General features: G+C 68.9%; 54 protein-coding genes and 1 pseudogene (1 of these 55 cut by a window edge). 26 read left to right on the top strand and 29 right to left on the bottom strand.

Translation table 11 applies throughout. The annotated features are described in order from the left end of the window. Window positions 1–367, top strand: partial view of an NAD-dependent epimerase/dehydratase family protein gene (locus tag ABDZ36_RS02085; protein WP_211311773.1) — the final stretch only. Its footprint begins 623 nt before the window's first position; the window shows 367 of its 990 coding nt (coding positions 624–990); its start codon lies beyond the left edge, outside the window; the stop codon is at window positions 365–367. A gap of 44 nt (window positions 368–411) precedes the next feature. Then, window positions 412–1,470, top strand: coding sequence for an NAD(P)-dependent glycerol-1-phosphate dehydrogenase (locus tag ABDZ36_RS02080; protein WP_211311772.1), 1,059 nt, complete (start codon window positions 412–414; stop codon window positions 1,468–1,470). 27 nt (window positions 1,471–1,497) lie between these two features. Here the strand turns inward: ABDZ36_RS02080 and ABDZ36_RS02075 are convergent, their stop codons facing one another. The 3 genes from ABDZ36_RS02075 to ABDZ36_RS02065 all read right to left on the bottom strand — a co-directional run bounded on the left by ABDZ36_RS02075 (window position 1,498) and on the right by ABDZ36_RS02065 (window position 3,454). Beyond that, window positions 1,498–2,223: a methyltransferase domain-containing protein gene (locus ABDZ36_RS02075; RefSeq protein ID WP_211311771.1), complete on the bottom strand. Its 726-nt coding sequence runs from the start codon at window positions 2,221–2,223 to the stop codon at window positions 1,498–1,500. Continuing rightward, window positions 2,220–2,618 carry a nascent polypeptide-associated complex protein gene (locus ABDZ36_RS02070; protein ID WP_211311770.1) on the bottom strand — a complete coding sequence of 133 codons (399 nt, stop codon included), beginning with the start codon at window positions 2,616–2,618 and terminating at the stop codon, window positions 2,220–2,222. Before ABDZ36_RS02070 ends, ABDZ36_RS02075 begins: the two co-directional genes overlap by 4 nt. 362 nt (window positions 2,619–2,980) lie before the next feature. After that, the gene (locus tag ABDZ36_RS02065; protein ID WP_211311769.1) at window positions 2,981–3,454 is read right to left on the bottom strand and encodes a PUA domain-containing protein; all 474 of its coding nucleotides are present in this window, start codon (window positions 3,452–3,454) and stop codon (window positions 2,981–2,983) included. Between the two features lie 86 nt (window positions 3,455–3,540). Here ABDZ36_RS02065 and ABDZ36_RS02060 point away from each other — a divergent pair, with 86 nt between their 5' ends. Then, a complete protein-coding gene (locus tag ABDZ36_RS02060) occupies window positions 3,541–3,723 on the top strand; it encodes a hypothetical protein (RefSeq protein WP_211311768.1) in 183 nt (60 codons plus the stop codon). On the opposite strand, the gene ABDZ36_RS02055 is transcribed toward ABDZ36_RS02060, so the two are convergent. Together ABDZ36_RS02055 and ABDZ36_RS02050 are read right to left on the bottom strand one after the other, a co-directional pair. After that, the gene (locus tag ABDZ36_RS02055; protein WP_211311767.1) at window positions 3,720–4,217 is read right to left on the bottom strand and encodes a LabA-like NYN domain-containing protein; all 498 of its coding nucleotides are present in this window, start codon (window positions 4,215–4,217) and stop codon (window positions 3,720–3,722) included. The two genes, ABDZ36_RS02060 and ABDZ36_RS02055, sit on opposite strands and share 4 nt — an antisense overlap. 175 nt (window positions 4,218–4,392) lie before the next feature. Next, on the bottom strand, window positions 4,393–5,034 hold the full coding sequence (locus ABDZ36_RS02050; RefSeq protein WP_211311888.1) for a metallophosphoesterase family protein: 642 nt from the start codon (window positions 5,032–5,034) through the stop codon (window positions 4,393–4,395). Between the two features lie 265 nt (window positions 5,035–5,299). Here ABDZ36_RS02050 and dapA point away from each other — a divergent pair, with 265 nt between their 5' ends. Genes dapA through ABDZ36_RS02020 form a run of 6 tightly spaced genes read left to right on the top strand, consistent with a single transcriptional unit; the run spans window position 5,300 to window position 10,922 of the window. Beyond that, entirely contained in the window at window positions 5,300–6,193 is an 894-nt protein-coding gene (dapA, locus tag ABDZ36_RS02045) for a 4-hydroxy-tetrahydrodipicolinate synthase (RefSeq protein ID WP_211311766.1), read from the top strand. Next, complete coding sequence (gene dapB / locus ABDZ36_RS02040; RefSeq protein ID WP_211311765.1) at window positions 6,190–6,954, top strand: 4-hydroxy-tetrahydrodipicolinate reductase; 765 nt, start codon at window positions 6,190–6,192, stop codon at window positions 6,952–6,954. The genes dapA and dapB overlap by 4 nt, the downstream gene beginning before the upstream one ends. A gap of 29 nt (window positions 6,955–6,983) precedes the next feature. Continuing rightward, the gene (locus ABDZ36_RS02035; RefSeq protein WP_425545297.1) at window positions 6,984–7,799 is read left to right on the top strand and encodes a 2,3,4,5-tetrahydropyridine-2,6-dicarboxylate N-succinyltransferase; all 816 of its coding nucleotides are present in this window, start codon (window positions 6,984–6,986) and stop codon (window positions 7,797–7,799) included. After that, complete coding sequence (lysA, locus tag ABDZ36_RS02030) at window positions 7,796–9,058, top strand: diaminopimelate decarboxylase (protein WP_211311764.1); 1,263 nt, start codon at window positions 7,796–7,798, stop codon at window positions 9,056–9,058. The genes ABDZ36_RS02035 and lysA overlap by 4 nt, the downstream gene beginning before the upstream one ends. Further along, window positions 9,055–9,852: a diaminopimelate epimerase gene (gene dapF / locus ABDZ36_RS02025; RefSeq protein ID WP_211311763.1), complete on the top strand. Its 798-nt coding sequence runs from the start codon at window positions 9,055–9,057 to the stop codon at window positions 9,850–9,852. The genes lysA and dapF overlap by 4 nt, the downstream gene beginning before the upstream one ends. Further along, window positions 9,849–10,922 (top strand): M20 family metallopeptidase, encoded by a 1,074-nt coding sequence (locus ABDZ36_RS02020; protein ID WP_211311762.1) that lies wholly within the window; start codon window positions 9,849–9,851, stop codon window positions 10,920–10,922. The genes dapF and ABDZ36_RS02020 overlap by 4 nt, the downstream gene beginning before the upstream one ends. Window positions 10,923–10,962: 40 nt before the next feature. Here ABDZ36_RS02020 and ABDZ36_RS02015 read toward each other — a convergent pair whose 3' ends face one another. Beyond that, window positions 10,963–11,208, bottom strand: coding sequence for a zinc ribbon domain-containing protein (locus ABDZ36_RS02015; RefSeq protein WP_211311761.1), 246 nt, complete (start codon window positions 11,206–11,208; stop codon window positions 10,963–10,965). A gap of 45 nt (window positions 11,209–11,253) precedes the next feature. Next, window positions 11,254–12,624, bottom strand: a complete 1,371-nt coding sequence (gene purB / locus ABDZ36_RS02010; RefSeq protein ID WP_211311760.1) for an adenylosuccinate lyase — start codon at window positions 12,622–12,624, stop codon at window positions 11,254–11,256. A 169-nt stretch (window positions 12,625–12,793) separates the two neighbouring features. Here purB and ABDZ36_RS02005 point away from each other — a divergent pair, with 169 nt between their 5' ends. The 3 genes from ABDZ36_RS02005 (at window position 12,794) to ABDZ36_RS01995 (ending at window position 17,621) form a co-directional block, all read left to right on the top strand. Next, window positions 12,794–14,380 (top strand): formyltransferase family protein, encoded by a 1,587-nt coding sequence (locus tag ABDZ36_RS02005; RefSeq protein WP_211311759.1) that lies wholly within the window; start codon window positions 12,794–12,796, stop codon window positions 14,378–14,380. A 150-nt stretch (window positions 14,381–14,530) separates the two neighbouring features. Beyond that, entirely contained in the window at window positions 14,531–16,990 is a 2,460-nt protein-coding gene (gene folP / locus ABDZ36_RS02000) for a dihydropteroate synthase (protein ID WP_211311758.1), read from the top strand. Further along, a complete protein-coding gene (locus ABDZ36_RS01995) occupies window positions 16,983–17,621 on the top strand; it encodes a class I SAM-dependent methyltransferase (protein WP_211311757.1) in 639 nt (212 codons plus the stop codon). The genes folP and ABDZ36_RS01995 overlap by 8 nt, the downstream gene beginning before the upstream one ends. On the opposite strand, the gene ABDZ36_RS01990 is transcribed toward ABDZ36_RS01995, so the two are convergent. Then, a complete protein-coding gene (locus ABDZ36_RS01990) occupies window positions 17,618–18,664 on the bottom strand; it encodes a glycosyltransferase family 4 protein (RefSeq protein ID WP_211311756.1) in 1,047 nt (348 codons plus the stop codon). The two genes, ABDZ36_RS01995 and ABDZ36_RS01990, sit on opposite strands and share 4 nt — an antisense overlap. Window positions 18,665–18,794: 130 nt before the next feature. Between ABDZ36_RS01990 and ABDZ36_RS01985 the strand changes: the two genes are divergently transcribed. Further along, the gene (locus ABDZ36_RS01985) at window positions 18,795–20,597 is read left to right on the top strand and encodes a S9 family peptidase (protein ID WP_211311755.1); all 1,803 of its coding nucleotides are present in this window, start codon (window positions 18,795–18,797) and stop codon (window positions 20,595–20,597) included. An 84-nt stretch (window positions 20,598–20,681) separates the two neighbouring features. Here ABDZ36_RS01985 and metG read toward each other — a convergent pair whose 3' ends face one another. Beyond that, complete coding sequence (gene metG / locus ABDZ36_RS01980; protein ID WP_211311754.1) at window positions 20,682–22,796, bottom strand: methionine--tRNA ligase; 2,115 nt, start codon at window positions 22,794–22,796, stop codon at window positions 20,682–20,684. 238 nt (window positions 22,797–23,034) lie between these two features. Here metG and ABDZ36_RS01975 point away from each other — a divergent pair, with 238 nt between their 5' ends. Continuing rightward, window positions 23,035–23,226, top strand: coding sequence for a DUF5786 family protein (locus ABDZ36_RS01975; protein WP_211311753.1), 192 nt, complete (start codon window positions 23,035–23,037; stop codon window positions 23,224–23,226). A gap of 1 nt (window position 23,227) precedes the next feature. Here ABDZ36_RS01975 and ABDZ36_RS01970 read toward each other — a convergent pair whose 3' ends face one another. The 5 genes from ABDZ36_RS01970 to ABDZ36_RS01950 form a co-directional block, all read right to left on the bottom strand. Beyond that, entirely contained in the window at window positions 23,228–23,812 is a 585-nt protein-coding gene (locus ABDZ36_RS01970) for a YqaA family protein (protein ID WP_211311752.1), read from the bottom strand. A gap of 5 nt (window positions 23,813–23,817) precedes the next feature. Further along, on the bottom strand, window positions 23,818–24,885 hold the full coding sequence (gene mfnA / locus ABDZ36_RS01965; protein WP_211311751.1) for a tyrosine decarboxylase MfnA: 1,068 nt from the start codon (window positions 24,883–24,885) through the stop codon (window positions 23,818–23,820). A 162-nt stretch (window positions 24,886–25,047) separates the two neighbouring features. Beyond that, complete coding sequence (gene ppsA / locus ABDZ36_RS01960; protein WP_211311750.1) at window positions 25,048–27,291, bottom strand: pyruvate, water dikinase; 2,244 nt, start codon at window positions 27,289–27,291, stop codon at window positions 25,048–25,050. Window positions 27,292–27,410: 119 nt separating this feature from the next. Continuing rightward, window positions 27,411–28,310: a PhzF family phenazine biosynthesis protein gene (locus ABDZ36_RS01955; RefSeq protein ID WP_211311749.1), complete on the bottom strand. Its 900-nt coding sequence runs from the start codon at window positions 28,308–28,310 to the stop codon at window positions 27,411–27,413. A gap of 51 nt (window positions 28,311–28,361) precedes the next feature. After that, complete coding sequence (locus ABDZ36_RS01950) at window positions 28,362–28,592, bottom strand: hypothetical protein (RefSeq protein WP_211311748.1); 231 nt, start codon at window positions 28,590–28,592, stop codon at window positions 28,362–28,364. 133 nt (window positions 28,593–28,725) lie between these two features. On the opposite strand from ABDZ36_RS01950, the gene ABDZ36_RS01945 reads away from it, so the two are divergent. Together ABDZ36_RS01945 and ABDZ36_RS01940 are read left to right on the top strand one after the other, a co-directional pair. Further along, window positions 28,726–29,427, top strand: coding sequence for a phosphoribosyltransferase (locus ABDZ36_RS01945; protein WP_211311747.1), 702 nt, complete (start codon window positions 28,726–28,728; stop codon window positions 29,425–29,427). Window positions 29,428–29,498: 71 nt separating this feature from the next. Next, complete coding sequence (locus ABDZ36_RS01940; protein WP_211311746.1) at window positions 29,499–30,203, top strand: DUF7504 family protein; 705 nt, start codon at window positions 29,499–29,501, stop codon at window positions 30,201–30,203. Here the strand turns inward: ABDZ36_RS01940 and ABDZ36_RS01935 are convergent. Genes ABDZ36_RS01935 through ABDZ36_RS01925 form a run of 3 tightly spaced genes read right to left on the bottom strand, consistent with a single transcriptional unit; the run spans window position 30,200 to window position 35,190 of the window. Then, entirely contained in the window at window positions 30,200–31,276 is a 1,077-nt protein-coding gene (locus ABDZ36_RS01935; RefSeq protein WP_211311745.1) for a segregation/condensation protein A, read from the bottom strand. The genes ABDZ36_RS01940 and ABDZ36_RS01935 overlap by 4 nt on opposite strands. Further along, window positions 31,269–34,844 carry a chromosome segregation protein SMC gene (smc, locus tag ABDZ36_RS01930; protein ID WP_211311744.1) on the bottom strand — a complete coding sequence of 1,192 codons (3,576 nt, stop codon included), beginning with the start codon at window positions 34,842–34,844 and terminating at the stop codon, window positions 31,269–31,271. The genes ABDZ36_RS01935 and smc overlap by 8 nt, the downstream gene beginning before the upstream one ends. Window positions 34,845–34,863: 19 nt before the next feature. Further along, on the bottom strand, window positions 34,864–35,190 hold the full coding sequence (locus ABDZ36_RS01925) for a DUF7518 family protein (protein WP_211311743.1): 327 nt from the start codon (window positions 35,188–35,190) through the stop codon (window positions 34,864–34,866). 148 nt (window positions 35,191–35,338) lie between these two features. Between ABDZ36_RS01925 and gatB the strand changes: the two genes are divergently transcribed. Beyond that, on the top strand, window positions 35,339–36,817 hold the full coding sequence (gene gatB, locus ABDZ36_RS01920) for an Asp-tRNA(Asn)/Glu-tRNA(Gln) amidotransferase subunit GatB (RefSeq protein WP_211311742.1): 1,479 nt from the start codon (window positions 35,339–35,341) through the stop codon (window positions 36,815–36,817). 1 nt (window position 36,818) lies between these two features. Here gatB and ABDZ36_RS01915 read toward each other — a convergent pair whose 3' ends face one another. Together ABDZ36_RS01915 and ABDZ36_RS01910 are read right to left on the bottom strand one after the other, a co-directional pair. After that, window positions 36,819–37,190, bottom strand: a complete 372-nt coding sequence (locus tag ABDZ36_RS01915; protein ID WP_211311741.1) for a DUF7994 family protein — start codon at window positions 37,188–37,190, stop codon at window positions 36,819–36,821. Between the two features lie 69 nt (window positions 37,191–37,259). Continuing rightward, window positions 37,260–37,625 carry a DUF7994 family protein gene (locus tag ABDZ36_RS01910; RefSeq protein WP_211311740.1) on the bottom strand — a complete coding sequence of 122 codons (366 nt, stop codon included), beginning with the start codon at window positions 37,623–37,625 and terminating at the stop codon, window positions 37,260–37,262. Between the two features lie 214 nt (window positions 37,626–37,839). Between ABDZ36_RS01910 and ABDZ36_RS01905 the strand changes: the two genes are divergently transcribed. After that, window positions 37,840–40,320, top strand: coding sequence for a DNA topoisomerase I (locus ABDZ36_RS01905; RefSeq protein WP_211311739.1), 2,481 nt, complete (start codon window positions 37,840–37,842; stop codon window positions 40,318–40,320). Between the two features lie 284 nt (window positions 40,321–40,604). On the opposite strand, the gene ABDZ36_RS01900 is transcribed toward ABDZ36_RS01905, so the two are convergent. Next, window positions 40,605–40,748 carry a PhlB family protein gene (locus ABDZ36_RS01900; protein ID WP_211311738.1) on the bottom strand — a complete coding sequence of 48 codons (144 nt, stop codon included), beginning with the start codon at window positions 40,746–40,748 and terminating at the stop codon, window positions 40,605–40,607. A 209-nt stretch (window positions 40,749–40,957) separates the two neighbouring features. Here ABDZ36_RS01900 and nreA point away from each other — a divergent pair, with 209 nt between their 5' ends. From nreA to ABDZ36_RS01885, 3 genes are all read left to right on the top strand, one after another. Beyond that, entirely contained in the window at window positions 40,958–42,226 is a 1,269-nt protein-coding gene (gene nreA, locus ABDZ36_RS01895) for a DNA repair protein NreA (RefSeq protein ID WP_211311737.1), read from the top strand. A gap of 34 nt (window positions 42,227–42,260) precedes the next feature. Then, window positions 42,261–42,560, top strand: a complete 300-nt coding sequence (locus tag ABDZ36_RS01890) for a hypothetical protein (RefSeq protein ID WP_211311736.1) — start codon at window positions 42,261–42,263, stop codon at window positions 42,558–42,560. 67 nt (window positions 42,561–42,627) lie between these two features. After that, complete coding sequence (locus tag ABDZ36_RS01885) at window positions 42,628–43,404, top strand: CPBP family intramembrane glutamic endopeptidase (RefSeq protein ID WP_211311735.1); 777 nt, start codon at window positions 42,628–42,630, stop codon at window positions 43,402–43,404. 8 nt (window positions 43,405–43,412) lie between these two features. Here the strand turns inward: ABDZ36_RS01885 and ABDZ36_RS01880 are convergent, their stop codons facing one another. After that, on the bottom strand, window positions 43,413–43,784 hold the full coding sequence (locus ABDZ36_RS01880; RefSeq protein WP_211311734.1) for a DUF5789 family protein: 372 nt from the start codon (window positions 43,782–43,784) through the stop codon (window positions 43,413–43,415). Window positions 43,785–43,886: 102 nt separating this feature from the next. Here ABDZ36_RS01880 and ABDZ36_RS01875 point away from each other — a divergent pair, with 102 nt between their 5' ends. Beyond that, the gene (locus ABDZ36_RS01875) at window positions 43,887–44,765 is read left to right on the top strand and encodes a cell division protein CdpA domain-containing protein (RefSeq protein WP_211311733.1); all 879 of its coding nucleotides are present in this window, start codon (window positions 43,887–43,889) and stop codon (window positions 44,763–44,765) included. Window positions 44,766–44,801: 36 nt separating this feature from the next. Here ABDZ36_RS01875 and ABDZ36_RS01870 read toward each other — a convergent pair whose 3' ends face one another. From ABDZ36_RS01870 to ABDZ36_RS01860, 3 genes are read right to left on the bottom strand one after another with little or no spacing between them, the layout of a single operon-like run. Beyond that, window positions 44,802–45,254: a Mut7-C RNAse domain-containing protein gene (locus tag ABDZ36_RS01870; RefSeq protein WP_211311732.1), complete on the bottom strand. Its 453-nt coding sequence runs from the start codon at window positions 45,252–45,254 to the stop codon at window positions 44,802–44,804. Then, window positions 45,254–47,011, bottom strand: coding sequence for a DNA polymerase/3'-5' exonuclease PolX (polX, locus tag ABDZ36_RS01865; protein ID WP_211311731.1), 1,758 nt, complete (start codon window positions 47,009–47,011; stop codon window positions 45,254–45,256). Before polX ends, ABDZ36_RS01870 begins: the two co-directional genes overlap by 1 nt. Beyond that, window positions 47,011–47,484 (bottom strand): DUF5788 family protein, encoded by a 474-nt coding sequence (locus tag ABDZ36_RS01860; protein WP_211311730.1) that lies wholly within the window; start codon window positions 47,482–47,484, stop codon window positions 47,011–47,013. The genes polX and ABDZ36_RS01860 overlap by 1 nt, the downstream gene beginning before the upstream one ends. 198 nt (window positions 47,485–47,682) lie before the next feature. Here ABDZ36_RS01860 and ABDZ36_RS01855 point away from each other — a divergent pair, with 198 nt between their 5' ends. From ABDZ36_RS01855 to ABDZ36_RS01840, 4 genes are read left to right on the top strand one after another with little or no spacing between them, the layout of a single operon-like run. Then, entirely contained in the window at window positions 47,683–48,573 is an 891-nt protein-coding gene (locus tag ABDZ36_RS01855; protein ID WP_211311729.1) for a rhomboid family intramembrane serine protease, read from the top strand. After that, a complete protein-coding gene (locus ABDZ36_RS01850) occupies window positions 48,574–49,371 on the top strand; it encodes an endonuclease V (RefSeq protein WP_211311728.1) in 798 nt (265 codons plus the stop codon). It begins immediately after the preceding gene. A gap of 57 nt (window positions 49,372–49,428) precedes the next feature. After that, the gene (locus tag ABDZ36_RS01845; RefSeq protein ID WP_211311727.1) at window positions 49,429–50,250 is read left to right on the top strand and encodes an SDR family oxidoreductase; all 822 of its coding nucleotides are present in this window, start codon (window positions 49,429–49,431) and stop codon (window positions 50,248–50,250) included. Beyond that, the gene (locus ABDZ36_RS01840; protein WP_211311726.1) at window positions 50,250–51,557 is read left to right on the top strand and encodes a glycerate kinase type-2 family protein; all 1,308 of its coding nucleotides are present in this window, start codon (window positions 50,250–50,252) and stop codon (window positions 51,555–51,557) included. Before ABDZ36_RS01845 ends, ABDZ36_RS01840 begins: the two co-directional genes overlap by 1 nt. A gap of 134 nt (window positions 51,558–51,691) precedes the next feature. On the opposite strand, the gene ABDZ36_RS01835 is transcribed toward ABDZ36_RS01840, so the two are convergent. From ABDZ36_RS01835 to ABDZ36_RS01815, 5 genes and pseudogenes are all read right to left on the bottom strand, one after another. After that, complete coding sequence (locus tag ABDZ36_RS01835) at window positions 51,692–52,753, bottom strand: ArsA family ATPase (protein WP_211311725.1); 1,062 nt, start codon at window positions 52,751–52,753, stop codon at window positions 51,692–51,694. Window positions 52,754–53,017: 264 nt separating this feature from the next. Continuing rightward, window positions 53,018–53,176 (bottom strand): hypothetical protein, encoded by a 159-nt coding sequence (locus ABDZ36_RS01830; RefSeq protein WP_211311724.1) that lies wholly within the window; start codon window positions 53,174–53,176, stop codon window positions 53,018–53,020. A 188-nt stretch (window positions 53,177–53,364) separates the two neighbouring features. Further along, a complete protein-coding gene (locus ABDZ36_RS01825) occupies window positions 53,365–54,462 on the bottom strand; it encodes a pyridoxal phosphate-dependent aminotransferase (protein ID WP_211311723.1) in 1,098 nt (365 codons plus the stop codon). A 24-nt stretch (window positions 54,463–54,486) separates the two neighbouring features. Then, the gene (locus ABDZ36_RS01820; RefSeq protein WP_211311722.1) at window positions 54,487–54,765 is read right to left on the bottom strand and encodes a DUF7571 family protein; all 279 of its coding nucleotides are present in this window, start codon (window positions 54,763–54,765) and stop codon (window positions 54,487–54,489) included. After that, window positions 54,762–54,862 (bottom strand): annotated as a pseudogene (locus ABDZ36_RS01815) (IS5/IS1182 family transposase); the annotation flags it as partial. The gene ABDZ36_RS01820 and the pseudogene ABDZ36_RS01815, both read right to left, overlap by 4 nt.

The raw sequence follows: 54,862 nt of genomic DNA, 5'->3' as shown, positions 1-54,862 counted from the left end.
CCGAATCGTCGCCGAGGAGGGGACGCCCGGCGAGGCGTACAACGTCGGGGATCGAAACGCGCTCACCTTGGAAGACACGGTGCGGGCGGCGGCGGACGCCCTCGACACGGATGTCGAGATCGTCACCGCGAGCGATCGGGAGCTCTCGACGGCCGGCCTCGAACTCGGGTCGTTCCCGCTCTATCGGTCCGCGCCGCATCTGCTCGACACGCACGCGCTCGCCGAGCTCGGCTGGGAGTCGACGCCAGTTGAGGCGGCGATGGCGCGCACGGCGGCCGACCACCGCGAGAGCGACCGGACGCGCGTCGAGAACGGCCCCGACCGGGCGGCCGAGGAGACGGTGCTCGACGTCCTCGATACGATCTGAGCGGAGAGGACAACCGCTTTGTCGCGGGCCTCCGACGGGCCGGTATGTTCACCAAAACGTCGTGGATCAAGCTCCCGCGGAACGTAGTGGTCGGCCACGACGTCCTCGGCGAGGTTCGGGACGTCGTCGCGGACACCCATCTCCGCGGTCGCCCGCTCGTCGTCACCAGCCCGACGCCGAAGGAGGTGGCGGCCGCGGACGTCGTCGCGCAGTACGAGGCCGCCGGCACGGACCCCGCGGTCGTCGAAGTCGACACCGCGAGTTTCGACGCGGTTGAGCGCGTCATCGACGCCGCGGAGGCCACGGACGCCGCGTACCTCATCGGGATCGGCGGCGGGAAGGCGATCGACATCGCGAAGATGGCGAGCGACCGCTGCGACCTCGGCTTCGTCTCCGTCCCGACGGCGGCGAGCCACGACGGCATCGTCTCCGGGCGCGGCTCCGTCCCGGAGGGCGACACGCGCCACAGCGTCGCGGCCGATCCGCCGATTGCCGTCGTCGCGGATACGGGCGTGCTCGCCGACGCGCCGTGGGAGCTCACGACGGCGGGCTGTGCCGACATCATCTCGAACTACACCGCGGTAAAGGACTGGCGGCTCGCGAACCGGCTGCGGAACGTCGAGTACAGTGAGTACGCCGCGTCGCTCGCGGAGATGACCGCCGAACTCCTGGTCGAGAGCGCGGACAGCATCCGTCCCGGCTTGGAGGAGGCCGCGTGGATGGTCGTGAAGGCGCTCGTCTCCTCCGGCGTCGCCATGAGCATCGCGGGCTCCTCGCGGCCGGCGTCGGGTGCCGAACACCTCGTGAGCCACCAGCTCGATCGGATTGCGCCCGGCAAGGCGCTGCACGGGCACCAGGTCGGCGTCGCCGCCATCGTCACCGAATACCTCCACAGCGGCGAACGGGGCGACTGGCACGCGGTCCGCGACGCCCTCGACGCCATCGACGCGCCGACGACCGCCGCGGCGCTCGGGATCGACGACGACGAGCTCGTGACGGCGCTAACGACCGCCCACGAGATCCGCGATCGGTACACGATTCTCGGTAGCGGGATCAGCGAGGCGGCGGCGCGCGAAGCCATCACGAAAACTGGCGTCGTATAGCGACCGCACTTGGTGGATTTCGACGGCCTATGGGTTCCGTGCGAACGTGAGATAGCCCGTGTGGCCGACGCCGCGCGTCGAGGGCCGGGAGCCCCGATCGTCGAAGTCCATCGCGCGCTGGATGGTCTCGATCGTATCGACGTCCGCGAGGCCGGCCTCGATGGCCGATTCGTGGCTCGCACGGGCGTTCTCGACGAACGGCGAGTAGACAGCGACGAAGCCGCCGGAAACGAGGTGGTCGTCCAGACGGGCGACGATGTCGGGGGCGTCGGCGGTGTCGAGCGTCACGAGGTCGAACGTCCCGAGGTCGTCGAGTGCCTCGGTAACGTCGCCTGCGCGGACCTCGACGGTGTCCGCGACACCCGCGAGTGTCATGTTCTCGCGGGCGACCTCGGCGAACTCCGCGCGGGCCTCGTAGGTGAGGACGTCCGCGCCGAGCCGACCGAGATAGGCGGCGAGCACGCCCGTCCCGGTGCCGGCGTCGAGGACGCGATCGTCCGCGGCCGCGCCCGTCTCGCCGATGACGACGCCGATGTCCTTCGGCATCATCGGCGCGCCCGTCCGTTCGAGGTGATCGAAGAGGTCGGGCCCGCGGAGCGAGCGGACGGTGAACGGTTCGCCGAGATGCGTCTCGATGACCTGGCCGGGATCGGGATCGTCCGGCACGTCCACGACGCCGAGGTCGGTGTGGAGTTCCGCGCCGGGATGGCTGAGGAACTCTCGGTCGTCCCGGACGAGGAGGAACGCCCTCACTCCAGGGTGGCGATGGCGGTCGCGAGGTCGCCGTCGGCACCCTTCAGGGCCGCGCGGGCCTCCTCCTCGCTCGCGCCCGTCCGCTGAACGACGATCTCGACGTCCGCGTCGGGAATCTCGGGTTCGCCGGCGTCCCCACCTTCGTCGGCCTCGGCGGCCTCGCCGGACTCGACGGCCGCGGTGGCCTCGCGCTCCTCGGGCTGGCCGAGAATCTGGTAGGTCTCCTGTCCGCGGGCGTCCATCTGCGTGACGTCCGCGTCCGAGAAGACGAGTTCGCGCCCGTCGGTCGTCGTGATGACGACCTCCTCGGCGTCGATTTCGGTGACGTCGATACCCATCTGTTCCATCATCTGCTGCATCTTCCGGGGGTTCATCCCGCCGCCTCCTCCAAACATGTCCGATTCTCCGGCCGCCCGCGGCAAAAGTACTGCGGGTCGCGGGTGCTGTCGGCGGTGCACGACGGTTCGTGAGGTCGGGGCACTGCGTTGCGCTTTGGCCGTGGTACTCCGTCCCCGCTCCGTCTCGAATCTCGTACATGGACCTTTTTCCACGGCTCCGCCGTGCAAAAATCTCCACCAAAAAAACCGCTACGCCGTCCCCGCTCCTTCGCGAATCTCGTACATGGACCTTTTCCACGTCTCTGCCGTGCAAAAATCTCCACCAAAAAAACCGCTACGCCGTCCCCGCTCCTTCGCGAACCTCGTACATGGACCTTTTTCCACGGCTCTGCCGTGCAAAAATCTCCACCAAAAAACCGCTACGCCGTCCCCGCTCCTTCTCGAATCTTTACAGCCATCCCGGTGTCGAAGTCCCGAACGGCCGCGGCGTCGAGTTCGAGGCGGCCGACGGCGATCGGGTAGCCGTCCGCGTGGACGACGACGACCTCATCGCCGGCGTGGGCCTCGGGATCGACGTCGGTGACGAACTTCGCGAAGACGTTCTTCCCCTCGCGGACGAACGGTTCGCTCTCGTCGCCGACGACGACGCGACACGCGGGCGTACCGAGCGCGTCGTGTAAGCGCTCACCGCCCGCGAGCCCGAGCGTGAAGCGGCCGTCGGTCCCAAGCGAGACGATGCGCTCGCCGTCGCGCGTCGAGACCTGTCGGGGGCGACCGGATTTCGAGCGATCGACGTCGTACGCCTCCCCGGCGGGGAACAGCGCCGCGCCAGCGCCCGCGCGGAACTGGTAGTCCGCGATCGTCCGCAGGGTCCGTCGTTCTGCGTCCTCCATGAATCAATCCTCCGCGCGACGGCGGGATGTACCCTTCGGACGGGAGAGGTGGGCTTATGTGCCGGGCAGGCCAAGATGCGACCAAGATGGAAACGAAGACGCTCGCGGGACTGCCGCTCCTCGTGATCGCGGCGGCACTGCTGCTGTGGACGACGCTGACGATGAAGACCGTGAGTCCGATGACGCTCGGTGCCGGCGCGGTCGCCGCTGTCGGTCTCGCGGTCGGGTCGCTTCTCGTCGGTACCGCCGGCGACGGGCGCTCCGTCTAGAGCAACACGTCCGCGGACCGCTCGCCCATATCGGTGAAGTCGTCCGCGGCCTCGACGAGTTCCTCGGCGGTCGAGGAGCGGAACCCGAACACTTCGACGCGGACCCCTTCGTGACGGAGGTGGTGACAGAGCCGCGAGAAATCCCCGTCGCCCGTGCAGAGAACGACGGTGTCGACCTTCTCGGCGAGGGTGACGGCGTCGAGGCTGATCCCGACGTCCCAATCGGCCTTCTTCGACCCGTCGCCGAACGTCTTGATGTCCTTGATCTTCGCCTCGAAGCCGATGTCGCGCAGCGCCTCGAAGAACGACTCCTCCTGCGGGGAGTCCGCGCGGATGACGTAGGCGATAGCGCGGACGAGCTCGCGCTCACCGACGGCGGCATCGAGGAGTCCCGAATAGTCGATATTCTGCGAGTAGAGGCTGTGAGAGGAGTGATAGAGGTTCTGCGCGTCCGCGAGGACGGCAACGCGCTGTGCGGGGTGTATCTCGGCCATCGGTTGGCGTTCGCTTCGCCGGTCGTGCGTAAAGAGGCTACGCACGACTGGGCGGGGACAGCGTTGCAGGCACGGCGACGTCGCGTGTGCGGGCACGGGATGCCGCGACGTGGCGATGCTCGCGGCTGTCATCGGCTCGGGATGGGCGTTCGCGGGGCTACAAGGCCCACGACCGTCAGGCCTCCGGCGTCGCGTGCCGCGTCAGCGCGAGCGTCTCGGGATCGAGCGTGTAGTAGGACTCCCAGACGGGCGCGACGGTGACGACGCGGGTGTCGCCGAACGCCGATTCGGTGTGCTCGTGGTGGTGGCCGACGAGACAGAGGTCGGGTGAAAGCGTCCTGAGGAGGTCGTCGACGTGTGTACAGCCGACATCGTACTCCTCGGAGACCGGCGTCCCGTGTGGGGCCTGATGGGTGAGGAGGACGTCGACGTCGTCGAGGGCCTTGGCGCGTTCGATGTCCGCGCGGACGAAGTGGCGGCGGCGGTTGCCGGCGAGCGCGGAGCGGGGATTGTCGTACCGCGTCGGTGCGTAGTTGCCCGACAGGCCGGCGACACGGACGCCCTCGACGTCGACGGCGTCGCTGGCGAGTAGGCGGGCGTTCTCGACGCGTGAGGATCGGACGCGGCCGTGTCTGAGGGCGTCGATGACGTCGAAATCCTCGTTGTTGCCGGCGACGAAGTAGGTGGTGAACGGGAGGTCGTAGTATTCGAGGTCGCCACACTGGAGCGCGACGGACTCGTTGGCGTCGCGATAGGCGGCGAAGAGCGACCGGCGGCGGTCGGCGTCGGTCGCGTGGGCGTCACCGAGGACCAGCATCGTCCCGATGGTGTCGGCCACGCCGGCATAAATCCCTCGCACGGGACGGCGACAGACATATGTCGACGGGGACCGCTACATGTGTGTATGACCGGGGCTTGCGCGTCCACGGCGTCGCCGACCGTCGCGAGCGTCGGCGCTTTCTCGCGCACCGCGAAACGCGGGCGGGTCGGCTCGCTGCGGGCGTAGCGTCCCGTCTCGGGCCATCGCGACCGCAAATCGCACACCGTTTTACCACTACCCGGAGTTACGACACACAACACAGATGTCCGCCACACCACCGACGACCGGCACGTTCGTCGCGATGACGACGCCGTTCGAGGACGACCCCGACCGCATCGACCACGACCAACTCGCCGCCGACGCACAGCGACTGGAGGCCGCGGGCGTCGACGGCCTCGTCCCCGCGGGGTCAACCGGCGAATCCGCGACGCTCACGCACGACGAACACGTCGAGGCCGTCGACACCGTCGTCGATGCCGTCGACATCCCCGTGATTGCGGGCGCGGGCTCGAACTCGACGCACGAAGCCGTTTCGCTCGCCGGGCGCGTCGCCGACGCCGGCGCGGACGCCCTGCTGCTCATCTCACCGTACTACAACAAGCCCGAGCCGGCGGGAATGGAGCGCCACTATCGACGCATCGCGGACGCCGTCGACCTCCCGCAGATCGTGTACAACGTCCCCTCGCGCACCGGACGCTCGATCGACGTCGACACGACGGTCGCGCTCGCCGAACACGAGAACATCGTCGGCTACAAGGCCGCGAGTGGCGATGTCGGCCTCATTTCGGAGATCATCGAGCGCACCCGCAACGAGGAGTTCGCGGTGCTCTCCGGCGACGACGGGATGACGCTCCCGCTGCTTTCGATCGGCGCGACGGGCGTCATCAGCGTCGCCGCGAACGTCGTCCCCGAGCGGATGGGCGCGCTCGTCGGTGACGCGCTCGACGGCGAGTATGCGCTCGCCCGCGAGCGTCACCACGAACTCGGCCCGCTCTTCCGCGCGCTGTTCGCCGAGACGAACCCGATCCCGGTGAAGGAGGCGGTGGACGTCTGGGGGTACGGGCCCGCCGAGCTGCGCGATCCACTCTCCCGGGCGACGCCCGAGACCCGCGAGGCGCTCGAAGCTCTGCACAGCGACCTGGAGGGCGATCGATGAGGGTCGCCGTCACGGGCGCGACCGGCCGGATGGGCAAGACGGTCCTCGCGGTCGCGCGCGAGCGCGACCTCGATATCGCGTTCGCAGTGAACCGCGGCGCTGACGGCGAGCACGTTGAGGGCGTCCCCGTCCAGCCGAGTACGGAGTTCGAGGCGCTGCTCGACGCGGAACGCCCAGACGCCGTCGTGGACTTCACCGGTCCCGAGGCGACGGTGGCGTACGCGGGCGCGTGTGCGACGTACGGCGTCCCGCTCGTCACCGGCACCACGGGGTTCTCAGAGGCCGACATCGCGGCGCTGGAGGAGGCGGGGACGGAGACCCCCGTACTCGTCGGCGCGAACTTCTCGCGCGGCGTACAGGCGCTCCTCGACGCCGCGGAGAGCGCCGTCGAGAACCTCCCCGAGTACGACGTCGAGCTGACGGAGACGCACCACAACGGGAAGCGCGACGCGCCGTCGGGCACTGCGAAGGTGCTCCTCGATCGCGTCGAGGGGACGCGCAAGGCCGAGAGCGACCGCGTCCACGGTCGCGAGGGCGAGGCCCCACGCGAGGGCGACGAGATCGGCGTCCACGCCCGACGCGCGGGCGACATCACGGGCGAGCACGAGGTGCTCCTCGCGGGGAACCACGAAGCACTCGAACTGACGCACCGCGCGGGATCGCGCGACGTCTTCGCCGAGGGCGCGCTGGACGCGGCCGCATGGATCGCCACGCAACCGGCGGACTATTACCGCTTCGAGACAATCGCCAGCCAACTGTGAGCCGAAGCTACGATTCGCTCGAAGCGGACGTGGAGGACCTCTGGGCACGCGTGCAGACCGAGGACGTCGGTCCCGCGGACCTCGAGGCGGCCGACGCCGACACGATCGACGCGTTCCTCGAAGCGCTGGAGGCGGGCGAGGTCCGCGCCGCCGAGAAGGACGCAGGCGAGTGGGAGGCCGTCGAGTGGGTGAAGCGCGGCGTCCTGCTGAACTTCTCGCTGCGCGAGACCGAACCCCGCGAGTACGGCGGCGTCACCTACCACGACGTCCTGCCGCTGCGCGACACCGCGGACCTCGGCGAGCGCGGCACCCGAAACACGCCGGACGGGACGACGATCCGCCGCGGGGCCTACATCGGCTCTGATGCGATCCTGATGTCGCCCGCGTTCGTCAACATCGGCGCGCACGTCGGCGACGGCACGCTCGTCGACTCCTCGGACACCGTCGGTTCGTGTGCCCAGATTGGCGACAACGTCAAGCTCGGCGCGAACACGCTCATCGGTGGCGTCCTGGAGCCCGTCGAGGACGCGCCCGTCGTCGTCGAGGACGGCGTCTCGCTGGGTGCCGGCTGTCGCGTCACCTCCGGCTTCGTCGTCGGCGAGGACTCCGTCGTCGGTGAGAACACCCTCCTGACGCCGCGCATCCCGGTCTACGACCTCGTCGAGGAGGAAGTCATCTACGGGCATCTCCCGCCGGAGCGCCGCGCGTTCACGCGCTTCGTCGAGTCCTCCATCGGCGAGCACGAGCTCTTCGACGGCAGCGCGTACAAGCCCGCCGTCGTCGCCACCGACCTGGAGGCGAGCACGCTCGAGGCCAGCCAGCGCGAGGAGGCGCTCCGGGAGTGAACGGGGACGGGGACACGGCGGGCCCGTCCGTCCGTCGGCTCTCGGAGTGGAACGCCGACGACCTGCGGGCGCTCGCCGCCGAGTACGGCACACCGCTGTACGTCGACGACCTCGAACGCGTCCGCGCGAATCACGCGCGCCTCGCCGGGGCGTTCCCGGATGCCGAGGTGCTGTTCGCCGTGAAGGCCAACGCGGGGCGACACGTTCTGCGCGCGCTGCGCGACGCCGGCGCGGGCGCGGAGTGTGCGAGCGCGGGCGAACTCGCGCGCGCCCTCGACGCCGGGTTCGCGGCGGGCGAGATCCACTACACAGCCGTCAATCCGCCCGCCGAGGATCTCGACTACGCGGTCGACGTCGCGGCGGCACACCCCGCCCTCACCGTGACGGCGGGCGCACGCGACACGGTCGAACGCCTCGCCGAGCGCGGCTTCGCGGGGCGCTTTTGCCTCCGCGTTCACCCAGGCGTCGGCGCGGGCCACAGCGAGTCCGTGTCGACCGGGAAGGACGCGAAGTTCGGCGTGCCGGCGGACGAGGCGAGTGAGGTGCTCAACACCGCAGCCGACCACGGCTTCGACGTCGTCGGGCTGCACGCGCACGCGGGCAGCGGTATCACGAACGACCAGCTCGACGATCACGAGCGGGTGGTGTCGACGCTCGCGGACGTGGCGCGCGAAACCACGCACAACTTAGAGTTCGTGGACGTCGGTGGCGGCTTCGGGGTCCCGTATCGCGAGAGCGAGGACCCGCTCGATCTCGCGGCCGTAGCCGAGCGGACGCGTGACGCCCTTACCGACGTGGACGCAACGCTGACGATCGAGCCCGGGCGCTACCTCGTCGCGGACGCGGGCGTCCTCCTCACCGAGGTCAACACCGTGAAGCGCGTATCCGGGAGCGTCATCGCGGGCGCGGACGCCGGCATGACGACGCTCGTCCGCCCGGCGATGTACGGCTCGTATCACCCGATCCGCTCGCTGGCCGACGACGACCGGGCGACCGAGGAGGTTTCGGTCGTCGGGCCCGTCTGTGAGAGCACGGACGTCCTCGGCGAGGCGCGCGCGCTGCCCGCCCCCGAGCGCGGCGATCTGCTCGCGGTCGGCAACGCGGGCGCGTACGGCGTCGAGATGGCGTCGAACTACAACTCGCGCCCGCGACCCGCGGTCGTCGCGCTCGACGACGGACCCGAACTCGTCCGGCGACGCGAGACGCTCGCGGACGTAACGCACGCCGAGGACACGGCACACACCTACCCAGATCCATGACGAACTACGACGTCTACCACGGCACCGGAAACGACTTCGCGGTCGTCGACGCCGATGACGCGCCCGAGAAGACGGCGTTTGGCACCAACCTCTGTCGGTCGCTCGACGTCGATGGGACGCTGTTCCTCGGGATCGCGGACGGCGGCGAGCGTGCGACGATGACGCTCGTCCAGCCGGACGGCTCGCGCGCGGCGATGTGCGGCAACGGCGCGCGCTGTGCGGCGAAGTGGGTGAGCGAGCGCACCGGGCGGGACGCCGTCACCCTCGAGACGGGTGCGGGTCCGCGGCGCTGCACGATCGAGGGCGACACCGTGACGGTCGAGATGGGGACGCCGGCGTTCGCCCCGGACGACGTTCCGCTCTCCCGCGAGGCCGCATTCGTCGACGAGGCGCTCGAAGGGTACGCGATCACGGCCATAAACACCGGCGTCCCCCACGTCGTGACGTTCGTCGACGACGTGGACGCCGTCGATCTGGCAGAGATGGCCCCGCCGATCCGCCACCACGAGGTGTTCCCGGAGGGCGCGAACGTGAACCTCGCGACGGCGCGTGAGGACGGCGGCTTCGATCAGCGCACCTACGAGCGCGGCGTCGAAGGCGAGACGCGGGCCTGTGGGACGGGCGCGGTCGCTATCGCCGTCGTCGCCGCGTCCCTCGGCGAGATTCCCGAGACGGGCGAGGTGACCGTCTCGCCGCCGGGCGGCGACCTCACGATCGGGCTACGCGAGGACGAGACGACGACGCTGTGCGGCCCGACCGAGCGCGTGTTGACCGGCGAGGTGTCGGACGCGTGAGTTTCGATCCCATTTCGTTCCTCGAACGCGCCGTCGAAACGCCCTCGCACGAGGACGTCGACGCGATGCGCGAATTGCTCGTGGACGCTATCGAGGACGCAGGCGTCGAGGCCCGCGTGGACGACGCGGGCAACACGCTCGCGTCGAAGGCGGGGACGCGCGAGGGGCCCCACGTCGTGTTGAACACGCATATCGACACGGTGACGCCACACGTCCCGCCGAAGCGGGATGGCGACGTCCTGCGCGGGCGCGGGTCGTGCGACGCGAAGGGGCCCTTGGCGACGCTGCTCGCGGCGTTCGTCGCGTCGGAGCCCACACGCGGCCGGCTGACGCTCGCGGTAACGCCGGACGAAGAAACCGAGTCGACGGGCGCGGACGCCCTCGATCTCGACGCCGATTGCTACATCGTCGGCGAACCTACCGAACTCGACGCCTGCACGGCCGCACGCGGGCGCTTCCAGGGAACAGTGACGCTCTCGGGTGTTGCGGCGCACGCCGCGGAGCCCGAGTCCGGCGTCTCCGCGATCCAGGGCGCGGCGACGGCGCTCGACGCACTGGCGTCGTTCGACGAGGAGCGCGGCCCGGACACACACCCGTCGCTTGGCGCGCCGACGCTGACGGCGACGACGATCGAGGGCGGCGGGGCGACGAACCAGATCCCCGCCGACTGTGCGTTCGTCATCGACCGGCGTTCGGTGCCGCCGGAGTCGGCCGACGGGTTCTTCGCCGGCCTGCGCGAGCACCTGCGGGCGGCGATCCCCGACGACATCGGTCTCGCCGTCAAGCCCCAGGAGCGAACGACGCCGTTCCTGGAGGCCTTCGACACGCCGCACGACAGCGACGTGGTGCGCGCGCTCTGCGGGGCGGGTGCGGGCGACCCGCGGCCGTTCGGGGCGGCGACGGAAGCGTCGTACTTCGCGCGCGACGCGCCGACGGTCGTCTTCGGCCCCGGCTATCTCGCGGACGAAACGGGCGCGGTCGCGCACGCCGAACGCGAGTACGTCGACCTCGACGAGGTCGAGACGGGCACGCGGATCGTCACCGACGCACTCGTCGAGCTGCTCGGCTGAGGGCGGGTCGCTCGGTTGAGAGAGGCCGGCGTCGGATCACCTACCCGAAGAAGACGTCCACGACGTCGCTCCCTCGATTCCCGACATCGCGGTAGAGTTCCGTGTAGCCACAGCCCTCACAGGTCACGGTCTCGAAGCGATTCGTCTGGACGTCGAACATCTTGGAGAGGCCGGAGCCGGTCGTGGAGATGGAGCCGGTCGCGGCATCGTCGTGGCCGCATTTCGGACAGCCGTAGTCGTCGGTGTCAGTGCCGGTCTCGCTCGGGGAGGAATCAGGATCGGACATCGCGGGCAGGAGTGCGTCCGCCGTCCTCAAAAGTCTTCGCGCGCCTCAGACGTCGCGTGCGAGGTCGGCGGCGACGCCCGTGTAGCCGGTCGGCGTGAGGGCGCGTAGTTCCTCGCGGACGTCGGGTGAAACGTCGAGGTCGTCGAAGAGGGCGCGGAAGTCGGCGAGGGTGACGCGCTCGCCGCGCGTGAGGTCCTTCACGCGCTCGTAGGCCTCGGTATCGCCCTCGCGGCGGAGGATCGTCTGGACGGCCTCGCCGATGATCTCGGGCGTCTCCTCCAAGTCCTCGCGCATCACCTGCTCGTTGGGGACGACCTTCGCGAGGCCGTCCTGGAGTTTGACATAGCCGAGGAGGCAGTAGGCGAAGGCCGCGCCGACGTTGCGCTTGACGGTGGAGTCGGAGAGGTCGCGCTGGAGGCGCGACGTCGGGAGGTAGTCGGCGAGGAAGGCGAGGTCGCTGTTGGCCTTCGAGAGGTTCCCCTCGGAGTTCTCGAAGTCGATGGGGTTGACCTTGTGGGGCATCGTCGAGCTCCCGGTCTCGCTCTTGGCGGCCTCCTGGCCGAGGTAGCGCTGGGAGACGTAGGTCCAGACGTCCTTGTCGAGATCGAGGAGGACGGTGTTGGTCTCGCGGAGCGCGCCGAAGAGCGCGGCGACATCGTCGGAGGGGTTGACCTGCGTCGTGGGCTCAACGTGATCAAGGCCGAGCGAGGCGACGAAGTCGCGGGAGAACGCGCGCCAATCGACGTCGGGGTAGGCGACGTGGTGGGCGGCATAGTCGCCGGACGCGCCGGCGAGTTTGCCCGCGAGGCCGTCGGCGGCGGCCTCGACGTCCGCGAGCTTTCGGCCGAGGCGGGCGGCGTAGACTGCCATCTCCTTGCCGAACGTCGTCGGTGTGGCCGGCTGGCCGTGGGTGCGTGCGAGCATCGGCGTGTCGGCGTGCTCGTGGGCGAACTCGACGAGGTCGTCACGGATCGCACGGAGTTCGGGAACCAGAACGTCAGTGACGGCCGGTTTGAACAGGAGGCGATACGCGAGATTGTTGACGTCCTCGCTGGTGAGTGCGAAGTGGATCCACTGATGGACGCGCTCGGGGGCGTGCTCGCGGACGAAATACTCGACGGCCTTCACGTCGTGGTTGGTGGCGGCGTAGGTCTCGGTCCCCTTCGTCTCGATACGCTTGACGAGTCGTGCCGAGTCGTCGTCGAAGGCCTCGTAGGCGTCGCGGAGCGTCGCGCGTTCGGCGTCGGAGAGTTCGAGCGGCGTCGCCTCACAGTCGGCGAGCGCGCAGAGATACTCGACTTCGACGCGGACGCGGGCACGGATGAGGGCGGCCTCGCTCGCGTAGTCGGCGAGCGGGGCAGTCCGGGAGGCGTAGCGTCCGTCGAGCGGCGAGACGGCGTCGAGGGGGTCGGGCATGGGCGTCACTCCCGCTTGGCGGCCTAAAAGCGTGCCGGTCCCGACCGCCATATATGTGTATATGTGAGTGCGAATAGGGCGATATATTGGCTATATATATGCTCGTTCATGCATACATAGGGCTGCGGAACCGAAACCACTTTCATCGTGGCGGTCGCGACTGCCTCGTATGAAACTCGCCGGCATGGCCAGCAACCGTGGACGGAACCTGCGACACATCGCCGACCGCGCGCCCGGCGGTGCCGAGTTCGCCGTGATCCTCACGAATGACGCCGACGCGCCCGTACTCGACGCCGTTGCGGAGCGCGACATCCCGACCGAGGTCGTCGAACGGGACGCCGACGAGTCGCGCGAGGCCCACGAGGAGCGCGTCCTCGACGCACTCTCGGCCTACGAGTTCGAGCTCGTCACTCTCGATGGCTACATGCGCGTCCTCACGGAGACGTTCCGTGACGCGACGCCGACGACGCTGAATGTCCATCCGAGCCTCCTGCCGTCGTTCCCCGGCGCGGACGCCCACGAGCAGGTCCTCGACGCCGACGTGAGCGTGTCGGGCGCGACGGTCCACGTCGTCACCGACGAGGTCGACGCCGGCCCGATCGTCACACAAGAACCCGTCGCGGTCTACGAGGACGACGACGCCGCGTCGCTGAAAGACCGCGTGCTCTACGACGCCGAGTTCAAAGCGTATCCACGCGCCGTCAAGTGGTTCGCTGAGGGCGAGGTCGATGTCGCCGACGGCGAAGTCACCGTCTCGGCAGACGTTGCCGAGGACCTCCCGCTGCGCCGGATCGAGGGCGCGGACCGCGCCGCCGACCTCCGATACGGGGAGAATCCCCACCAGGACGCCGCTGTCTACGGCGACGCGTCCTGCGAGGAGCCGAACGTCGTCGACGCCGACCAACTCAACGAGGGCGCGAAGGCCCTCTCGTACAACAACTACAACGACGCCGACGGTGCGCTCAGCCTCATTAAGGAGTTCGAGAAGCCCGCCGCCGCGGCGATCAAGCACACGAACCCCGCGGGGTGTGCGACCGCGGACACCCTTGCGGAGGCCTACGAGGACGCACACGCCACGGACCCGATGAGCGCGTTCGGCGGCATCATCTCGCTCAACCGGCCGTGTGACGAGGCGACCGCCGAGCTGATCGTCGAGTCGTTCAAGGAGGTCGTCGTCGCGCCCGGCTACACCGACGCCGCGCTCGACGTCCTCACGGCACAGGAGAACCTTCGCGTGCTCGACGTCGGCGGCGACGAACTTGGCCCCGACGTCGTGAGCGAGACGTACACCGACCAGTCGCTCGTCGGCGGCCGTCTCGTCCAGGAGCGCGATACGTGGGCCCCGAACCCCGACGACCTCGAAGTCGTCACCGAGGCCGAGCCGACCGAGGCGCAGATCGAGACGATGTGCTTCTCGTGGCGCGTCCTCAAGCACGTGATGTCGAACGGGATCGTCCTCGCGAAGGACACGGAGACCGTCGGCGTCGGCATGGGGCAGGTTTCGCGCGTTGATGCGGTCCGCCTCGCCGCGATGAAGGCCGAGGAGCACGCCGAGGACAAGGGCCCCGAGGGCTCCGTCATGGCCTCGGACGCCTTCTTCCCATTCCCGGACGCCATCGAGGAGGCAGCAGAGGCCGGCGTCTCCGCCATCATCCAGCCCGGCGGGTCCAAAAACGACGATGCGGTCATCGAGGCCGCGAACGAGCACGGGATCGCAATGGCGCTCACGGGCAGTCGGACGTTCCGCCACAGCTAACGCGGTTAGCGACGGCGCGAATTGATCCCCTTCCTCGGCCGTCGGCTCTGCTTCGTGTCTCCCCGTGTTCTCGTCTCGTCGCGCCGTCGCCTCCGTCGCGACCCCCTATGCATTCGACACGCATTTGGCGACCGGTGCGGACGTATCGGTATGCGCTACGACGAGGCCGCGAACTTCCTCCTCGACCTTCGGCGGTTCAGCCCGCGGGCTGGAACGGAGGGGATCGCGGACCTGCTCTCGACCCTCGACGACCCACACCGGGGCCCGACGTACGTACAGGTCGCGGGGTCGAACGGGAAGGGAAGCACCGCCCGGATGGCCGAGACCGCGCTCCGCGAGACCGACCTCGACGTCGGTCTCTACACGTCGCCACATTTCGACGATCTCCGCGAACGCATCCGCGTGAATGGGCGAAAGATCCCGGAGTCGGCGGTCGCCGACTACACGGCTGCGATCGAATCGTACGTTATCGAGCACGCAGCGATCGGGGACTCGCCGACGTTCTTCGAGGCGGTCACGGGGATGGCGCTCTGGCACTTCGGGCGGATGGACGTCGACGTGGCGGTCCTCGAAGTCGGTATCGGCGGCCGGTACGACGCGACGAGCGTCGTCGATCCGAGCGCGGCCTGCGTGACGAGCATCTCGCTCGAACACACGGACATCCTCGGCGACACCGTCGCGGAGATCGCCCGCGAGAAAGCTGCCGTCGCGCCCGACGACGCACCGCTCGTGACGGCGACGACGGGTGAGGCCCGTGAAACGGTTCGCGAGGTGGCCGGCGATATCGTGACGGTCGGCGAGTCAGCCGATGACGACGTTTACGTCTCCTATGGGGGGCCGATTTCGACGGGTGAGGCGAGCGTGACGATCACGGACGACGAGGAGACGCTCGACGCACGCATCCCGCTGTTCGGGTCGCATCAAGCGACGAACGCGGGGATCGCGGCGACGCTCGTGCGCCAACTCGTCGATATCGACGACGCGACGCTCGCACGCGGGTTGCGCAAAGCCCACTGGCCGGGGCGCTTCGAGATGATAGGCGACGACCCGCTCGTCGTCCTCGACAGCGCGCACAACCCCGGGGCGTGCGCGGCAGTCGCGGACACCCTCACCGACTTCGACTACGACGACCTCCACCTCGTCATCGGCGCGATGAACGACAAGGACCACACCGGGATGGCCGACGCGCTCCCGACGGCCGATCGCGTCTGGGCGTGTCGCCCGGACACCGGCCGAGCAGAGGACGAGGCCGCGCTCGCGAGCGCGTTCCGCGATGCTGGTGCGGGCGAGGTGACGACGCGGCGCGCCGTCGAGAGCGCACTCGATCGTGCGCTCGATGCCGCGGACGCGGACGACTGCGTGCTCGTCGCGGGGTCGCTGTACACCGTTGCTGAGGCCCGGCGACGCTGGACGCGGGTGTCGGTCCCGAAGCGCGCCGACAACCTTGAGGCGTCGCGTGCGCATCTCGAACGCGCGCACGTCACTCCGGCTGGCGCGTGGCGGATGCGCGCGAAGGGCGTCCACCGCGTCGTCCGAGCCCACGTCCAGAAGCGCCAGGCGCAGTACCTCAAGGAGGAGCTGTTGAGTTTGGGGGGTGAGTGTGCGGTCTCGGGGCTCAACGAGCAAGCCCGCGGCACCGTCGACGTCGTCATGATGGGGACGCTCGCTCAGCTCAAACGCCTCTGTGGGAAGCTCGACGGCCAGCCGTACGGGCTGTCAGTTTACGCCGACGAACTCCGTGAGACGCTGGACATCGAGACCGACGACGACGCGCCCGACTACCCGTGGACGGGTGATGGAACCGCGGTGATGGGCATTCTGAACGTCACGCCCGACTCGTTCCACGACGGCGGCGAGTACGAGGCCGTCGAGGATGCCGTCGCGCGCGCCGAGCAGATGGTCGCCGACGGTGCCGACATCGTCGACGTCGGTGGCGAGTCGACGCGGCCGGGCGCGGATCCGGTCCCCATCGAGGAGGAGGTCGAGCGGATCGTCCCCGTCATCGAGCGGATCACGGACCTCGACTGTCTGATCAGCGTGGACACGATGAAGGCCGAGGTCGGCCGCGCGGCACTGGAGGCGGGCGCGGACATCCTCAACGACGTGACGGGACTGGAAGATCCGGAGATGCGCTTCGTCGCCGCGGAGTACGACGCGCCGCTAATCGTGATGCATTCGCTGAACGCCCCGGTCGAACCCGGCGAGGAGCCCGAGTACGACGACGTGGTCGAGGACGTCATCGACGAGCTGCGCGAGCGCGTCCTGCTCGCCGAGAAGGCGGGCCTCCCGCGCGAGAAGCTCGTCGTCGACCCCGGTCTCGGCTTCGCCAAGACGGCCGGCGAGGAGTTCGAGATCCTCAAGCGCACGGATGAGTTCCACGCGCTCGGCTGCCCGGTGCTCATCGGCCACTCACATAAGTCAATGTTCGGGGCGGTCGATCGGTGGCCGGATCACGGCGGGTACGCCACGGTCGCGGGCACGGCGATCGCCGCCGAGCGCGGCGCGGACATCGTTCGCGTGCACGACGTCCCCGAGAACGTCGCGGCGGTACGAACCGTCGAGGCGACGCGTCGGGGCGCGGAGACGGACGTGGAGGCCGACGATGAGTGAGCGCGACGACGGCCGCGCGTCCTACCTCCGCGCGGTCCACGAGGCGTACGACGAACTCGCGCGGGTCCACCGCGAGGCCCGCACGGCCGTCGGCGAACCCGGTATCGATCAGGTGGACGCGGTCGCCCGCGACCTCCCGGACGGCGCACGCGTCCTCGACGCGGGGTGTGGCTCCGGCGTGCCGGTCCTCTCGCGCTTCGACCTCGCCTTCGACGTCGTCGGCCTCGACCTCTCGCGCGAGCAACTCGGTCGCGCTCACGAACGCTCACCGACGGCGGGGCTCGTGCAGGGCGACATGACGTCGCTCCCGTTCGCGGACGGCGTCTTCGACGGGCTCGTCGCGCTCCACTCGATCATCCATGTGCCGCGCGAGGCCCACCCGAGCGTCTACCGGGAGTTCCAGCGCGTGCTCGCCGACGGTGCGCCCGCGCTCGTCACCACGGGCACGGACGCCTACGAGGGCGGCACGCCGAACTGGCTCGGCAGCGGCGTCGAGATGCACTGGAGTTTCCCCGCGGCCGAGGAGACGCTGGCGAGCCTCCGCGAGGCCGGCTTCGAGATCGACGAAGAGACGCGGGTGCCGGACGAACACGGCGGCGGCGAGTTCCTCTTCGCCCGCGTGCGGGCCTAGAGCGAACGATAGCGATCAACGTGGCGCGCGAGGAACCGCCCGACATCGTAGTCGGCGTAGGCCTCGTTCACCGACATCTGCGCCATCGCCGTCGCCTCGCGCAGACACTCGACGAGCGCCTCGTCGCTCGTCGCCAACAGGCCCCGGTCCGCGTGCTCGACGAGTTCGTGCGCCGCCGAGTTCGCGTGGTACTCGACGACGCCGACGCAGCCGCAGGTGAGCGCGCGCAGGAGGTCGGTGGGGAACGATGTCCGATAGGCGGTCTGCGCGTAGACGTGCGCGCCAGCGAAGAGCGCGAGCCGACGGTCGAGATCCTGCGCGCCGACGAAGTCGACCCGCTCCGCGATCCGCAGGTCGCGGGCCTGTCGCTCGTAGCGCTCGCGTTCGGGTCCGTCGCCGATCACGGTCGCCGACCACTCCCGGTCGCGGAACTCCGCGAGCGCGAGCAGCAGCGATTCGAGGTTTGCGTCGGCGTCCAGCCGTCGGGAGTAGACGACGTCGCCCGCCTCGGGGTCGGGCTCGACGGTGCGGACGCGCGCCATCTCCACGGGGTTCGGGATCCGCGCGAGCGCGTCGTCCGGGACGCCGAGTTCGCGGACCGCCGTCGCGACGAGTTCGGAGGGGACGATGACCCCGTCCGCCGCCCGGACCGCCCAGCGGTGGGCGCGCGTGTCGCGTGGTGGCTCGTAGTAGTCGAGGACGACCGGCGCGCCGAACGCGGTGGCGACGCGTGCGCCCAGCGTGCGTTCGGGGTTCGCGCCCGCGACGTGTACGACATCGGGGTCGAAGGCCCGGAGTCCGGGGACGAGTCGAAGCGTGCCCCAGCGCTCGCCCGGCGTCGCCGCGATCGCGCGATACGTGACGCCGTCGTAGTCGAACGTCGGGAAGTCGCCGTCCCACCAGCGGGCGCAGAACACCTCAACATCGTGGCCGTTGGCGTCGAACAGGCCGACGAGCGTGTCGAGGCGCGCGGCGGCATCGTCAGTGCGTCGCTCCACGCCGTCGTGACGAACGGTCCGGTCCGAGACGATCGCGACGCGCATGTCAGCGGGTGTGTGCGAGGCGAGCAAAAGCCTTCCTCCATCGTTTTGCGCCGTGTCCCCCCGGAATCACGAGCGGGTATAGCAGGCGGTGGAGAGGTAGAACTATCCTCGCGCCGGCGCACCTCCCGCTATGGCCTACGACATCGAGCGGTACCTGAACGTTCGGAGCGCCGGCGGGCCGTCGTTCGGCCCGGACGGCCAGCTGGCGTTCACGATGGACACGACGGGCGTCGCGCAGGTCTGGCGGCTCGACCAGCCCCGGGCGTGGCCGGACCAGCTCTCCTTTCACGAGGAGTCGGTGAGCGTCGCGTCGTACTCGCCGACGCGCGACGAGCTCGTCTACGGGATGGATCGGGGCGGGAACGAGCGGACCCAGCTCTACCGGCTCGCGGGCGACGGGAGCGAAGAGGTCGCCCTCACCGACGACCCCGAGACGATCCACGGGTGGGGCGGGTGGAGCCACGATGGCGAACGGTTCGCGTTCACCGCGAACCGCCGCGACGAGGGGAGCTTCGACGCGTACGTCCAGTCGCGGGACGCCGCGGGTCCGGACGCTGCCGAGCTCGTCGTCGACGGTCAGGAGCGGGACCTGCTCTCCGTCGCCGGCTGGAGCCCGTCGGACGACCGGCTCCTGCTCCACGAGACGCACTCGAATCGCTCGCACGACCTCCACGTCCACGACCTCGACACTGGCGAGACCGAAGCGTTGACGGCTGAGCGCGGCGGCGAGGTGCGTTACAGCTCCGTCGCGTGGGGGCCGGACGGTAAGACGCTATACGTGGCGACGGATCACGAGCGCGATACGCTCGCGCTGCGCGAACTCGACCCCGAAACGGGCGACCTCGGCCCGGTCGAGATCGGCGGCGACTGGGACGTCTCGGGCGTCAGCGTCGACGCCGCGACGCGGACGATGGCCGTCGTGCGCAACATCGAAGGGTACAGCGACCTCTCGCTCTTCCGGCTGGAGCACGACGGCGAGCGGGTCGCCCTCGCCGATCCCGACCTCCCCGACGGCGTCCTGATGGGCCTCTCCGTTGGACCGGACGGCGAGCGTCTCGCGGCGGCCGTCTCCACACCGACACAGAACACGAACGTCCACGTCGTCGACCTCGAAGGCGGCGCGAGTGAGCGCTGGACGGACGCGGCGACCGCGGGCATCCCGAAAGCGACGTTCCACGAGCCCGAGCTCGTGCACTACGAGAGCTTCGACGGACTGGACGTCCCGGCGTTCTGCACGTTCCCCGACGGCGACGGCCCCCATCCCGTCATCGTGGACATCCACGGCGGTCCCGAATCACAGCGACGGCCCTACTTCCTCGCCTTACGGCAGTACTTCGTCGACAACGGCTACGCGGTCTTCGAGCCGAACGTCCGTGGATCGTCGGGGTACGGACGCCGGTACATGAACCGCGACGACGTCGAACAGCGGATGGACGCGGTCGCTGACCTCGACGCCGGTGTGGAGTGGCTCACCGCGCGCGACGACGTCGACGACGACCGGATCGTCGCCTACGGGGGCTCGTACGGCGGCTTCATGGTCCTCGCGGCGCTCACCGAGTACCCCGAGCGCTGGGCCGCGGGCGTCGACGTCGTCGGGATCGCGAACTTCGTGACGTTCCTCGAAAACACCGGCGAGTGGCGACGCGATCACCGCGAGGCGGAGTACGGCTCGCTGGCCGAGGACCGGGAGTTCTTGGAGTCGATCTCGCCGATCAACAATATCGGGGACATCGCGGCCCCCCTGCTCGTCATGCACGGCGCGAACGACCCGCGCGTCCCGGTGGACGAAGCGGCGCAGATCGCCGACGAGGCGAGCGAGCACGTCCCCGTCGAGAAGCTGATCTTCGAGGACGAGGGTCACGGCTTCTCGAAGCTGGAGAACCGCATCACGGCGTACCGAACGGTCGTCGACTTCCTCGACGAGCACGTCTGACGACGAATCCACCCGAGACGCCCATGGGTGCGAGTCTCGGTGACGAGAGCGGGCCCAAAACGATTCGTCGGCGCGACGGACGCCCTACTTGATCTTCGTGCCGGGCGCGGCGTCGCCGTGTGTGGTGAGGAGGTCCGCGTCCTCGCCGGCGGCGAGCACCATCCCGTTCGACTCGACGCCGAACAGTTCGGCCTTTTCGAGGTTGGCGACGACGACGACACGCGTCCCTTCGAGGTCCGCGATGTCGTGGAGCTGCTTGAGGCCGGCGACGATCTGCCGGGTCTCGACGCCGATGTCGACGGTGAGGCGGAGGAGGTCGTCGGCACCCTCGATGCCCTCGGCCGTCTCGATCCGGCCGACGCGAAGATCGAGGGCTTGGAAGTCGTCGAAGCTGATTCGCTCGTCGGCGAGCGGTTCGAACTCGTCAGTAGTGTCCTCGGTCATCGTGGTGTTGTCTTCGTCGGTGGTGGTGTCTGCATCGCTTTCAGTTTCGTCGCGCTCGTCCTCGTCGTCCGCGGTCGCCTCGGCGACGCGCTCGGCGAGTTTCTCGTTGAGTTCGGCGACGCGCTCGTCGTCGATCTTCTCGAAGAGCGGGCCGTCGGGCTCGGGGAAGTGCTCGGGCGGGGCCTGGAGGCAGTCGCCGATCGTGGCGTCGGCGGCGCTGCCGTCGGCGGCGAGTTGGGCCCACGCGTCCTCGGCCTTCTCGGGCGCGATCGGCTGGAGGAGGATCGTGACGGCCTTCACGAGCTGCACGCAGTCGCGGATGACGGGCGCGGCCGCCTCATCGTCGAGCTTCCACGGCTCGGCGTTCTGGATGTACTCGTTGCCGTAGCGCGCGAGGGCGACGGCGGTCTCGCCGGCCGCACGAACGTCGTAGTCGTTGAGGGCGTCCTCGTAGTCGTCCATCGCCTCGGCGATCCGGGTCTCCGTCTCGTCGGTCAGCTCGGCGTCCGGCGTGCCCTCGAAGTTGCGCGCGGCGAAGAGGAGCGCGCGGTTGACGAAGTTCCCGACGACGTCCGCGAGCTCGGTGTTGACGCGCTCCTGGAAGCGCTCCCAGGAGAAGTTGACGTCGCGCTCGAAGCCGGCGGCAGTGGCGAGGTAGTACCGGAGGAGGTCGGGGTGGAACCCCTCCTGGAGGTATTCGTCGGCCCAGATGGCTCGATTTCGGCTCGTGGAGAAGGCCTCGCCGTTGAGGTTGACGAAGCCGGTCGCGCAGACGGCGCGCGGCTCGTTGTAGTCGGCGGCCTTGAGCATCGACGGCCAGAAGACGGTGTGGTGCTGGATGATGTCGCGCCCGATGACGTGGACGATCTCGCTCTCGCCGTCCTGCCAGACGTCTTCCCAGTCGTACGTGTCGGACCCGACGCGCTCCGAGTACTGCTTGCTGGAGGCGACGTACTCGATTGGTGCGTCCACCCAGACGTAGAGGACGAGGTCGTCCTCGCCGCTCACCTCGTCGGGGTAGTCGATGCCCCAGTCCATGTCGCGGGTGATACAGAGGTCCTGCAAGTCGCCCTCGATCCACTCGCGGGGCTGGTTCTGCGCGTTGCTCGTCCCCTCCATCCGGTTGATGAACCCCGTGAGGTACTCCTGGAACTCGGAGAGGCGGAGGAACTTGTGTTCGCGCTCGCGGTACTCGGCGGGGTTGCCGGTGAGCGTGCTGACGGGATCGACGATGTCGCCGGGTTCGAGGTGGCGTTGACACCCCTCGTCGCACTCGTCGCCGCGGGCGTGTTCGCCGCAGTAGGGACACTCCCCCTCGACGTAGCGATCGGGGAGCCACTGGTCGGCGTCGGGGTCGTAGGCGACCTGGATCTCCTTCTCGTAGACGTGGTCGTTCTCCTCCCACGCGCGGACGAACGCCTGCGTGAGTTCGACGTTCGTCTCCTCGTGGGTGTGACCATAGTTGTCGAAGTCGACGTTGAACCGCGGGAACGTCTCCTCGTACTGTTCGTGGTGGCGTAGCGCGAACGACTCGGGGCTGACGCCCTCCTGCTGGGCGTTGACGGCGATGGGCGTCCCGTGCATGTCCGACCCGGAGACGAACGCCGTCTGCTGGCCGAGCGTTCGGAGCGCGCGGCTGAACGCGTCGCCGCTGACGTACGTCCGCAGGTGACCGACGTGCAGGTCCCCGTTCGCGTAGGGGAGCCCACAGGTCACGAGCGCCGGGTGTTCCGTCGGGAACTCCTCGTGAGTCATGTCCGTACCACCGAACCGTGTCGGCCTAAATCCCGCGGATTCTCGGTGCGCCGTCATCCGTCGGCGTGGCTCGGCGGCGTCGCCCACCCGCGTGGCTCGACGGCGTCGCCGTCCATCGCCGAACGCGGGACTTAGGGGGATAGACGACCTTCGATCGGAGGCGTCGATCCCATCGCCGCCCGTCGGTTCGACCGCCGGAACGATGTGCCTTTACCTGTTGCATACCAATACGTTACACATGGGATTTGGTAGCTACGACGAGTCCGAGCAGGAGAACCAAAACACCGAGGCCGACTATGACGAGGAGGACGCCGTCAGCGTCCACGAGAACGACCACGACGGCAGCGTCAGCTTCGACACCGGTGCCTCCAGTGGCGAACTCGTCGATCGCCTCCAGGACATGAAGGGCGACGACGAGGACGACGCGTAGCTCAGAGGACCGCGAGCGTCCCCTCGACGAGGAGGACGGTGACGACGAGCCGGCCGACGCTCCCGGCGAACGTCGCGACCGAGAACTTCACGTAGTCGCTTTCGAGGACGCTGAAGGCGTAGATGGAGAGCGTGTCGGGGAAGAAGGGAACACAGAGCGCGAGCGCGAGGCCGATGTACCCGTACGACTGAACGAGGTCGACGACGCGGTGCTTCGACCACGCGACGGGTTCGTAGCCGGCGCGCCGGAGGAGATTTATCACGGGCCCGGAGTGTGTCGCGCCGTGGCCGATATAGAGCGCGACGACGCTGCCCGCGGCCTTGCCGATCCCGCTCGCGAGCATCACGAGCACGAGTTGAACGGGATAACTGAAGCCCATGTCGAGGCTCGCAGCGGGGATGAGGACGACCTCGCTCGGGAGCGGGAGGACGACCGCGATCAGGAAGGAGTAGACGGCGACGATGAGGAGCGCGAGCGGCCCGGTCGCCGTCTCGACGAGGTGCTGGAGTCCGAAGATGTCCACCGGGAACGCGAGCGGGGCGGCGAACAGCGTGCCGACGGTCAGCCGTGCGACGAGCGCCGTCATCGTGGTTATTCCCTTGTCCCGACTCGGGCGGTGTCGAGCGTGTCGAGGAACGCCTCGAGCATCGCGCGAGTGACGTGTGGCATGCAGACGACGCGGGCTTCGCCGCTCCCGGTGCGCGAGAGCCGCCAGCCGTCCGCGCGGACGGCGTCGAACGTCGCTTCGGGGAGGTCGAAGGCGACGAGCGGGAGCTCGGGTGTAACGACGTCGTACCCCCGATCCCGGAGGTTCTCGGCGAGATAGGTGGCGTTCGCCGTCGCGCGCTCGTGGTTCTCCCGGTACTCGTCGGGCCACTGCGCGTCGAGCGCCGCGGCCGCGCCGGCGACGCCCGCGCCGCTTCGCGTCCCCGCGAGCGTCGCCTGCGACGTCGTCTCCAGATACGGCGTTTCGACGGCGAGCGCGTCGAGCGTCGCGTCGTCACGAGCGAGGAATCCGCCCGCGGGGATCGGCGCGCGCCCGACCTTGTGCGGGTCGATGGTGAGCGTGTCGACGGGCGCGTGGCCGAAGTGCCACGCGTGGTCGGTGAACGGGAGGTGGAAGCCCCCCCACGCGGCGTCGACGTGGAAGCGTGTGCCGGCCTCGCGTGCAATCGCCGCGAGCTCCGGGATCGGATCGACGCGGCCGAACTCCGTCGTGCCGGCGACGCCGACGACGAGCGCGGTGTCGTCGTCGACCGCGGCGGCCACGGCGTCCGGGTCCGCGCGATAGTCGTCGTCGGTCGGAACGAGCCGAAGGTTGACGTCGAGGACGTCTGCGGCCTTCTGGAACGAGAAATGCACGCTCGTCGGTGCGACGACGACCGGGTCGTCGCTCGCCGTGAGATCGCGGGCCGCGCGAACCGCCTGCATATTCGCCTCCGTGCCACCACCCGCGACGTATCCCGCGGGATCGGCGAGGCCGGTGACGGTGCCGAGGGCGTCGAGTACGTGCTCCTCCAGCGCGGCGACGTCGGGATACGTCGCCGGGTCGCCGGGGTTGTCGGCGAGGAACCGCTGTGCCGCTCGGGCGGCCGCGGGATGCGGGCGCGTACACATCGAGGAGAGCACGCGATCGAACGCCTGCGGCGTCGCGTCCATACCGACGCGAGGATGCGCCGGCCGTTTAAGCCGTCGGTTCGGGGCCACACCGACCACGGGTGCGATGCGGCTTCTGTTCGTCGACGCGTCTCGGTGTCGACGCCGAGTACGCCGACGAGGAAGTGTCGTCGGCGTCTCCACCTACGTATCGCACTGAGCCGACTATCGAACGGAGTCGAGGATCAACCGCTGCTCGACGCGCTTGGCCTCGTGCTGGACGTCGCGGACGGCGTCCACGTTCGCGCTGATCGAGGAGACGCCGCGCTCGACGAGGAAGTCCACCATCTCGGGCTTCGAGCCCGCCTGCCCGCAGATCGAGGTGTCGACGTCGCGTTCGCGACACGTCTCGATTACGTTCTCGATGAGCGCGAGCACGCCCGGGTGGAGTTCGTCGTAGCGGTCGGCGACGTGCTCGTTGTTCCGATCGACCGCGAGCGTATATTGAGTCAGGTCGTTCGTCCCGAAGGAGACGAAGTCCGCGCCGACGTCACAGAAGTCCGCGACACAGAGCGCCGCAGCGGGCGTTTCGACCATCACGCCCCACCGTCGCTTCTCGATGTCGACGCCGGCGGCTGCGAGCGCGTCGCGCGCCGCCCGCGCGTCATCGCCGTCGTTCACGAGCGGGAACATCACCTCGACGTTATCGTACCCCATCTCGTAGAGGCGCGCGAACGCCGCGAGTTCGAGTTCGAACAGCTCGGACTCCTCGAGCGAGCGGCGAATGCCCCGATAGCCGAGCATCGGGTTGTGCTCGTGCGGTTCGCTCTCGCCGCCCTCCAGCTGGCGGAACTCGTCGGTCGGGGCGTCGAGCGTCCGCACACGCACCGGCCGGGGGTAGAACTCGTCCGCGACGGTGCGGATGCTGTCGACGAGTTCGTCCGTGTACGCCCGCTCGCCGTGTGTCTCGACGTAGCGTTCGGGCGTGACGTTCGTCGAGAGGATCATGTGCTCCGTGCGCAGCAGGCCGACGCCGTCCGCGCCCGTGGCGGCCGCACGCTCGGCGGCCTCCGGGATGGAGACGTTCACCTTCACCTCGGTGGCGGTCATCGGCTTCACGGGCGTGGTCGGGCGCGCGTCCTCGACGGGTTCGCGCTCCTCGTCGGGTTCGGCGGCCCCCGCCTCGACCGTCCCGCGATCGCCGTCGATCGTGATCGGCTGGTCGTCGCTGAGCACCTGCGTCGCCGTTTCGGTGCCGAGCACCGCAGGGACGCCGAGTTCGCGCGAGACGATCGCCGCGTGACTCGTCATCCCGCCCTCGTCGGTGACGATGCCGGAGGCACGCTTCATCGCGGGCACCATGTCCGGCGTCGTCATCGAGGTGACGATGACGTCGCCCTGTCCGACCTTATCGAGCTGGTCGAGGCCGCCGACGATCCGCGCGGCACCGGAGGCGATGCCGGGGCTCGCGCCGAGCCCGGAGACGAGCGTTTCGCCGTCGTTCTCGTGGCTCGTGGCGTCCGCGGCGTCGTCGATGGTCGTGATCGGACGCGACTGGAGCATGTACACCTCGCCGTCGGCGATCGCCCACTCGACGTCCTGCGGGGTGTCGTAATGCTCCTCGACGCGCTCGCCGAGCCGGAGCAGTTCCGTCAACTCGGCCTCGTCGAGGACGCGCGCGTCGCGGCGTTCCTCGCTGACCTCGCGCTCCGTCGTCTCGCCCGTCGCGGGGTCGCGCTCGACGAGCGTCTTCTTCGTCGCCACCGTGACCTCCTCGATCTCGCCGCTCTCGCGGTCGATGACGTAGTTGTCCGGGGAGACGCTGCCGGAGACGACGCCCTCGCCGAGCCCCCACGCGGCCTCGACGATCGTCGTCGGTGCGCCCGTCGAGGGGTGACTCGTAAACAGCACGCCGGACTTCTCGGCGTCGACCATCCGCTGGACGACGACGGCGATGTCGACGCGCTCGTGGTCGAAGCCCTGTTCCTCGCGGTAGTAGATCGCGCGCTGGGTGAAGAGGCTCGCCCAGCAGCGTTTCACCCGTTCGAGGAGATCCTCGCGCGTGACGTTGAGATACGTCTCCTGCTGGCCGGCGAAGCTCGCGTCCGGCAGGTCTTCGGCCGTCGCCGAGGAGCGCACGGCGACGAACGGGGCGTCCCCGAGGTCGTCGTACGCGGCGAGGACGCTCTCGCGGACCTCGTCGGGCATCCCGGCGTCGAGGACGAGTTCCTTCGCGGTCGCGGCGGCCTCGGCGAGCGCCGCGGAGTCCTCGGGGTCGACGTCGAGGGCCGCGAAGAGCTCGTCGGCGACGCCCGACTCCTCGAGGAACGTCCGATACGTGTCGGCGGTCACGACGAACGCGGACGGTACCGGGAGCCCAGCCTGCGTGAGCTCTCCCAGCGACGCGCCCTTCCCCCCGACGCTCGGCACGTCCTCCGCACTGATGTCTGCGAGCCAACGTACTGGCATTAGGCACGCGAAAAGACAGCACACCCCGGAATAGGCGTTTCGGGTTCCGAGAGCGCCGAATAACTATTCGTCACCGAGTTAATTCGGCGTCGCCGAACCGGCGACGCGGCGGGCCGATCTCACGCTTCGATGATGTCGTCGTCGTCCTCGGCGTCCGGGACGATCAGGTCGCCATCGAGCGCCGTCACGGCCTCGCCACCGACCTGCACCGCATCGTCGACGCGGACGCGGACGGTTCCGGGCCGATCGACGTAGTGGCCTTGCTCGATGCGGAGTTCGTCGGGCGCGTCGCCGCCGAACGCCCCGATCCCGTCGAGATACGCGCCCGCAGCGCCGGCCGCGGTCCCCGTCACGGGGTCCTCGTGGATCCCGACGGGCGCACAGAACGCCCGCGCGTGGAGCGTCGACTCGCGTTCGAGCGTGTCGAGCGTGACCGCGTAGACCCCCTGCGCGCCGATGTCCTCGCAGAGGTCGCAGAGTGCATCGTCGTCGGGGTCGGCGTCGCCGAGCGTGGCGAGGTAGTCGAGGCCGACCACGAGGAACGGAAAACCGGTGTCCGCGACGGCGAACGGGAGGTCGTCGACGAACGACATCGCCTCGACGCCGAGCGCGTCGGCTACGCGTTCCGCGTCGAGGTCGGTCCGGTGTCGCACGGTCGGGTCGCGCTGGTGCATCCAGACCGTCCCGGACGCCTCGATCTCGACGTCGAGGACGCCGACGTTCGTCTCGACGGTGTGCTCGCCGGCGTCGATCGCCCCCGCCTCGTGGAGGTGGGCGTGGGCCGCGATCGTCGCGTGCCCGCAGAGATCAACCTCCGTCGTCGGCGTGTGGTAGCGCAGGCGGCGCTCGGCGTCGTCGCTCGGGGTCACGAACGCCGTCTCGCTCGCGCCCAGTTCGCGCGCGATCGCCTGGCGTTGGTCGTCGCTCAGGCCGTCCGCGTCCGGGACGACGCCCGCGGCGTTGCCGTCGAGCGGGCGATCGGTGAACGCATCACAGAGGAGGGCGCGTGTAGTCTGCACGCTCCATCCGTCACACGCCGCGCAGTTGAACGCTGCGCTCCCCCGATTTCCTCAACGCGCCCGCGCGGCGACGTAATCCCGGAACCGCTCGCGCACCGCCTCCTCACAGTCGACCTCGTAGACGGACCCTACCCCGTCATCGAGCAGGTAGTCGAGCGCGTCGTCGGGGTCCGAATCCGCCGTCACCACCTTCGCGTGGAGGTGACCGCGTCGCTTGATGAGATAGACCCCCGGTGCCTTCTCGTCGAGCGTCCACCGCCCGGTTCGTTGTGTGATACCCATTAGCACAACCTCGTCCACGGTAGCCACGACGCCCACACATATATAACTATCGTCCATGTAGGTATCGGATCTCCGGTCGGTGTTTCAGGTCACTTAACGTCCTCCGCGCCGTCCGATCCGGCGGGATACACATATGGGCGACCTCCCGGACGACTTCACGTGCACGATCACGAACTGGGAATACATCTACGGACTCTGCCGTGACGTCTCGACGCAGGTGAAGGAGGCCGACTTCGAGCCCGACGTCATCGTCGCGCTCGCCCGCGGCGGCTGGTTCGCCGGCCGATGTCTCTGTGACTTCCTCGGGTTGAACGACCTCACGAGCCTGAAGATGGAACACTACGTTGGCGCGGCCGAGAAGAGCGACCAGGCGGAGGTCCGCTACCCGATGCCCGAGGGCACCGTCGAGGGGAAGGACGTCCTCGTCATCGACGATATCGCCGACACCGGGGGGTCCATCGAGCGCGCCCACGAGTACGTCGACGAGCGCGGCGCGAACGAGATCCGAACCGCCACCCTCCAACTGCTCGGGACGAGCGAGTTCGACCCGGACTACGTCGGCGAGCGCCTCGAACAGTGGGCATGGGTCGTCTACCCATGGAACTTCATCGAGGACATGGTGGACCTCATCAGCGGCGTCATGGCGAGCGACGCCGACGGCCCGTACACGAAAGAGGGGATCCGCCACCTCCTCGCCGAGGACCACGACATCGAGCGTATCGAGATGGAGATCGCCCAACCGAACCGCCTCGATGAGGTGTTAGCGGAGATGGTCCGACGCGACGTCCTCGTGAAGGCCGCCGAGGACCGCTGGCTCCTCCGCGAGGACGCCTGAGTCGACAGCGGATCGTCACCCGACAGCACGGAAAGCACTAAATAACCGCCCGGGAGTAACAATCACCAGGAATGGGAGCGTCGGACACCGAATCGGCGGCTTTCTCGCGCGAACTCGCCGCCCTCAAGCGGCGAGGCTGTACCGTGCTCGTCGTCGACGACCGCACCCGCGGATCGACGGCGGCCTGCGAGCGCCTGCTCGGCGGGAGCGACCTCGATCGCCGACACGTCTTTCTCACGACCGCTGCGCCGGTCGAGGACCTCCTCGAACGTCGCGCCACTGGGGCGCACGACCGTGACTCCGACAGCCTCGGCGTCGTCGACGCGACGGACGCGATCCCGACACGCTCCGCGGCCGCCGACGCGCCGACGAGCATCGAACAGTCACTGACGGGCCAGGAGTGGTACGACGCCGTCGACACGCTCGACGATCTCAGCGCGCTGTACACGACCGTCGAAGACCACATCCGTCGCGTCGCCGACGGCGACACCGACCCCGGCGAGGTCCGGTTCTGTCTCGACGCCCTCGATCCGTTCTTCGACGCCGTCGAGACGGAGACGCTGTTCCGGTTCGTCCACCTCCTCACGAGCACTGTCCGCGACGTCGATGGGATGGGGCACGTCCACACCGCGAGCGACCCGCGACGCGATCCCGTCGCCACACTCGAACCGCTCTTCGACGCTACCGTCTACATCGACGCCGACACGGAGTGCGTCCGCCAGCGCTGGGAGCTCACCGACGCCGGCATCGAGACCGACTGGTTCCCGATCGCCTAGGCGTCGACGACCCAGAGGTCGCCGAACAGCTCGTCCTGCTCCAACGTCACGCGCCCCCGGTGTGCGAGGAACAATACCGCGAGGAACGACTCGACGCGCGAGCTGCCAGCAGCCGCGACCTCCGCGAACAGCACCTCCGCACGCCCCCGGTCGTAGTGTGTCGCGAGCGCGGCCTCGACGTCGTCGATCGTCGCCTCGATGTCCTCGCCGTGTGCGGTGTCCGTGACGTCCGCCGCCGTCGGCTCCGACTCGGCCCGAAAGTCGTCGCCGCTCCGGTAGTCGAGTTCCTGTACGCCGCGTTGGAACCCCTGCGGGCTCGCGGAGGTGTCGTACGTCCGGGACTCCTTCCACCACGAGCCGCGTTCGGCCTCGCGCAGCGAGCGGACGAGTTCGTCCAGCGTCTCCGGCGTCCCCCGCTGGGGTTTGCGTTCGAGGCGACGGTCCATCTCCTCCTCAAGCGCCGCGATCGGGTCGACGCCGGGTGCGTCCTCGGGGAGTTCGTCCATTCCCGGCTCCCAGTCGTCCCACCCCGTCGCCGCCTCCTCGGGCTCCTCCGGTTCGTCCGGTTCGAGGAGGGCGTCGGACTTCATCCGCAACAGGACGGAGGCGTAGAACAGCGCACGCCCCGACGTCCGGAGGTCCGCCTCGTCGAGCTTGTCGAGGAACGCGTCCGTCACGTCCACGATGTCGATGTCCCACGGCTCGATCTCGCCCTCCTTCGCCAGCTGGACGAGCAACTCGACGGGTTCGACTTCCTCGTCCTCGCCGTCGTCACCCTCTGGTTCGGGTTCTTCGGGCCCATCACCGAGCGAGAGGTCCGGTCCGCTCGACTCGTGGTCCGAGAGGGTAAAGGCGTCCTCGGGGTTGCCGCCGTCGGCGCGGAGGCGCGTGTCATCCGCATAACCGTCGCCCGCGAAATCGTGTCGCGGTTCAGCGTCCGCTCGCGGCTCGCTCTGCTCACCGCTCGCGTTTCCCGAGGAACCGCGTCGTGGTTCCTCCTCTCCTCGCGGCTCGCTCTGCTCACCGCTCGCTGGTCCGGAGGAACGTCGCTCCGCTCGTTCCTCCTCAGTCATCCGCGGGGGCCTCCTCCCCGCTCGTCAGGTCGATGCCCGTCACGGCGCTCACGTTGTCGCCCTGCATCGTCACGCCGATGGCGCGCTCGGAGCGCTCAAGCATCGCCGAACGGTGGCTGACGACGACGAACTGCGCGTCCGCCGCGAGCTCGTCCACGAGCTCGCCGACGCGTTCTGCGTTCACGGCGTCGAGGAACGCGTCGATCTCGTCGAGCGCGTAGAACGGCGCGGGGTTGTGTCGCTGGATCGCGAAGATGAACGCGAGCGCGGTGAGCGATTTCTCGCCGCCGCTCATCGCGTCGAGGCGCTGGACCGGCTTGTCCGCCGGCTGGGCCTTCATCGTCAGCCCACCTTCGAAGGGATCGTCCTCGTTCTCGAGAACGAGCTCGCCCGACCCTGCCGAGAGCCGCGAGAAGATCCGCTGGAAGTGCCCGTCGATGGCTTCGTAGGCGTCCATGAACGTCTCGCGCTTCTGTGACTCGTAGCTCTCGATGCGCTCGCGGATGCCCTCGGCCTCCGCTCTGAGCGTCTCGCGTTTCCCCTCCAAGTCGTCAAGGTCCGCCGCGACCTCGTCGTACTCCTCGATCGCGAGCATGTTGACCGGCTCTAAGGCCTCCATCTGCCGGTCGAGGCGCGCGACGGTCTCCTCGACATCGTCGATGTCGGGAATCTCGTCGGCGTCGTAGTCGCCGACCGCGTCCTCCAGCTCGTCGATCTCCTCACGGAGGCGCTCGGCGGCGTTCTCCAAGCTCTCCAGTCGGCTCTCGACCGATTCAACCTGCTGTGCCTGTTCGTCACGGGCGCGCTGGGCGTCGGCGAGGTCCTCCTTGAGGGCCGTCCGTTCCGCTTTCAGATCCGCCAGCTCCTCCTCTAGCTCCTCGACTTCGGCCTCCTTTGCGGCGAGCGTCTCGCGTTTCTTCTCGATCTCGGCCTCGAAGGCCTCGATCCGCTCCTCCTGTTCGGCCTTCGTGTTCTGGGCCGCCTCCACGTCGTCGTGGAGGTCGTCGATCTCGTTTTCGGCGTACTGGTGTTGGAGTTGGAGATCGTTGAGGTCGCCATCGAGGTCGGAGCGGCGCTCGTCGAGGTCGTCGACCTCGGCCTCCAACTCCTCTCGCTTTGCGGTGAGCTCGGGGATCTCCGAGTCCGCAAGCTCGGCCTCCAGCTCCTCGATGGCGGCCTCGATAGTCTCGATCTCGGTCTCGTACTCGGCGATCTCCTCGTCGAGTTCGCCCATCCGCTCGTCCACGTCGGCGCGCTCGGCCTCGAGTTCCTCAAGGCGCGCCTCCAGTTCCTCGATCCGCGCTTCGGTATCCTCCTGTTCGGCCTCCACGCGCTCGATGTCGGTTTCGAGCGAGCGAACGGTGTCGAGCGCGTCCGACTTCCGGTCGCGCGCGCCGTCGAGGCGCTCCTCGATCTCCTGGACGTCGTCGCGGATCGACTGGCGCTCCTCCTCGAGGTCGTTGATCCGTGCTGCGACGCGCTCCAGCTGTCCTTTTCCGGACTCCGAGAAGGAGTAGCGCGACCCGGAGCGGGAGCCACCGGTCATCGCCCCGCTCTTCTCGACGAGTTCGCCCTCGAGCGTGACGAGCCGGTAGTCGCCCATCAGGTCGCGCGCCGTCTCCATGTCCTCGACGACGAGCGTGTCACCGAGGACGTACGAGAAGACGCCCGCGTACTGCCGGTCGAAGTCGACGAGGTTGAACGCGAAGTCGACGACGCCGGGGACGTCCGGCGCGCTCCCGAGCGAGCGCTCGTGCATCTCCGTCAGCGGCAGAAACGTCGCGCGGCCCGCGTTGCGCGACTTGAGGTACTCGATGCAGGACTGGCCCACACCGTCGTCGTCCACGACGACGTGTGCCATCCGGCCGCCCGCCGCTGTCTCCGCCGCCGTCGCGTACCGGCCGTCGACGCCGCCGAGTTGCGCGACCGTCCCGTGAACGCCCTCGTTCCCGCTGTTCAGGATCGTCGAGACCGCCCGCCCGTAGGAGGAGTCGCCGGACTCCTCTGCGTTCGCCTCCATCCGGGCGTACTCCTCGCGTGCCTCCTGGAGGTCGTCCTCGATGTCGTTCAGGTCCGATTGGCGCTCCTGTTTCTGCGCTTTGAGGTCCGCGACGACCTCCTCGATCTGTGCCTCGTTCGCCTCCGCCTTCGCGAGTTCGTCCTCGAGGTCGTCGAGACGCCGCTCGAACTCGGGGAGTTCCTCGCGCGCGGCGGCGAGGTCGTCCTCCGCCTCGCTCACCTCGTTCGAGCGGCGTCGCGCCTCGTCCAGCAGCCGGTCCTTCTCGCGCTGGAGGTCGTTACGAGCCGATTTGGCGTCTTCGAGTTCGTCCTTTTTGGCCTCCAGTTCGGCCTTCAACTCGTCGAACTCGGTGTCGACGTCGTCGATCTCCGCCTCGACGTCCGCGATATCGGCTTCCAGCGACTCGATGTCGGCCGTCACGGAGGCCTTCTCGACTTTCACCTCGCGGATATCGCGTTCGAGGTCGTCGAGCTCCTCCTGCTTCCTGTCGATCGCGACAAACGCCTCGCGTCGGTCGTTCTCCGCCTGGTCACGGCGGTCCTCGGCCGACTCGATCTTGTCCTCGAGTCGGCTGATGTCGCCTTTGACCTCCTCGATCTCGCGTTTGACGGCGAGCTGTTCGTCCTCGCCCGTCCGCTCGATCTCCGCGTTCAGCTCCTCGAGCTCCTCGTCGAGGCGCGCGACGCGCCCCCGACGAGTGTCGAGTTCGTCCTGCAGCTCGGCGAGTTCGGCTTCGCGATCCGCGACGTCGGCTTCGGTCGCTGTGAGGTCCGCGCGTTTCTCCTCGAGCTCCGCGGCCTTCCGGTACGACTCGTACTCGGCCTTCTCGTCTTTGAGCCCCTGATACTCGAGCGCCGTTTCGCGCTCGTCCTCGAGTTGCTCGAGCCGGTCGTGTTTCTCGGAGATCCGCAGGTCGGCCTCCTCGATGCGCTCTTCGACGACGTCGAGTTCGTCGTAGGCATCGGCCTTCTTCGCGTCGAACTCCGCAACGCCGGCAATCTCGTCGATGACCTCGCGGCGCTCGCCGGGCGTCATGTTGATGATGCCGGTGACGTCGCCCTGCATGACGACGTTGTACCCCTCGGGGGTGACGCCGGCCTGTGCGAGCAAATCCTGGACGTCCGAGAGGTTCACCGAGCGCCCGTTGAGGTAGTAGTAGGAGTAGTAGTTGTCCTCGGTGCGTTTCACGCGGCGCTTCACGGTGATCGTCTCGACGTCGCCGATGTCGTCGCTCCCGGCGGCGTTGACGACCTGCGAACGCGTGAGCGTCCCCTCCTCGTTGTTCAGGACGACCTGAACGCTGGCCTCGCGGGGGCCGGCGGTCTCGCCCTCGCCGTCGTGGCTCGGGTTGTAGATGAGGTCGGTGAGTTTCTCGGCGCGCATCCCGCGGGTGCGCGCGAGGCCGAGGGCGAAGAGGATCGCGTCGATGATATTGGACTTCCCGCTGCCGTTCGGGCCGCTAATCGTGGTGAAGTCCTCGTAGAACGGAATGCGCGTGGTCCGCCCGAAGCTCTTGAAGTTCTCGAGAACGATTTCGTCGATGTACATCTGGGAGAGACGCGGAGTCTCAGGCGACGATGATGTCGTCGAGCTCGGACTCCTCGTTCGCCTCCTCGGCACCCTCGGCGGGTGTGTCTTCCGGTTCGGCGTCGGCCGCGCTCGCGTCCGCCGCGGTGGCGTCGGTCGGCTCCGCGGCACCACCGTCCTCCGGCGCGCCGGCAGCGAGCGGCTCGCTCGACGGGCGGCCCGCGCTCTCGTGGGCGTCGTGGTAGTCCTCGAGTTCGCGGATGCGCTCGTTCGCATCGACGAGCTCCTCGGTCAGCCCGCGAACCGTGGCCTCGAGCTCCTTCACGCGGTTTTCGAGCGCGGCGACGTCCTCACTATCGTTCGACATAGCAGCATACAGGGACTCACCGATTATAAGCGTGTGGCGGTCGTGCGTCAGACGCTCGGCTGACGTACGGCGGGGTGAAACGGGAGGGGACGCCGAATCGGGCGGCCCTTCGTCACGACTAAGCGCCCGGGCGTCGAAACAGTCCGCAATGAGCACGCAGGCCGCCACGGAGGACCTCGCCGCCGTCATCGGGCTGGAGGTCCACGTGCAATTGGAGACGGACACCAAGATCTTCTGTGGGTGTTCGACCGACGCCGCCGATGCGGAGCCGAACACACACACCTGCCCGACGTGCCTCGGCCTCCCCGGCGCGCTCCCCGTCCTCAACGAGGGCGCAGTCGAGGCCGCCGTTCGGTTGGGGAAGGCCCTCCACGCCGACATCCCGGAGCGAACGACGTTCCACCGGAAGAACTACTTCTACCCCGACCTCCCGAAGGGGTTCCAGCTCACCCAGTACGACGCGCCGATCTGCCAGGCCGGCGAACTGGAGGTCCGCGTCGAGGACCGCCGCCGCGACATCGGCATCACGCGCGCACACCTCGAGGAGGACCCTGGAAGCCTCCAACACGTCGGCGGGAGCATCGACACCGCGGACTACACGAAGGTCGACTACAACCGCGCCGGCACGCCGCTCGTCGAGATCGTCACCGAACCCGACTTCCGCTCGCCCGACGAGACACGGGCCTTCCTCGCCAAACTCGAGGAGGTCCTCGAATACCTCGGGATCTACGACGCCGAGCGCGACGGCAGCCTCCGCGTCGACGCGAACATCTCGATGGTGCCCGCGAGCGAGCTGGCCGGTGAGGTCGACGACGCCACCCTGGAGGAGGCCAACCGGACCGAGGTGAAGAACATCTCCAGTCACAAGGGGGCCCAGCAGGCGCTCGCCTACGAGGTGACGCGCCAGCGCAACGCCATCCAGCGCGGGCGCGAGGTCGAACAGGAGACGCGCCACTGGGACGAGAGCCGCGGCATTACGGTCTCGATGCGCTCGAAGGAGGCCGAGAAGGATTATCGCTACTTCGAGGAGGCCGACCTCCCACCCCTCGAAGTCGCGGACTGGAAGCAGAAACTCGAGATCCCCGAGCTCCCCGACGCACGCCGCGAGCGCTTTCGCGAGGAGTACGGCCTGAGCGCCGAGGCGGCGAGCAAGCTCACCTCCACGAAGGAGGTCGCGGACTTTTTCGAGGAGATCGCCCGCGAGTACGACCCCGATCTCGCGGCGACGTGGGTGGCCGACAACCTCCTCGGCGAGCTCAACTACCGCGACATGGCGGTGACGGACCTCGAGGGTCGCTTCGATGAGTTCACCCATCTCGTCGAGCTCGTCGCCGAGGACGAGATCACCGAGAAGAACGCCCGCGAGGTCGTCCTTCGGGAGATGCTCGACGACGGGGCGAGCCCGGACGCGATCGTCGAGGCCGAGGACCTCGGGAAGACGGGTGCGGGCGAAGTGCAGGCCGCAGTCGAGGAGGCCATCGACGAGAACCCCGACGCCGTCGCGGACTACGAGGCCGGCGACGAGGGCGCGATCAACTTCCTCGTCGGACAGGTGATGCAGAAGACCGGTGGAAGCGCGGACCCCGGACAGGTGAACGGCCTCCTGCGCGAGGAGCTAGACGGGTAGCTCAGACGTCGACATCGCCGGCGTCGAAGAACCGCCCGCCGGCGAGGTAGTTGACACCGATGAGGGCGAGACAGGCCCCGCCGAGGACGACGACGGCGCGAAAGACGAGCGCGTCGGTAGCTGTGAGGGCGCTGGCAGCCATCGAGGCTCCGAGACTGATGTCAGTGAGGCCGACGAGGCGAAGTGCGCCGACGCGTTCGCGGAGCGGGTTCGCGAACCCGCCAGCGACACCGAAGAGGCCGGCGAGAACGGGCAGGCCGATCTGGACCGCGATCGCACCGTGGAGGTTCCCGAGGCCGAACAGCGCGGCGAGCGCAGCGGTGAGGACGAGCAAGAAGACACCGAGGTAGCCGAAGTACCGAATGTTGACCATATGCGGCATTCGTCACGGCCGCCGAAGAACGTTCGCCAGCGTCCGGGCCGTCGCGAGCGGACGCGCAGCCTACACCTCGGGGGCTTCGAAGTAGTTTCCGCCGAGCAGGTAGTCGACGCCGAAGGCGACGAGCACGAGTCCGGAGAGGCAGAAGAGCGCCTGGAAGACGAGCCCCGAGCCAGTCAGCGCGCCGAGGCACATCGAGGCACCGAGGAAGACGTGGCCGGTCCCCACCAGCCGGAGCGCGCCGACGCGCTCGCGGATCGGGTTTCCGAACCCGCCGAGGAGTTCAAGGACGCCGGCGACGACGAAGACGGCGAGCTGGAGGCCGGTCGTGCCGCTGAGTGCGGGGGCACCGAAGACGGCGAAGAAGACGGCGGCGAGGGTGAGCAGGAACGCGCCGAGGTAGCCAAAGCGGCGGAACGTGAGGGCCATGGGCGTCCCTGCGTCGGCCGCACTCAAGTATCCACCTCCTCGCGGGCGCGCTCGCCGCCGGGCACGGCCGCCCACGCGACGGCTCGCGTGTCCTCGCACGCGTCGGCGTGTACACGCCCTCAGACGCGTGAAAACGAGCGTCTCGGGCCCCGAAAGCTTTAGAAGTGCGTCCGGCATACCGGTGGATAAGACCGCCGCGAGGCGGACAACCACCGTGGAACTCATCATCACAGAGAAGGACAACGCCGCCCGTCGCATCGCCGACATCCTGAGCGACGGCGGCGCGTCCACAGAGCGCAGCGGCGGCGTCGACGTCTACGGCTGGGGTGGCCGGCGGTGTATCGGTCTCTCCGGCCACGTCGTCGGCGTCGATTTCCCCCCGGAGTACAGCGACTGGCGCGACGTCGAGCCGGCGGAGCTCGCGGACGCCCCGGTGACGAAGACGCCGACGCAGGAGTCCATCGTGAACGTCCTCAAGCGCCTCGCCGGCGAGGCCGACTCGGTCATCATCGCGACGGACTACGACCGCGAGGGCGAACTCATCGGGAAGGAGGCGTACGAACTCGTCCGCGAGGCCAACGAGGACGCCCCCGTCTCGCGGGTGCGCTTCTCCTCGATCACCGAGAACGAGGTGAAGTCGGCGTTCGCGGACCCGGACGACCTCGACTTCGACCTCGCCGCCGCGGGCGAGGCCCGGCAGATCGTCGATCTGATTTGGGGGGCGGCGCTCACGCGCTTCCTCTCGCTCTCCGCGCGACAGGTGGGTGACGACTTCATCTCCGTGGGCCGCGTCCAGTCCCCGACCCTGAAGCTCATCGTCGATAAGGAACGCGAGATCGAGGCGTTCGACCCCGAGGACTACTGGGAGCTGTTCACCGATCTGGAGAAGGACGAGACGACCTTCGAGGCGCAGTACTTCTATCTCGACGACGAGGACAACGAGGCCGAACGCGTCTGGGACGAAGACGACGCCGAGTCGGCCTTCGACGTCCTGCGCGAGGCCGCGACGGCGGTCGTCGAGTCCGTCCGGCGGCGCACCCGCACGGACGATCCGCCCGCGCCGTTCAACACCACGCAGTTCATCCGCGCCGCGAGTTCGCTGGGGTACGCCGCGGGCCGCGCGATGAGCATCGCCGAGGACCTCTACACCGCGGGGTACATCACGTATCCGCGGACTGACAACACCGTCTACCCCGACGACCTCGACCCCGCCGATCTCTTGGATGCGCTCTCCGCCCAGCGCGACTTCGCCGAGTCGGTCGAGCGACTGGAGGCGCTCGACGAGTTGGAGGCGACGCGCGGCGACGAGGAGACGACCGACCACCCGCCGATCCACCCGACGCCCGACCTCCCGGCGAAAAGCGACCTCTCGGAGGACGAGTGGGAAGTGTACGAACTCGTCGTGCGGCGCTTCTTCGCGACGCTCGCCGAGCCCGCAAAGTGGGAGCACCTGCGCGTCGTCGCATCGGCCGACGGCGAGAAGCTGAAGGCGAACGGCCGCCGGCTCGTCGAAGAGGGCTACCACGCGGTCTACCCCTACTTCGGGACGGACGAGAATTACGTCCCGGACGTCACCGAGGGCGAGAAGCTCGCCATCGCGGATGCCCGCATCGAGGCGAAACAGACCCAGCCGCCGCGGCGATACGGCCAGTCGCGGCTCATCGAGACCATGGAGGAGATGGGAATCGGGACGAAGAGCACGAGACACAACACCATCGAGAAGCTCTACGATCGGGGCTACGTCGAGAACGACCCGCCGCGCCCGACACGGCTCGCGATGGCCGTCGTGGAGGCCGCCGAGGAGTACGCGGATCTCGTCGTCTCCGAGAAGATGACGGCCGAACTCGAGGCCGACATGACGGCGATCGCGGAGGGCGAGAAGAACCTCGATGCGGTGACCGAGGAGTCCCGCGAGATCCTCGATCGCGTCTTCGAGGCGCTTGATGAGTCGCGCGAGGAGATCGGCGAACACCTCCGCGAGTCGCTGAAGGCCGACAAGCGCCTCGGACCGTGTCCGAAGTGCGGCTCTGATCTGCTCGTCCGCCGGAGCCGGCAGGGGTCGTACTTCGTCGGGTGCGACGGCTACCCCGACTGTCGCTTCACGCTCCCGCTGCCCTCGACGGGCGAGCCGGTCGTGCTCGACGCCGAGTGCGAGGAGCACGGCCTCAACGAGGTGAAGATGCTCGCTGGGCGGAACACGTTCGTCCACGGCTGCCCGCTCTGTGCGGCGGAGGAGGCGGCCGAGACCGAGGACCGGGTGATCGGGCCGTGTCCTGACTGCGGTACAGAGCACGGTGGCGAACTCGCCATTCGCAAGCTCCAGTCGGGGTCGCGACTCGTGGGCTGTACGCGCTATCCGGACTGTGAGTACTCACTCCCGCTTCCGCGGCGCGGCGAGATCGAGGTGACGGACACCTACTGCGATGAGCACGACCTCCCCGAACTCGTCGTCCACGACGAGGGCGACGACGAGCCGTGGGAACTGGGCTGTCCGATCTGTAACTACGAGGAGTACCGGGCGCGCCAGGGTCTCGACGGAATCGAGGGGATCGGCCCGAAGACGAAGGAGAAACTCGCTGACGCGGGGATCGAGGATCTCGCGGATCTGGCCGAGGCCGACGCCGAGGGCATCGCCGAGTCGGTCGAGGGCGTCAGCGCGGAGCGAGTCCGCGACTGGCAGGCGAAGGCGGACTGAGACTGAGCACGCGACCCCTGGTGGGGGTCGCAGCACGGAACCGGGAGGAAGCAGGGTGGCGCATCGGAGCGCCCGGCGCAGGGTCACCGACCGGACGACGATCGTCGCGTCGGTGGTCGTCGGATCGCAGGTCGTCGGTCAGTACCGACGCACCTCCGTTGCGGGTCGGTCGCGTGCGAACGTCGCACGAGCGGGGCGTCGGTGTCGTGGCGTGAGCGATGGTCGATACGTCATCGTCGGGTGTCGTGAGTCGTCTGATTCTGGCTGTGTCGACATCGGTGGCGTTAGAGCGCCTCGACGTCGAGGCTCCCGCACGCCGGGCAGTTCTCTCGCGGCGTTTCGTACCCCTGCCCACAGAGCCGGCACTCGAAGTCGTGATCCGTGGGATCGGACAGGAGTTGCGTCGCGAGGTGTGTGATCGTAGCCATCGTCCTACAAAGCCTACTGTGTCCCACACCCACAAATAACTATCGGCTAGATTCGGGTTAATATAGCAATATATAGGACGAATAGCCGAATATACTCGTCCATTCCCCAACGGTTCTGCTATTTCTACTCGTATTCCGTTACAGTGTTGGAGTCACCAACATCGTCGCGAGCCGTGGGCTTATGCCCGCCGCGACCCAACCACGTGGCGATGCGGCTTGACGACTACGTCGAGGGGCTAAAGCCCGACGAGGAGTACGAGCGGCGGAAACTCGCCGAGGAGAAGTCCTACGCGATCACGGACTACCTCGACGACGCGCGCGCCTCCTTCGAGGCCGTCCAACAGGGCGATTCGCTCTACGGGGCGAGCGCGCCCTCCGTCTTCGTCGGCCGATCGTCCTACCCGAACGTCTCCGCGGGCATCCTCTCACCCGTCGCCGAGGAGGAGGACGCAGCGGAGTACGCGACGAGCGGCGCGTGGTACGAGCGCGGCCTCGGGATCGACAACGTCCTCCAATACCGCACGGGATTGCTCAACTCCCGACGCTCGGCGGACGTGAACGTCGAGGACGTCTGGGACGGCTTCGTCGGCACGCAACGCGAGGTCGCCATCGCGGACCGGCCGGTGGATGTCGAGATCGGCCTCGCCTCGACGCCCGAGTTCGACCCCGATCAGTACGCCCAGCCGAGCGCGAACGCCCCGAGCGGCCCGAACGCGTCGGTTGAATCAGCCGATCTGACCGAGAACCCACACGTCCCGCGCGCGGTCGAGAAGACCCTCGAGGACGACGACTGGCGCGCGCAGGGCGCGATGGTCTACCTCTACGAGCACGGTCTGGACGTCTACGACGTCAACCGCGTGCTCTCAGTCGGCGCGCTCGGGCAGGGCGAGAACAGGCGGTTGGTCCCGACGCGCTGGTCGATCACGGCCGTCGACGACACCGTCGGCCAATACCTCCGCGGGGGGATCCGCGATGCGCCGAGCATCAACGGAGTCGAGGTCCGGATGAACGAGTACATGGGCAATCGCTACTGGGTCGTCCTCGCGCCCGGCAGTTGGGAGTTCGAGCTCGTCGAGATGAAATCCCCCGGCAGCGTCTGGAACCCCGACCCGAGCGGCGACATCTGGATGGCCGCCGCGAGCGAGGGGTACGAGGGCCGCACGGGCTACGTCGACGAGACCGCGGGCGCGTACTACGCCGCACGCCTCGGCGTCCTCGAACACTTAGCGGAGCGGGGCCGACAGGCGAAGGCGCTCGTCCTCCGCGAGGTCTCCGACGACTACTGGGCTCCCGTCGGCGTCTGGCAGGTGCGAGAAAGCGTCCGCCACGCCTTCGAGCGCGAGGCCGTCGACGCCGAGACGCTCCACGGCGCGGTCCGCGATCTCGCCGAGCACCTCCCGGTCTCCATGGGCGACCTCCGGCGGAAGTCGACGATGGTCGCCGGCCTCCAGACCGGCCTGAGCGACTGGACGTCGTAGAAGACTTACAACGTCGCGAACGGTACGCGACGGTATGTCTACTCTCCCCGCACTGTTCCCCGCGCCCGCCTTCGTCGGGCTACCCGGCGGCATGGAACTGCTCGTGATCCTCTTGCTCGCCGTCTGCGTCTTCGGCATCCCGACGCTCCTCCTGCTCGGCGGCGGTGGCTACCTGTTCGCGCGCTCGTCACGCCGCGACGAGCGCCTCAAAGAACTCGAACGCGAGGTCGATACCCTCCGCGAACGCGTGGATGAGAGCGACGGGAGCAGCGAGGACGGCCGCGATGGCGAGGAAGACCGTGACGCCACGCCGACGCGGAAAGACGACCGATGACACCCATCACGAACGCGACGGCCGTCGAAAGGAGTACCTTTGTGACTCGCGTGCTAACCACACGGTAATGTCACGTCCGTCCGCAGCCCCAGATCGGGGCGCTCAAGCGAAGACGCTCGCGCTGGCGACCGGCGTCGGCCTCGGCGGCCTCGCCTTCGGGCTCCTCCTCACCATCGTCGCGGTGGTCGGCATCAGGTTCGCCGGGCTCTCGCTCACGCCGTCGCTCTCCATCGTCCTCAGTGTCGTCCTGCTCCAAGGCATCGCGTTCGGCACGGTCGCGTACGCCTACGCGAAATACCGCGACGACCCGAGTCGCTTCATCACGTTCCGCGTGCCGACGATCCGCGAGATCGGCCTCGCCGTCGCGGGCTGGCTCGGCGCACTCGGTGCACTCGTCGTCATCAGCGCCATTCTCCAGACGACGAGCGCGCCGACGGCGAGCAACGAGGTCGCGAACTTCGGTGCCGAACACCCCGAGGTCCTCCTGTTGCTCGTCCCGCTCTCCTTCCTCCTCGTCGGCCCCGGCGAGGAACTGCTCTTCCGCGGCGTCGTGCAGGGGACGCTCCGGGAGCGCTTCGGGCGCGTCCCCGCCGTCCTGCTCGCCAGCCTCATCTTCGCGAGCGTTCACTTCACGTCGCTCTCCGGGGCGCTCTCCGGGCGACTCGTCACCATCGGCGCGCTCTTCGTCATCTCGCTCGTCCTCGGCGGCCTCTACGAGTACACGGGCAACCTCACGGTGCCGGCGCTCGTCCACGGCGCGTACAACGCGACGCAGTTCAGTCTGCTCTACGTCTCCATCGCGTACAGCGACGAACTCCAACAGGCCGCCGGCTTCCTCAGCTAAACAGACCGTTACGACGCGTTGGCGTCGTCCGCGCCGGCGTCGTCTGCGTCGATGTCTTCGTGAGCGTCGTCTGCGCCATCGCTCCCTGCACCCACGTCGCCCGCGGGCACCGGGCCGTCGCCGACCTGCTCGCGCACGGTTTCGACGAACTCGCGACGTGACTCGAAATACGGAACGTCGCAGTGCGCGAGGACGTCCGCGAGGCGTCGCGGGCCCGCTGGCGTCCGAATTGCCGTCTCGCCGTCGCGGCGAACGATCTCACTACGCTGGATACCCCACGTGAACCGCGAGGCGACGCGCGCGATCGGGACGCCCTCGACGGGTGCGCCCGCGCCAAGTTCGACCGCGGGCTCCGCCGTCTCCTCCTCGTCGTCTGCCATACGCGAGGTGTCGATGGGCCGCCGATTAGGGCTTTCGGTGCGCGCGCTCGCGGGGCGGGCGTCTGACGCACCGTTTTTACGCCCGGGGTCGTATGTGGGCCTATGACCAGCCTCGCGGACGCGTACCAGCGCGACGCCAACGGCGCGAGCCAGCGGCGCGTCTACGCGGGGACCGCGCTCTTCGGGGCGGGCGCGCTGCTCGTCGTCGCCGGTATCCTCGCCGGCGCGACACACCTCGTGATGGGGGCGAACCCCTCGACTGCGGCGCAGTTCGGCGCGCGCGAACTCGGCCTGACGCTTGGCTGTCTCGGCGTCCCGGCCATCTTCGTCGGCATCTTCACCGTCCTGCCCGCGAGCCGGTTCTACCGCGTCGCGGCCGCCGGGGGCGCGCTCGTCGCCGTCGCCGGTACACTGATTCTCCGCTACGCCTACCCGATGCGGTGGTACGCGGGCGGTGGCTCCGTCCCCTCGACCGCGGCGCTCGTCGGTGCACTCGTCTACGCCTTCGGCCTCATCGTGATCTTCTGGTGTCTGTTCACCGCCGTCGCGACGTTCAAGACGCGCAACGCCCCCGGTGGGACCGTCACCCTCACCGTGACCGAGGATGGGGAAACGAAGACCGTCGAAGTGGCCCGCGAGGACCTCGACGATGCCCGCGCCGCGGTCTCCGAAGGGGGCTCTTTCGGCGGGGTCGGCGTCTTCGGTGGCGTCGAACGAAACGATCCCGACCACACGCCACAGCCGACCTCCGACGGCGGCGCGACAACGCCGGACGTCCGCGACGTGCCGGGCGACGATCCCGAGAAGGCAAGCAAGGCGGACGCATCGACCGCCGATGTCGGCCCCGACCGCTACTGCGGCAGTTGCGCGCACTTCGACTACGTCCGCACCGACGACGACGAGGACATCCATCCGTACTGTGGCTACCACGACGAACTCATGGACGACATGGACGCCTGCGAGCAGTGGACGCGCGAGTGACTCAGCGCCCGGCAGCGCGAGCGGATGGGGGGTCGGTTACAGCCCGGCCAGCCGCGTCGCCACGTCGTCCCAGTGGCTTCCCTTCCAGTACCGCTGGCCACAATCGACACAGCGCCACACGCGCTCGGCGTCGTCGGGCACGTGCTCGGGGTGCGGGCCGCTCGCTTCTTCTAGACGGCCGTTACAGGTCGCACAGCGGACCGGCTCGTCGGGGAGTGCGAGGGTGAACCCGCGTTCGTCGAGCTCCGTGAGCTGGTCGTCGACGTGGCGCGTCCGGAGGAGGACGCTGTCTGGCGCGCGCCGGGCGAGCTCCTCGTCGCGCGTGAGGAGCGTCCGGTCCTCGCGGGCCGCGATCTCGCGGAGCCGGTCGTCGTCCTCGACGCCACGATCGAGGGCGTACGCGGCGTCGTAGCCGCACATCCGCAGGAGGCGCGCGAGCTTGCCGAGCATGACGTCGAGCAACAGCGGCGTGTCTTCGGGTCCGGCCATCAGTCGAGGAAAGCCCGGAGCCGGTCGACGTCGCGCGTGTTCAGCACGTCGCCGGCCGCGGCCCACCCGCGGCGGGCGGTGTGGACGCCGTAGGTGCGCTGGGCGTACTCCTCGGGCGAGTGTGCGTCGGTATCGATGGCGATCGGCGCGTCGGCCTCGACGGCCGCGCGAACGGCACTTCCCCAGAGGTCGAGGCGATGGTAGTTTGCGTTCACCTCCAGCGCCGTCCCGGCGTCCGCGGCAGCGGCAGCGAGGTCGGTGGCGTCGAACGTCATGGCCGGACGCTCGTTGATGAGGCGACCCGAGGGGTGGCCCAGGATATCGACGTGTGGGTGTTCGACCGCCGCGACGAGCCGGTCGGTCTGGTCGCCGCCGTCGTCGCCGAGCCCGGAGTGTGGGGAGGCGACCACGAGGTCGAGGTCGGCGAGGACGTCGTCGCTCACCGCGCCCACCTCGCCATCGGCATCGACGTTAGCCTCGACGCCGTGGAGCACCTCGATGTCGGCGTCAACGTCGTCGCGGAGATCGGCGATCGCGTCGGCCTGCTCGCGGAGGTCCGCGTCACTCAACCCCGAGTCGCCGAAGACGCCGGGGCCCTCAGCGTGGTCGGTGATGCAGACGTAGTCGTGACCGAACTCGACGGCCGCATCGACCATCTCGCGGAGCGAGTAGTCGCCGTCGGACCAGTCGGTGTGAACGTGGAGGTCTCCTCGGAGGTCGTCCTCGGCGAGGAGGTCGGGGAGGGCGTCCTCGCGCGCGGCGTCGATCTCCCCGCGGTCCTCACGGAGTTCGGGCGCGATCCACGGGAGGCCGAGCGCGTCGTAGACGTCTTCTTCACTTTCAGCGGCAAGCAGGTCGCCGACGCGCTGGCCCGCGTCAGGGTCGTCGACATCGGAGATGTCGAAGACGCCGTACTCGTTGACCTTCTTGTCCTGCGCGATGGCGTGATTGCGCAGCGTGACGTTGTGCGCCTTCGAGCCCGTGAAATACTGGAGTGCCGCGCCGAACTCGTCACCGACGACGACGCGGAGGTCGACCCGCAGGCCGTTCACCCGGACCGAGGTCTTCGTCTCGCCCGTCTCGATGACGTCGCCGACGCGCCCCCAGTCGGCGAGGTGGTCGCCGACGCGCTGGCCCGCGTCACTCGCCGCGAGGACGTCCACGTCGCCGTTCGTCTCGCGCCACCGTCGGATAGAGCCCGCGACCGCGACGCGCTCGACGGCGTCGTGTTCTTCGAGGTAGTCCGTGACGTCGTCCGCGATCGGGCGGGTGTCGCCGAGCAGGTCACGCTCGCCGGCCTGTCGGGCGAACGCGACGCCCTCGCGGATGTTCTCCTCCGTCTTCGCGCCGAACCCCGAGACCTCGCGGATCTCGCCGTTCTCCGCCGCGGCTTCGAGGTCGTCGAGCGTGGTGACGCCGAGCGCGTCGTAGAGCTTCTTTACCGTCTTCGGGCCGACCCCTTCGACGCGCGTCAACACGTCCATTTCGACCGGCAGGTCGTCGCGGGCGTCCTCGAGCTCCTCGAACGTGCCCATCTCCACGTAGTCGACGACGTGCTCGGCGATCCCCTCGCCGACGCCGTCGATCTCCTGCACCGCATCAGGGCCCTCCGCAACGAGGTCCTCGATCGCCTCGGGATGGTCGCGAACGTTGTCCGCGGCGCGGCGGTAGACGTTCGGTCGGTAGTCGTCCCCCTGTGCCTCCATCAGGTCCGCGTACTCCTCCAGGACGTCGGCGACCTCGGCGTTCCGGCTCACTATCGGTCCCCGCTCCGCCCGACCTCATTCCCGCGGCCGCGGCCCCGCGAACTACCGTCGTCGTGTCCGAGCGCCTTCTTCAGGAAGGTGTGCCAGCGCTTCGTGTCGGCGGCCTCCTTCGCCGAGATCTCGCGCTCGATGTCGCCGCCCGAGCCGAGCGATTCGAGGGCGTTCAGCGCGCGGTCGATCCCGATGACCTCGTCGGCGAGCGTCTCGCCCTCCGCGTAGTCGAGCTCGGCTTCCTCCAATCGCTCGACGCGTTCGCGGCGCGCCCGCCGGAGGGTGCGTTTTGCGTCCGCGACCTCCTCGCGACGCTCGGGTGGGATCCGGTCGAGCCCGCTCGTCTCGAAGACGAACTCGCGGAGCGGGAACGACTCGCCGTCGAGGGCGATCTCGTCGGGGATCGTCGCCCCGACTGTCGCGGACTCGCGTCCGATGCGCTCTAAGAGCCCCTTGCGCTCGTACTCCTTCATGCGTGGATCCTCGCTCGCGGTGGCCTTGTAGGCTGGGGGCCGCGTGGCGCGAAGCGCCACGAAATGGTGAGCGGGGAGGGACGACCCGTGAGTAGCGCGGCGTTTCGTGCCACGGAGAGACGAACGACCACCGAGAGGGCGGGTGGCGCGACGGCGTGACCGAAGTTCCTAACCGCGTGCCGTCCGAGGTATCGGGTAATGGCGACGTGTGACCGCTGCGGGAAGCAGGTGGGGATGCCCTATCGCTGCCGGTTCTGCGGCGGCACGTACTGCGAGGATCACCGGCTCCCGGAGAACCACGAGTGTCCGGGGCTGGACGAGTGGAACGATCCGGCGGGCGTCTTCGGCCCGGAGGAGACCGGGCGCGAGGAGAAATCGCGCGTCGGGCGCGCCGTCGAGTCGGTGGGCGCGACGGGCGGGCCGCTGAGCTACGTCCGGGGGAACGTCTCGTTCGTCTTCCTCGGGCTGATGGTCGTGGTGACGGCGCTCCGGTATGCCCTCCCGGCGCTCGGGCTCTCGCCGCTCGCGGTGCAGAACCTCTTCACGCTGAACACGACGAACCTCGCGTGGGTCTACCCGTGGTTCACGTCGATCTTCGCGCACAACGGGTTTACGCACCTCTTCTTCAACGGGCTCGTGCTCTACTTCTTCGGGCCGACGGTCGAGCGGCGGGTGGGCTCCGGGCGCTTCGCCGCACTGTTCCTCGGCGCGGGCGTGCTCGCCGGCCTCGCGCAGGTCGTTAGCGCCGCGTTCCTCGGGCAGTACACGGCCGTCCTCGGCGCGAGCGGCGCGATCATGGCCGTGATGGGCGTGCTTACCGTGCTCAACCCGAGCCTGCGGGTGTACATCTACTTCATCCTCCCCGTGCCGCTCTGGCTGTTCACGCTCGGCTTCGCCGCCTACTCGCTGTTCGTGACGTCGGTCGGCGGCATCGGAAGCGGCGGCGTCGCACAGGTCGCGCACCTCGCGGGCCTCGCCGTCGGCCTCCTCTACGGCGCGTACCTCAAGTCGCAGGGCGAGCGCGCACCGGAGGAGCTCACACTGGGCGGTGGGGGCGGACCGGGCGGTCCCGGCCGGGGGCGCATCTGAATGGAGATCGTCCGTCCCGGCTACCTGCCGGACCCCGCGCTCGACGCCGACGCGATGGAGGCGATGCAGCGAGATATCGCCGCGGACGCGACCTTCGCGGACGACCACGGTCTCACGCCGGACGCAGTCGCGATCGACGAGCCGATCGAGGAGACGGACCCCGCGCAGACGACCTTCGACGGTGACCGGCCGATCGTCGTCGGCGTGGATCAGGCCTTCCGCGAAGAGGAGGCCGTCTCCGTTGCGGTGGCGATCCGCGGCGGGCGCGTGATCGAGCGGGCGGTCGGGCACGCACCCCTCGAAATCCCGTATATCCCCGGGCTGCTCGCCTTCCGCGAGGGCGGGGCGATCGCGGACGCGCTCGAAACGCTGACCGTCGCGCCGGACCTGCTCGTCCTCGACGGCAGCGGCCGCATCCACTACCGCGAGGCCGGTATCGCCACGCACGTCGGCGTGCTCTTCGACGTCCCGACGGTCGGCGTCGCGAAGAACCTCCTCTGCGGGACGCCGGTCGAATCGGTCTCCGATCGCTACCTCGACGCGGGCGAGCGCGTCGCGATCGAGGCGGACGACGACGTCGAGACGTGCGCGAACGGGACCACGATCGGCCACTTCTACCAGTCCCGGCAGTACGACACCCCGGATCGCCGGCACGTCAATCCGCTCGTTGTCAGCCCCGGCCACCGCGTCGCGACGGGCACCGCGACGGACCTCGTCGGCGCGGTCTGTGCGGGGTACAAGCTTCCCGAACCGACCCGGATTGCGGACGCCGCCGTCGGCGAGCAGGCGCGCGAATAGCGGCGCGACGGGAGTGCTTCGCCCACGCTTAACTGCCCGGCGCGCGACGGGGCGGGTATGACAGACGAGACCGTACTCATCACGGGCTGTTCGTCCGGGATCGGCCGAGCGACGGCCGAGGCGTTCCTCGACGAGGAGTGGACGGTGTGGGCGACGGCACGCGACGAAAGCGACCTCGCCGCCCTTCGCGAGGCCGGCGCACGAACCGCCGAGCTGGACGTGACGAAGCCCGCACAGTGCCAGCAGGTCGTCGAAGAGCTCGTCGCGGCCGAGGGCCGTCTCGACTGCCTCGTGAACAACGCGGGCTACGGCCAGATGGGCGCGGTCGAGGACGTCCCGACGCGACGAGTGCACAAGCAGTTCGACGTGAACGTCTATGGCCCCCATCGGCTCTTCCGCGCGGTGCTCCCGCACATGCGCGAGCGCGAGGCGGGGACAATCGTCAACGTCTCCAGCGTCGTCGGACGCCTCTCGACGCCCGGCCAGGGCGTCTACGCCGCCTCGAAGTTCGCCCTCGAGGCCCTGAGCGACGCGCTGCGCGGCGAGGTCGAACCATACGGGATCGACGTCGCACTGGTCGAGCCCGGCCCGGTCGACACCGGCTTCGGCGCGCGCGTGAGCGAGGAACTCGAACCCGTCGACGCCTCAGGCGCGTACGACCGCGTCTATCGGTTCTTGGAGGGGTTCGACACCGTCTCGGACGGCTTCGCGACGAGCCAGCCCGAGGACGTCGCGGCGACGATTCTCGAGGCCGCGAGCACGACCCAACCCGACGCGCGCTACCCCGTCGGCTCGGCTGCACGGGCGATGTCGCTCGCACGCTACCTCCCCGACCGGCTGCGTGATCGCGTCGTGAACACGCTCTACGACCTCGCCTAATGGTGGTGCACGACGCTGACGCGCGCCGCGGCCTCGCGCGCGAATGTGCACTGGCGGGGATCGACGCCGCCCATCCAGCAACGGTCGTCCGCGACGCGGTGGCTCGCGACGGCGACACGCTCCGTATCGCCGACGCGACGTTCGCCCTCGACGACTACGACGACGTAATCGTCCTCGGGGGCGGCAACGCGGCTTCACAGGTCGCAGCGGCGCTCGAGGACGCCCTGGGTGACGCGCTGTCGGGTGGCGTCGTCGTCACGGACGATCCCGCCGAAACCGAGCGCGTCGAGGTGTTGCCCGGCGACCATCCAGTACCGAGCGAGCGCGGCGTCGACTCGACGCGGGCGCTGTGCGAGGCCGCGGATGCAGTCGACGAGCGGACGCTCGTCCTCGCGGTGATCACGGGCGGCGCGAGCGCGCTCCTCCCCGCCCCCACTGAGGGACTGTCGCTCGGGGACCTCCGGGCGACGACCGACGCCCTGCTCGACAGCGGCGCGACGATCCACGAGGTGAACGCCGTGCGCAAGCACTGCTCGGCGCTGAAGGGCGGTCGTTTCGCCACACGGCTCGCCCCGGCACGCGTCGCCACGCTCGTCTTCAGCGACGTCGTCGGCGACGACCTCTCGGTGATCGGGAGCGGCCCGACCGTGCCCGACCCCTCGACGTACGCGGACGCGCTCGCCGTCCTCGACGACTACGACGTGACGGTGCCCGAGGCGGTCCGTGCGCACCTCGAGGCGGGACGAGACGGCGAGCGCGAGGAGACTCCAGGCACGGACGACTCGGCCTTCGAGCGCGTCTCGACGCACGTGCTCGCGACGAACCGGACGGCGGTGGACGCCGCGATCACGCGGGCGCGCGAGGCCGGCTACGAAACGATGGTGCTCTCGACGCGCGTCCGCGGCGAGGCCTGCGAGGCCGCGAAGACCCACGTCGCCGTCGCGGAGGAGGCGCTGGCGACCGGCGAACCCCTTGATCCACCCTGCGTCGTCGTCTCCGGTGGCGAGTGTACCGTGACGGTCCGGGGCGATGGCGAGGGCGGGCCGAACTTGGAGTTCACGCTCTCGGCGGCGCTCGAACTCGGGGAAGACACGGCGCTCTGTGCGGTGGACACGGACGGGATCGACGGTGCGACGGACGCCGCGGGTGCGGTTGTGGACGCGGACACCCTCTCGGATCGACTGGCAGCCCGGCGCGCTCTCCGCGCGAACGACGCGTTTCCCGCACTCGACGACGCCGGGGCGCTCGTCGAGACGGGCGCGACGGGGACGAACGTGAACGACCTGCGGGTGCTCGTCGTCGGCTAAGTCAGGCTAGCGCGACGACGAGGCTGGCCACGACAGGACCCACATGCGACGGCGGGGGCAACGACGCGAGCAGCACGTTACCCTGTCTCAGACGTCGGAGCTGCGCCGGTCATGCCGATCGGTGTGGTTCCACGTTAGGCGAGACAGGCCGCAACAACGCGCAGGGTGTCGGGACCACGGACCTCCTCGGCCAAGAGGGGGACGCGCTTTACCTCGTGACCACGGAAGAGGTCCTGGGCCTCCGCGAGCGCGTCCTGCTGGACGTCCCAACGGCGCTGGCAGAACGCGCACGCCTCAAGGTTCGGCGAGACGAACGTCTCCTCCGGAACCTCGGGCACGACGTCGACCAGCGGCTCCATCACCTTGTTCACCACCACGGTCGAGACCGGGATGTCGAACTCCGCTAAACGCTCGCGCAGGCGCTTTGCCTCCATCACGCTCATCTCTTCGGGAACGGTGACGATTCGGAAGTCCGTCCGCGCGGGGTCTGTCAGGACGGCACGCAGGCGTGCCACGCGCTCACGAACCTCCTCGACGCCGTCCATCCCGGCGTCCGCACCCGCGGCGTCGTCGCCACCCCCGAACATCCCCTTCATCGACTCCATCATCCCGCCCATTTTCTCGCGGAACTGGAGCATCCGCCCCATCATCGAATCCATCAGCTCCGGGAGTTCGAGCAGGCGGAGCGTGTGGCCCGTTGGCGCGGTGTCGACGACGACGCGCTCGAAACGCTCGTCGTCGAGATACTCGACGAGTAACTGCATCGCCGCCGCCTCGTCCGCGCCCGGCATCGGCCCGCCGAGCGGATTCGACATGTCGTCGCCAGCACCGCCGAGGAGGTCGCCGAGGCCACCCATCGGTCCCGCGCCCCCGCCGTCGCCGCCGAGGCCCATCGCGCCCGCGCGCTCCATCGCCTCGTCGGGGTCGATCTCGACGCCCCAGAGCGGGATGTCGTCGCGGAGCCGTCCCGGCTGGCTCGGGACGTCAACCTCGTACGTATCGGAGAGGCTGTGCGCCGGGTCGGTGGAGACGACGAGCGTCGGCGTCCCGTCCGTCGCGCTCGCGAGGCCCGTCGCCGCCGCCATCGTCGTCTTCCCGACGCCACCCTTCCCGCCGTAGAGGACGTACTCCGCGGTGCCGGCCGCGACGCTCGGTGCGCCGACATCCTCGACCGCTTCGACTTCGAGTTCGCTCATGGCCGAGTAAGGGGGTTCCACGGCTGTATGTCCACCGTCTTTTTCCTCGTCGGGTTCGGCTTCGCTGAACTGCTCCTCGAAAAACACGGTCCGCGTGAACGGAGTGAGCGCGGGACTAGCGGGGCCGAAGGTCCCGCGAGGGAGAAAAAGACCGAGCGCTTCGTGCGAGCACGCTGGGCCGGAGATCGTACCGCAGACGTTCAATACAGAGGAGGGGGTAACGTCCGATGGAGGACGAGAGTTGGCCGTCTCGAACAGTCGGCGTTACTCTGGTCTGATAGCGCCCACAACTCCGATGCCAAGCCCGATAACCATAATCCCGAATTCGAGGGCCATCGGAAGACTGCTATTAGCATCTATGAGAATGAATCCACCGAACAGAACGAGCAGAATCCCGAGTTGAATCTCCTCCGTTTTCCCCATACCGTACCGTTCCCAACCCGGTATTTAACCCCGACGATTCAAATCGGTAAAACTCCGCGAAGCACAGCCCGCGTACCTACCGCGAGCGACCGGCAGGAGCGAGCGGGCCAAGAGCCGACCAACGGGAGGCTTGCAGGCTTTTGGCCGAGCTTTTGCCAGCGCGCGAAGCGCGCGCGGCGAAAGGTCGTTTAGAAGAAGCTCGCGAGTCGCTCCGCCGCCGTCTCGACGCGCGGGGAGACGAGCGCGAACCGGAGCCAGTCGCTGCGGGCCTCGCCGAACGCCTCGCCGGGCATCCCGGCGACACCAACCTCGTCGATGAGGCGTTTGGCGTTCGCCATCGTCCCGGGGTAGTCCGGGAAGCGCGCGAGGACGTAGAACGCGCCCTCGGGCGTCGTGTACTCCGCGCCGGCGCGATCGAGCGCCGCGGTGAACGTCTCGACGCGCTCGCGCAGCCGCTCGCGGTTCGCCTCGTGGTAGGACGTGTCGGTCGTCTCCAAGGCGTGCAGGACCGCGGCCTGTGCGGGCCGGCTCGTCGCCACGTTCGTCAGCATGTTGCGCGTCCGGGCCGCGGGGGCGTCGCGCTCGGGGAGGACCGCGTACCCCACCCGAAAGCCCGTGATGGCGTACGTCTTCGAGAAGGAGTTGGTGACGGCGACGTTCGCGGAGTCGAACGAGAGTGCGGACGTGAACGCGCCCGAGAAGTCGAAGTGGTCGTACACCTCGTCCGAAACGAGCATCGCGTCGTGCTCCTCGGCGATGGCGACGAACTCGCGCATCGCGTCCTCGCGATAGACGGCCCCCGTGGGGTTGTTCGGCGTGTTGACGACGATACACGCCGTCTCGTCGCTCGCCGCCGCGCGGACGTCGGCGGGATTGAGGCGACCCTCGTCGTCGACGGGCACGAAGCGCTGGACGCCGCCGAGCATCTCCGTCTTGCCGGGGTAGTACGGGTAGACGGGATCGGCCATCAGCACCTCGCTCCCATCGAAGCGTTCGAGGGCGCGCGCCATCCCGAGCGTGTTCGCCATCCCGCCGCCGTTCGTCACGATCACGCGCTCGGTCTCGACGCCGCGACGCGTCGCGATCCGCTCGCGGAGGTCGCGGAGGCCGGCGCTCGGCGGATACTGGAACTGCTCGCCGCCCGTGTCGGCGTAGTCGTGAAGCCCCTCGCTGATGGCCTCTGGCGCGCCCCAGTCGGGGTTGCCCGACACCATGTCGACGACGTCGCGGTCGGCGGCGTCGGCGTACTGCATCACCGTGAAGAAGAGCGGTTCCTCGTACTCCATACCGGCAGGGCGGCCGCGGCCCGGTTAAGCGCTTCCCGATCCGGGCGAGGCCGCATCTCGCGTCCACCCAGGGTCGCGGCCGGTCCGGGCAATCTGGCCCGCGCGACACGCCGGACAGAAGTCGGGGGTCTCGTCGGCGCTCCGCGGAACGTACACCGCGCCGCCGCACTCCACGCAGGCGTCCGCAACGACGGTCGCGCAGTCCGCACAGACGTTGAAGTCGTCGACCGTCAGCTCGCGCAGGGATTCGAGTCGTTTGTCCAAGACGGCTTCATTGAATCCGCAGAGGGCGACGGGATTCACTGTTTCACGGCTTGTTCGACGTTGTAGACTGCGGCGGCGAGCACAATTTCACGAAACTGGCGATACCACGCTCGCGCTCGGACGGCGGAGCCGTACG

Origin of the sequence: Halarchaeum salinum (genome assembly GCF_039520965.1) — an archaeon.
In the GTDB taxonomy this organism is placed as follows: domain Archaea; phylum Halobacteriota; class Halobacteria; order Halobacteriales; family Halobacteriaceae; genus Halarchaeum; species Halarchaeum salinum.
This window is presented reverse-complemented; position numbering and strand designations above follow the sequence as displayed.

What these genes read in the sequence shown, in the direction of transcription:
- metG (WP_211311754.1), bottom strand. Translation starts at nt 22,796, where the DNA reads ATGACTCACGAGGAGTTCCCGACGGAACACCCGGCGCTCGTGACCTGT.
- ABDZ36_RS01875 (WP_211311733.1), top strand. Translation starts at nt 43,887, where the DNA reads ATGACCAGCCTCGCGGACGCGTACCAGCGCGACGCCAACGGCGCGAGC.
- ABDZ36_RS01900 (WP_211311738.1), bottom strand. Translation starts at nt 40,748, where the DNA reads ATGGCTACGATCACACACCTCGCGACGCAACTCCTGTCCGATCCCACG.
- ppsA (WP_211311750.1), bottom strand. Translation starts at nt 27,291, where the DNA reads ATGCCAGTACGTTGGCTCGCAGACATCAGTGCGGAGGACGTGCCGAGC.
- ABDZ36_RS02050 (WP_211311888.1), bottom strand. Translation starts at nt 5,034, where the DNA reads ATGCTGGTCCTCGGTGACGCCCACGCGACCGACGCCGACCGCCGCCGG.
- ABDZ36_RS01925 (WP_211311743.1), bottom strand. Translation starts at nt 35,190, where the DNA reads ATGTCGAACGATAGTGAGGACGTCGCCGCGCTCGAAAACCGCGTGAAG.
- ABDZ36_RS01915 (WP_211311741.1), bottom strand. Translation starts at nt 37,190, where the DNA reads ATGGTCAACATTCGGTACTTCGGCTACCTCGGTGTCTTCTTGCTCGTC.
- folP (WP_211311758.1), top strand. Translation starts at nt 14,531, where the DNA reads ATGCGCTACGACGAGGCCGCGAACTTCCTCCTCGACCTTCGGCGGTTC.
- dapB (WP_211311765.1), top strand. Translation starts at nt 6,190, where the DNA reads ATGAGGGTCGCCGTCACGGGCGCGACCGGCCGGATGGGCAAGACGGTC.
- smc (WP_211311744.1), bottom strand. Translation starts at nt 34,844, where the DNA reads ATGTACATCGACGAAATCGTTCTCGAGAACTTCAAGAGCTTCGGGCGG.
- ABDZ36_RS01890 (WP_211311736.1), top strand. Translation starts at nt 42,261, where the DNA reads ATGTCTACTCTCCCCGCACTGTTCCCCGCGCCCGCCTTCGTCGGGCTA.
- dapA (WP_211311766.1), top strand. Translation starts at nt 5,300, where the DNA reads ATGTCCGCCACACCACCGACGACCGGCACGTTCGTCGCGATGACGACG.
- ABDZ36_RS01995 (WP_211311757.1), top strand. Translation starts at nt 16,983, where the DNA reads ATGAGTGAGCGCGACGACGGCCGCGCGTCCTACCTCCGCGCGGTCCAC.
- ABDZ36_RS01910 (WP_211311740.1), bottom strand. Translation starts at nt 37,625, where the DNA reads ATGGCCCTCACGTTCCGCCGCTTTGGCTACCTCGGCGCGTTCCTGCTC.
- ABDZ36_RS02065 (WP_211311769.1), bottom strand. Translation starts at nt 3,454, where the DNA reads ATGGAGGACGCAGAACGACGGACCCTGCGGACGATCGCGGACTACCAG.
- ABDZ36_RS01830 (WP_211311724.1), bottom strand. Translation starts at nt 53,176, where the DNA reads ATGGGGAAAACGGAGGAGATTCAACTCGGGATTCTGCTCGTTCTGTTC.
- ABDZ36_RS01855 (WP_211311729.1), top strand. Translation starts at nt 47,683, where the DNA reads ATGGCGACGTGTGACCGCTGCGGGAAGCAGGTGGGGATGCCCTATCGC.
- ABDZ36_RS01880 (WP_211311734.1), bottom strand. Translation starts at nt 43,784, where the DNA reads ATGGCAGACGACGAGGAGGAGACGGCGGAGCCCGCGGTCGAACTTGGC.
- ABDZ36_RS01870 (WP_211311732.1), bottom strand. Translation starts at nt 45,254, where the DNA reads ATGGCCGGACCCGAAGACACGCCGCTGTTGCTCGACGTCATGCTCGGC.
- ABDZ36_RS02055 (WP_211311767.1), bottom strand. Translation starts at nt 4,217, where the DNA reads ATGGCCGAGATACACCCCGCACAGCGCGTTGCCGTCCTCGCGGACGCG.
- ABDZ36_RS01940 (WP_211311746.1), top strand. Translation starts at nt 29,499, where the DNA reads ATGGGAGCGTCGGACACCGAATCGGCGGCTTTCTCGCGCGAACTCGCC.
- ABDZ36_RS02005 (WP_211311759.1), top strand. Translation starts at nt 12,794, where the DNA reads ATGAAACTCGCCGGCATGGCCAGCAACCGTGGACGGAACCTGCGACAC.
- ABDZ36_RS01840 (WP_211311726.1), top strand. Translation starts at nt 50,250, where the DNA reads ATGGTGGTGCACGACGCTGACGCGCGCCGCGGCCTCGCGCGCGAATGT.
- ABDZ36_RS01935 (WP_211311745.1), bottom strand. Translation starts at nt 31,276, where the DNA reads ATGACTGAGGAGGAACGAGCGGAGCGACGTTCCTCCGGACCAGCGAGC.
- ABDZ36_RS02080 (WP_211311772.1), top strand. Translation starts at nt 412, where the DNA reads ATGTTCACCAAAACGTCGTGGATCAAGCTCCCGCGGAACGTAGTGGTC.
- ABDZ36_RS02015 (WP_211311761.1), bottom strand. Translation starts at nt 11,208, where the DNA reads ATGTCCGATCCTGATTCCTCCCCGAGCGAGACCGGCACTGACACCGAC.
- nreA (WP_211311737.1), top strand. Translation starts at nt 40,958, where the DNA reads ATGCGGCTTGACGACTACGTCGAGGGGCTAAAGCCCGACGAGGAGTAC.
- dapF (WP_211311763.1), top strand. Translation starts at nt 9,055, where the DNA reads ATGACGAACTACGACGTCTACCACGGCACCGGAAACGACTTCGCGGTC.
- ABDZ36_RS01950 (WP_211311748.1), bottom strand. Translation starts at nt 28,592, where the DNA reads ATGGGTATCACACAACGAACCGGGCGGTGGACGCTCGACGAGAAGGCA.
- ABDZ36_RS02070 (WP_211311770.1), bottom strand. Translation starts at nt 2,618, where the DNA reads ATGTTTGGAGGAGGCGGCGGGATGAACCCCCGGAAGATGCAGCAGATG.
- ABDZ36_RS01990 (WP_211311756.1), bottom strand. Translation starts at nt 18,664, where the DNA reads ATGCGCGTCGCGATCGTCTCGGACCGGACCGTTCGTCACGACGGCGTG.
- ABDZ36_RS01860 (WP_211311730.1), bottom strand. Translation starts at nt 47,484, where the DNA reads ATGAAGGAGTACGAGCGCAAGGGGCTCTTAGAGCGCATCGGACGCGAG.
- ABDZ36_RS01885 (WP_211311735.1), top strand. Translation starts at nt 42,628, where the DNA reads ATGTCACGTCCGTCCGCAGCCCCAGATCGGGGCGCTCAAGCGAAGACG.
- ABDZ36_RS01825 (WP_211311723.1), bottom strand. Translation starts at nt 54,462, where the DNA reads ATGGAGTACGAGGAACCGCTCTTCTTCACGGTGATGCAGTACGCCGAC.
- ABDZ36_RS01845 (WP_211311727.1), top strand. Translation starts at nt 49,429, where the DNA reads ATGACAGACGAGACCGTACTCATCACGGGCTGTTCGTCCGGGATCGGC.
- ABDZ36_RS01970 (WP_211311752.1), bottom strand. Translation starts at nt 23,812, where the DNA reads ATGACGGCGCTCGTCGCACGGCTGACCGTCGGCACGCTGTTCGCCGCC.
- purB (WP_211311760.1), bottom strand. Translation starts at nt 12,624, where the DNA reads ATGCCCGACCCCCTCGACGCCGTCTCGCCGCTCGACGGACGCTACGCC.
- ABDZ36_RS01850 (WP_211311728.1), top strand. Translation starts at nt 48,574, where the DNA reads ATGGAGATCGTCCGTCCCGGCTACCTGCCGGACCCCGCGCTCGACGCC.
- ABDZ36_RS01985 (WP_211311755.1), top strand. Translation starts at nt 18,795, where the DNA reads ATGGCCTACGACATCGAGCGGTACCTGAACGTTCGGAGCGCCGGCGGG.
- mfnA (WP_211311751.1), bottom strand. Translation starts at nt 24,885, where the DNA reads ATGGACGCGACGCCGCAGGCGTTCGATCGCGTGCTCTCCTCGATGTGT.
- gatB (WP_211311742.1), top strand. Translation starts at nt 35,339, where the DNA reads ATGAGCACGCAGGCCGCCACGGAGGACCTCGCCGCCGTCATCGGGCTG.
- ABDZ36_RS02060 (WP_211311768.1), top strand. Translation starts at nt 3,541, where the DNA reads ATGGAAACGAAGACGCTCGCGGGACTGCCGCTCCTCGTGATCGCGGCG.
- ABDZ36_RS01835 (WP_211311725.1), bottom strand. Translation starts at nt 52,753, where the DNA reads ATGAGCGAACTCGAAGTCGAAGCGGTCGAGGATGTCGGCGCACCGAGC.
- ABDZ36_RS01975 (WP_211311753.1), top strand. Translation starts at nt 23,035, where the DNA reads ATGGGATTTGGTAGCTACGACGAGTCCGAGCAGGAGAACCAAAACACC.
- ABDZ36_RS01945 (WP_211311747.1), top strand. Translation starts at nt 28,726, where the DNA reads ATGGGCGACCTCCCGGACGACTTCACGTGCACGATCACGAACTGGGAA.